The 57,671-nt window shown below is 43.5% G+C and carries 29 protein-coding genes and 1 pseudogene (2 of these 30 only partly in view); 5 read left to right on the forward strand and 25 right to left on the reverse strand.

Going from position 1 to position 57,671, the window contains the following annotated elements:
- Together J3P43_RS14780 and J3P43_RS14785 are read right to left on the reverse strand one after the other, a co-directional pair.
- Positions 1-468 carry the 5' end (the start) of a two-component regulator propeller domain-containing protein gene (locus tag J3P43_RS14780; RefSeq protein ID WP_255903757.1) on the reverse strand. 3,930 nt of this gene lie to the left of the window's left edge, so 468 of the gene's 4,398 nt are visible here — the first part of the coding sequence; its start codon is at positions 466-468; its stop codon lies beyond the left edge, outside the window.
- A gap of 342 nt (positions 469-810) precedes the next feature.
- A complete protein-coding gene (locus J3P43_RS14785; protein ID WP_255903759.1) occupies positions 811-1,923 on the reverse strand; it encodes a pectate lyase family protein in 1,113 nt (370 codons plus the stop codon).
- Positions 1,924-2,586: 663 nt separating this feature from the next.
- Between J3P43_RS14785 and J3P43_RS14790 the strand changes: the two genes are divergently transcribed.
- Together J3P43_RS14790 and J3P43_RS14795 are read left to right on the forward strand one after the other, a co-directional pair.
- Entirely contained in the window at positions 2,587-7,437 is a 4,851-nt protein-coding gene (locus J3P43_RS14790; protein ID WP_255903761.1) for a pectinesterase family protein, read from the forward strand.
- Positions 7,434-8,114 carry a fibronectin type III domain-containing protein gene (locus J3P43_RS14795; RefSeq protein ID WP_255903763.1) on the forward strand — a complete coding sequence of 227 codons (681 nt, stop codon included), beginning with the start codon at positions 7,434-7,436 and terminating at the stop codon, positions 8,112-8,114. Before J3P43_RS14790 ends, J3P43_RS14795 begins: the two co-directional genes overlap by 4 nt.
- Positions 8,115-8,370: 256 nt before the next feature.
- On the opposite strand, the gene J3P43_RS14800 is transcribed toward J3P43_RS14795, so the two are convergent.
- Together J3P43_RS14800 and J3P43_RS14805 are read right to left on the reverse strand one after the other, a co-directional pair.
- On the reverse strand, positions 8,371-9,549 hold the full coding sequence (locus J3P43_RS14800; RefSeq protein ID WP_255903766.1) for a PepSY-associated TM helix domain-containing protein: 1,179 nt from the start codon (positions 9,547-9,549) through the stop codon (positions 8,371-8,373).
- An 82-nt stretch (positions 9,550-9,631) separates the two neighbouring features.
- A complete protein-coding gene (locus J3P43_RS14805; protein WP_255903768.1) occupies positions 9,632-12,073 on the reverse strand; it encodes a TonB-dependent receptor in 2,442 nt (813 codons plus the stop codon).
- 294 nt (positions 12,074-12,367) lie between these two features.
- Here J3P43_RS14805 and J3P43_RS14810 point away from each other — a divergent pair, with 294 nt between their 5' ends.
- Both J3P43_RS14810 and J3P43_RS14815 read left to right on the forward strand, forming a co-directional pair.
- Entirely contained in the window at positions 12,368-15,238 is a 2,871-nt protein-coding gene (locus J3P43_RS14810; protein WP_255903770.1) for a carboxypeptidase-like regulatory domain-containing protein, read from the forward strand.
- Between the two features lie 373 nt (positions 15,239-15,611).
- Positions 15,612-16,439 carry an SGNH/GDSL hydrolase family protein gene (locus J3P43_RS14815; protein ID WP_255903772.1) on the forward strand — a complete coding sequence of 276 codons (828 nt, stop codon included), beginning with the start codon at positions 15,612-15,614 and terminating at the stop codon, positions 16,437-16,439.
- A 158-nt stretch (positions 16,440-16,597) separates the two neighbouring features.
- Here J3P43_RS14815 and J3P43_RS14820 read toward each other — a convergent pair whose 3' ends face one another.
- From J3P43_RS14820 to J3P43_RS14830, 3 genes are all read right to left on the reverse strand, one after another.
- Positions 16,598-19,096, reverse strand: coding sequence for a glycoside hydrolase family 2 TIM barrel-domain containing protein (locus tag J3P43_RS14820; RefSeq protein WP_255903774.1), 2,499 nt, complete (start codon positions 19,094-19,096; stop codon positions 16,598-16,600).
- A gap of 1,039 nt (positions 19,097-20,135) precedes the next feature.
- The gene (locus J3P43_RS14825; protein ID WP_255903776.1) at positions 20,136-21,632 is read right to left on the reverse strand and encodes a sensor histidine kinase; all 1,497 of its coding nucleotides are present in this window, start codon (positions 21,630-21,632) and stop codon (positions 20,136-20,138) included.
- A gap of 13 nt (positions 21,633-21,645) precedes the next feature.
- Positions 21,646-22,437, reverse strand: a complete 792-nt coding sequence (locus tag J3P43_RS14830; RefSeq protein ID WP_255903778.1) for an alpha/beta fold hydrolase — start codon at positions 22,435-22,437, stop codon at positions 21,646-21,648.
- Between the two features lie 140 nt (positions 22,438-22,577).
- Between J3P43_RS14830 and J3P43_RS14835 the strand changes: the two genes are divergently transcribed.
- Positions 22,578-22,787 (forward strand): hypothetical protein, encoded by a 210-nt coding sequence (locus tag J3P43_RS14835; RefSeq protein ID WP_255903780.1) that lies wholly within the window; start codon positions 22,578-22,580, stop codon positions 22,785-22,787.
- A gap of 54 nt (positions 22,788-22,841) precedes the next feature.
- Here J3P43_RS14835 and J3P43_RS14840 read toward each other — a convergent pair whose 3' ends face one another.
- From J3P43_RS14840 to J3P43_RS14925, 18 genes and pseudogenes are all read right to left on the reverse strand, one after another.
- Positions 22,842-23,261, reverse strand: a complete 420-nt coding sequence (locus tag J3P43_RS14840; protein ID WP_255903782.1) for a response regulator — start codon at positions 23,259-23,261, stop codon at positions 22,842-22,844.
- 407 nt (positions 23,262-23,668) lie between these two features.
- Positions 23,669-24,595 carry a PorP/SprF family type IX secretion system membrane protein gene (locus J3P43_RS14845; RefSeq protein ID WP_255903784.1) on the reverse strand — a complete coding sequence of 309 codons (927 nt, stop codon included), beginning with the start codon at positions 24,593-24,595 and terminating at the stop codon, positions 23,669-23,671.
- Positions 24,596-24,614: 19 nt separating this feature from the next.
- Positions 24,615-33,320 (reverse strand): YDG domain-containing protein, encoded by an 8,706-nt coding sequence (locus J3P43_RS14850; protein WP_255903787.1) that lies wholly within the window; start codon positions 33,318-33,320, stop codon positions 24,615-24,617.
- A gap of 274 nt (positions 33,321-33,594) precedes the next feature.
- The gene (locus J3P43_RS14855; protein WP_255903789.1) at positions 33,595-35,250 is read right to left on the reverse strand and encodes a 7TM diverse intracellular signaling domain-containing protein; all 1,656 of its coding nucleotides are present in this window, start codon (positions 35,248-35,250) and stop codon (positions 33,595-33,597) included.
- Positions 35,251-35,495: 245 nt separating this feature from the next.
- Complete coding sequence (locus J3P43_RS14860; protein WP_255903791.1) at positions 35,496-36,620, reverse strand: ATP-binding protein; 1,125 nt, start codon at positions 36,618-36,620, stop codon at positions 35,496-35,498.
- 158 nt (positions 36,621-36,778) lie between these two features.
- Complete coding sequence (locus tag J3P43_RS14865; protein ID WP_255903793.1) at positions 36,779-37,840, reverse strand: fatty acid desaturase family protein; 1,062 nt, start codon at positions 37,838-37,840, stop codon at positions 36,779-36,781.
- Positions 37,841-38,149: 309 nt separating this feature from the next.
- Positions 38,150-38,365, reverse strand: a complete 216-nt coding sequence (locus tag J3P43_RS14870; RefSeq protein ID WP_255903795.1) for a hypothetical protein — start codon at positions 38,363-38,365, stop codon at positions 38,150-38,152.
- A gap of 43 nt (positions 38,366-38,408) precedes the next feature.
- Positions 38,409-38,655 (reverse strand): annotated as a pseudogene (locus J3P43_RS14875) (KUP/HAK/KT family potassium transporter); the annotation flags it as partial.
- 11 nt (positions 38,656-38,666) lie between these two features.
- Positions 38,667-39,749 carry a hypothetical protein gene (locus J3P43_RS14880; protein WP_255903797.1) on the reverse strand — a complete coding sequence of 361 codons (1,083 nt, stop codon included), beginning with the start codon at positions 39,747-39,749 and terminating at the stop codon, positions 38,667-38,669.
- On the reverse strand, positions 39,713-40,066 hold the full coding sequence (locus tag J3P43_RS14885; protein ID WP_255903799.1) for a PadR family transcriptional regulator: 354 nt from the start codon (positions 40,064-40,066) through the stop codon (positions 39,713-39,715). The genes J3P43_RS14880 and J3P43_RS14885 overlap by 37 nt, the downstream gene beginning before the upstream one ends.
- Before the next feature lie 510 nt (positions 40,067-40,576).
- Positions 40,577-42,046 (reverse strand): RagB/SusD family nutrient uptake outer membrane protein, encoded by a 1,470-nt coding sequence (locus J3P43_RS14890; RefSeq protein ID WP_255903801.1) that lies wholly within the window; start codon positions 42,044-42,046, stop codon positions 40,577-40,579.
- 8 nt (positions 42,047-42,054) lie between these two features.
- Complete coding sequence (locus J3P43_RS14895; RefSeq protein ID WP_255903803.1) at positions 42,055-45,204, reverse strand: SusC/RagA family TonB-linked outer membrane protein; 3,150 nt, start codon at positions 45,202-45,204, stop codon at positions 42,055-42,057.
- A gap of 323 nt (positions 45,205-45,527) precedes the next feature.
- Positions 45,528-48,137, reverse strand: coding sequence for a glycoside hydrolase family 95 protein (locus J3P43_RS14900; RefSeq protein ID WP_255903805.1), 2,610 nt, complete (start codon positions 48,135-48,137; stop codon positions 45,528-45,530).
- Positions 48,138-48,140: 3 nt separating this feature from the next.
- On the reverse strand, positions 48,141-50,585 hold the full coding sequence (locus J3P43_RS14905) for a glycoside hydrolase family 95 protein (RefSeq protein ID WP_255903807.1): 2,445 nt from the start codon (positions 50,583-50,585) through the stop codon (positions 48,141-48,143).
- A gap of 34 nt (positions 50,586-50,619) precedes the next feature.
- On the reverse strand, positions 50,620-53,079 hold the full coding sequence (locus J3P43_RS14910; protein ID WP_255904047.1) for a glycoside hydrolase family 2 TIM barrel-domain containing protein: 2,460 nt from the start codon (positions 53,077-53,079) through the stop codon (positions 50,620-50,622).
- A gap of 205 nt (positions 53,080-53,284) precedes the next feature.
- On the reverse strand, positions 53,285-54,022 hold the full coding sequence (locus J3P43_RS14915) for a hypothetical protein (RefSeq protein ID WP_255903809.1): 738 nt from the start codon (positions 54,020-54,022) through the stop codon (positions 53,285-53,287).
- 3 nt (positions 54,023-54,025) lie between these two features.
- A complete protein-coding gene (locus J3P43_RS14920; protein WP_255903811.1) occupies positions 54,026-55,570 on the reverse strand; it encodes a RagB/SusD family nutrient uptake outer membrane protein in 1,545 nt (514 codons plus the stop codon).
- Between the two features lie 4 nt (positions 55,571-55,574).
- Positions 55,575-57,671 carry the 3' portion of a SusC/RagA family TonB-linked outer membrane protein gene (locus tag J3P43_RS14925; protein WP_255903813.1) on the reverse strand. It continues 1,044 nt past the right edge of the window, so 2,097 of the gene's 3,141 nt are visible here — the last part of the coding sequence; its start codon lies beyond the right edge, outside the window — the gene reads right to left on this strand; its stop codon occupies positions 55,575-55,577.

Here is a 57,671-nt window from a genome sequence, read left to right on the forward strand (position 1 = left end):
AAAAAGTCCCTGATCCACACTTTTCAACCAGACACCTTCATCACCCACCTGCAAAATCTTACTGAAAAGAATAGCTTCTGTTCCTTTAACATTAAGAAGATCTGAAATCGCTAAAAACTCCTCGGACCGCTTATCAAACCTGTAAATCTGGCTATCATAAGCCCTTAGCCAGATAAAACCCGCTTTGTCATCAACTATTTCATAAACCCTGTTGCTTCGTAAACTTGAATTATCTCCGGGATAAGATTTGAAATTAACGAAATTATGCCCGTCAAACCGGCTGATGCCAGCCCATGAACCAATCCATATATATCCTTCATTATCTTTAATGATAGAGCGAATGCGGTTGTCGGGAAGTCCGTCGCTTGTAGAATAATGACTTATAATACTTTTAACCTGGGATTGTGCGCTTAAGCCCCAGAGCATAAAAAAAAGAAATCCGCCCCTTTTTAAAATCCCAAAAATCATCTCTTTATACTGCCCTTTACTTCTAACATAAAGATATTAGAAAATTTTATTGTCCTGTAATTCCCTCTGGGATAAAACCCAGGGCTCGTTCATCTTCTAATGGTAATTTAGCCTATTTTAGGGAGAAATCAAATATATAAAGAAACCGGACTTCGCCCGTTATTCTGCGGGCTAAATAAATTATCGAATGAAAATCAGGTTATTTAAATAGATTCCGGCTATCCGGATTGAAAAGAACCAACAGACTTATTCCTAAGAACGCAATATTCTGCCGGGCAGGTAAAATTAAAAGCTCCCGTTGATGGTGTCAACGGGAGCTTTTAAGAGGCGATCTACGCTCAATCAAATTCCATTACAGGTATTGCCTGATAAAGTTGCACCCGCCCCGGTTGATGAGGTAACTGCAGATTTCACGCTTGAAGCAGAAAGTATTGAAATACTGTAAGGAGGGATAAATGCATTTACGCCATTACCCGCTGTATTGCCGCTAACATTAGTAAAAATATTATTCCTTACCTGAACTGCCGTCGACCTGTTATCCATCCGGTCTATAGGATTCTTTACATTTTCAAACACATTGGATTCTACTAACAGATTGGCTTCAAATCCGGCCTGCACACAATAACTGCTCGCCGTGCTGTTAAAGTAACTGTTAACGATATGAACTTTTCCGAATCTTACCCGCGGCATACGAGCTTTACAGCCCGGCGCCCACCAGCATTTCGAAAATGTGATCTGTAGTTTGCCCCGGTCGGCAATGGCATCATCTCCGGAACCAATTAAGTTCGAAAACCTGTGATCATCAGATCCACCCGGTCCATCAGGCCTTGGCGCTTTCAGGTATGTGAATTTGGTCCAGGATACGGTGATGAAATCTGAAGTATTTTTAATATCAAGATTGCCATCGACACCGTCTCTGAACTCGCAATGGTCAACCCAGATATTCTTGCAAGCGTCGATGGTTAGATTATCCTTCCCGTCTACATCGTACGCACCAGGCCCCTCAAAAATGAGGTTTTTGATAATGACGTTCGTCAGTCGTTTCATGTACAGGATCCCTGATCCCGAGGCGGTCTGATCTGTAGAAACCAGCTTTGCTCCCCTTGACCCAAAAATGGTTTTATTGGTCTGATCCTGGAAAGAGATTCCACCGCCCGAAGGTATGGCAATGGTTCCGTTTACCTGGATGACTTTAACGCTGGTGTTAAGGATCGCCGATTTCAAAGCCGAATAGCTCGTTACCACTGTCGGAGTAACATCGCCGCCCCCCCAGGTTCCGCCGTTTCGCGATGCCCAGCCTTGTGCGGAACAGGCCAGTACGGAAGCTGAATTTTTTCTGGACGTTTGAGTTTCTGTTCCGGCAGCAGAATTTACATCTACCCCTTTTTTGCAACTTAACAGAATACTTAGCATTGCAACAGCAATAGCCGACATACGAATTAGTTTTGTTTTCATTTTTGTTTGGTTTTTTTGGTTAATTATTGGGTTTGTTTTTTCATATATTTTATTGCCCAGGCATATTGCCCGACCAGCACTTGCGGTAAAATACAGCGTATTGATCATGCTCATCACTCAGTAAGGCGGTAGTTCATCGCAGCAGAATTTCACTGCTTTCAAATGTTTTTCTTTTTGGTTTCAGGTATAATGTGGCAGCAGTAATGCGCAATATGCGAACACACTGGGACCCAAAGGTTTAAAAAAAGATATAAAAGGTCAAATTTTTGATAAAGCGCTTCGAAAAATCAGACAATAACTCTCGGTATTCCTATAGATTTCACCTTGCTTCATCTCATCGAGCGCTTCTTCCCACCCGAGCACATTACAACATGAGAGGTAATTTTTAAACCCAATAAATCAAATTTTAAACCTCGGCAGTTCCTTCAATCTTTAATATTGCCGGTAGCGGTTTTGATCACTCTTGTGCTCTGCCGTATAACCAATTATTGATCAATAAGCTTTAGCAAGGTCGGCAGGATGACAGATCGCCTGGACAGATCCTTTTCGCTCCGGGAAATTCACTGTTTCGGATGGAAACCGGAGCACCAAAATAAAAGGCACTATATAACAGTGCTAACATTTACAGAATATAAACCAATTTCTAACAATAAATAAACTGATATGAGGAAACACTTTTACTTACTCTTAGCATTCCTATTTGCACAAAGTGCATGGGCTCAGGAAAAGCTTCTGTATTCTACAGACTTTCAGAATTGGACCGCTTTCTCGGCGGCCACAGAACAAACATTTCCCAAAACAACAGACTTTTCCGGGGAGACATTAAATTTTAAGCTCTTCCAGGTTTGGATAAACCCGACCGGAAGAGATGAGACCAGATTCAAATACACGCCCCAAACAGCGCCAAATGTACAGGTAACTGATGGCTGGGCCCAGGCGCAGAAAGTTGCTGGCTCTTACATGGAGCTTTCGCCTTTAAAGTCCATTACGAAAGTAACCTTTGTACATGGTGCGACAGGAAGCAGCAGAGGGTACAAGCTCTGGAAGAAAAATGCTACCGATGCTGATTGGGTAGTAGTATCAAGTGCATTTGCCAGCCCCAGCGCAGGGCAGGAAGTGACAGTAAATATTAACGATACTAATGTTGCTTTGAAGTTTACCAATCTGGCTGAAACCCAGAATGCTTATATGTTCAGCCTCAAAATTTATGGAAATTATGTTTCTGCAAATCCACAGTTTCCGTTAACAACCAGTTTAAATATTGAAGCAGCTGGTACAGTAACTAAAACCCCTAATAGTGACAACTATGACCAGGGTACTTCTGTGAACTTGCAGGCCACACCAAATTTCGGGTACAAATTTATAAAATGGACCGACTCTACCGATGCAGAGCTATCGACCACCAACCCTTACGCAGTTACTGTAAATTCGAAACAAAAAATCAAAGCTGTATTCGCAGCCGTAAACACCTATACTCTTGATGTAACAAAACTAGGTTCTAAATGGGGCGAAATCTCCTTAACGCCCGCACCCAACAACGGAAAATATGAAGAAGGGACCGAGGTAACGATGAAAGTTGTTCCTAATGCGGTCACCAATTTCAGCTATTGGGAAGACAATTCGACTGTTTCGCAGCGGGTGGTTACGATGAATGCAAATAAATCATTTACCGCCACGTTCGATGAGGTACCTTTTATAGTGGGCTGGGACTTCCGGTCGCAGACTCCTACATCATCCAGACCAGGAGACTATTCTTCGGAAACAAGCAATACCGGGACGATCAATCTGTACGAATCTGTTAATGGCGCTGCACCGGTGGTTAAAGGATGGCTTGCATCACTGGGAGCTTTTTCTCCATCGTACCCGCATGTCCGGTTCTGGTCAGCCGGGGCGGAGTTTAAAACCACCCGCAGACATTTAAAAGCTCAATTTGCAACAACGAACTATAAAAATGTGCAGGTAAAATCGATGATCTCCGGGAATTATCAGGCCTATTCGATCATGACAATGCAATACTCGCTGGACGACATTACCTTTAAAGAGTTTGCCCGTGCTGATTTAACTCAAACGTTCGGCAGCTCATGGAAAGATTTGAACGCAGTGCTCCCCGTTGAGGCCGAAAATCAGCCGAAAGTATATGTGAGATGGATTGCCGATACCACAAGTCCGATTATAAATGAAGGTACCGACAATGACGGAACCGCTGTCACCAATGTTTTTGTATTTGGGGATAAAAATGTGCCACCAGATAATGTTGCGCCAGTGTTCGTTTCGGCGGTTCCTGCATCTGGCTCGGCAACTGCCACTACCAGCGGGTCTATCGTTGTTACCTTCGACGAGAAATTGAAAGCTGGCAGTGGAGATATTACGCTGGGTTCAACCGTCTTAACCGGATCTTACGGCTCAAAAACCGTTACCTTTAAGTACGAAAAATTAAATTACGACACGGAATATACCTTTACTATTCCTTCTGGCGCTTTAACCGACCTTTCGGGAAATGTGTTTGCAGGGCTGACTTACAAATTCAGAACCGGCAAACGGACTGAACCCACCAAAAAAGTATTTGACGCCGTGGTTGCCAAAGACGGCTCGGGCGATTACACTTCTGTAATAGACGCTATTGCCGCAGCACCCACAGGAAGAACTTTACCATGGCTTATCTATATCAAAAATGGCAAATACGTGGGTCATCACGATATTCCATCAAACAAGCCGTTCATTCACTTAATCGGCCAGAAACGGGATAGCGTTATTTTGTCCGACAGCAGGCTTTCGGGCGGTCCGAACGCGGTACACGTTAGCTTGGGAGCAACGATGGTTGTTAATTCCAAAGATGTTTATTTTGAGAATCTTACCTTAGAAAACAGCGTTGGTTACGAAAACCTGACAGGTCCACAGGCTCTTGCCTTATATGCGTTAACAGATCGTTTTGCAACTAATAACGTTTGGCTAAGAAGCTACCAGGACACCTATCTTACCGCCTATTCAAACATCAACGACAGGCAATACCTGAAAAACTCGAAAATCGAGGGAGCTGTCGATTACATTTATGGCGGAGGCGACGTTTTCTTCGACAGATGTACCTTAACAAATAACCGCGCTGATGGCGGATACATTGTAGCGCCGAGCCATGCAACTGGTACCCTTTGGGGCTATGTGTTTAGCAATTGCACCATCGACGAATCTCCAAGGATCAGCAATGGAAGCAACTACTTTGGCAGGCCATGGCAAAACGCCCCAAAAACGGTATTTATCAATACTACTTTAAAATCCGGCATTAAACCGGCGGGCTGGTGGTACAAAATGGGTGCGATACCGGCAGTGTTTGCAGATTACAATACCATGGATAAAGACGGTAACCCTGTCGACCTGTCGCAACGTATTTCAGAATATGAGTACGATGTTAAAGATGCTAACGGCAACGTAACGAGCACTGTTAAAGGAACCGCGAAAAGTTCGTTAACTGATGCCGAGGCAGCCAACTATTCTTATGAAAACGTGATTTTGAGAAGCGGTGACACCTGGGATCCGAGAATGATGGCCGAAGCTCCGGAAAATCCGTCGAATGTACAAATCAGCGGCGCATCGCTTACCTGGAACAGCGTGCCGTATACACGCTTGTATATTGTTTTCCGGAATCAGGCTGTCGTCGGTTTTACTATCACTAATTCTTATACAGACGCCACAGCCCTTGGTGGCACAAGCTATACCTACGCTGTTCAGGCCGTTGGTGAATTTGGAGCTCTCAGCGGCTTAACCCAGGCCGTTGTTGCAGGTGCTAAGCAGGCTCAAACAATAGCTTTTAATGCATTGACCGGCAAAAACACAGCCGACGCAGACTTTGATGCCGGCGCAACAGCGTCTTCTGGCTTAGCGGTAAGCCTGAGTAGCAGCAATACCGCTGTAGCTACTATCGTGAATGGTAAGATCCATATCGTTGGAGCTGGTACTACAACTATTACCGCTTCGCAGGCGGGCGACGCTTCCTGGCTTGCTGCAACTGCTGTAGGCAGAGAGCTGGTGGTTACTGCCGCCCAACAATCCCAAACCATCACATTCAACGCTTTTTCTCCTAAGACTGTTACCGATACCGATTTCGATGCCAGCGCAACAGCATCTTCCGGCCTGGCAGTAAGCTTAAGCAGCAGCAATACTGCTGTAGCTACTATTCTGAACGGCAAGATTCACATCGTGGGAGCAGGGACAACAACTATTACCGCTTCACAGGCTGGCGATGCCACCTGGCTTGCTGCAACTCCGGTCAGCAGAGACTTAGTCGTTACTGCCACTCAACAATCTCAAACCATCACATTCAACGCTCTTTCTGCTAAGACTGTTACCGATGCCGACTTCGATGCCGGCGCAACAGCCTCTTCTGGCTTAGCCGTAAGCTTAAGCAGCAGTAATACCGCTGTAGCTACTATTGTGAGTGGTAAAATCCATATCGTGGGAGCTGGAACTACAACTATCACTGCTTCCCAGGCTGGCGATGCAAGCTGGGCTGCTGCAACTCCGGTAGGCAGGGAATTAGTGGTAAGCAAAGTAGCTCAAACCATCACATTTAATGTCCTGCCGGCTAAAAGCATCACTTCGGATGATTTTGCTGCCGGCGCTACGGCGAGTTCCGGCTTGACGGTAAGTTACTCCAGCAGCAATACAGGGGTGGCTACAATAGTGAACGGAACGATCCAGATAACAGGGGTGGGTTCTGCTGATATCACTGCCAGTCAGGCTGGAAATGCACAGTATAATGCTGCAGCTCCGGTGGTGCGGACCCTCGTGGTATCCGACCGCTTTAAGCTTCCTGCAAATAACTTCCAGGTGAAAGCTTCTGATGAAGTTTGCTCGACCGGGAATGATGGGAAGATCAATATCACAGCTACGCAGGATCTGGCCTACAAAGCCAGTGTAGTAATTAACGGCAGCAATACCGTACTTGCTTTTACCACTGCCCTTGAAATCCCTTCTTTAAATGCAGGGAACTATAAGGTTTGTATCACGGTTGACGGACAGGCGGATTACAGTCAGTGCTTTGACTTAACGGTGCGTGAGCCGCAGCCTTTAAGTATGTATTCGGTGGTTAAATCGGATGATAAAACAGTAGTTCTGAATATGACCGGATCCGAGCGGTATTTTATCCGGATGAACAATAAATCATATCAAACCACTACCAGCTCCATTACCTTACCTCTTGCCGAAGGCTTGAATCAGATCAGCGTAAGCACAGAAAAGGAATGTCAGGGTACCATTGAAAAGAGCATTTTCATTTCCGATGGTCATACCATTTATCCGAATCCCTTTGATCAGCATGTATTCATCAATATGGGTAATGACAGTTCTGCTTCGGCTAACGTAACGCTTACCGATTTAAGCGGAGCCCGTAAGTACGCTGCGGTTCAGAAAGTCCAGAACGGTGTAGTTCAGGTGAGTTTTTCTGACCTCCCTCAGGGAATGTATATCATTAATGTAAAAACCAGTTTAACCGAGAGTTCATCTAAAATATTAAAACAATGAAGCAACTGATTATAGCCATATTATGCATTAGTTTATTCGCCTGTAAAAAAGGCAAGAAAGTTCCCCCTGTGCCTGCCCAGGCGGTGCTGGTTTCGCCGGCAGCAAACGAAGCATGTACCAAGGGAACGATTATCTCGCCCACCAGTAGTTCGGTAACCTTGAAGTGGAACGCTGCTTCAAATGCTGATAGTTATGAGGTTGTGGTTAAAAACCTCTTAACTCAGGCGGAGACCAAACAGAGCAGCACCGCTACTCAGTTGGTGCTTAACCTAAGCAGTAACACACCTTTTTCATGGATGGTTGTTTCTAAATCGTCAGCCAGCGCCGAGGTGAGCACCAGTGAAACCCGTAAGTTCTACAACGCCGGACAAGCGGTTACTTACATGGCTCCTTTCCCGCCCGACAATCTTTTGCCGGCCATGCGGCAAGCGGTTACTGCGGTAAATGGTAAGATCAACCTCACCTGGACTGCTGATGATGCTGACAACGACCTGAGCAGCTATGATGTTTATCTGAGTACGGCAAGCAGTCCTGCTCTGTTACAAGCCGGTGTTATGGAGAAAAAACTGGATAATGTTACGGTAACTGCCGGAACTACTTATTACTGGAAAGTGGTAGCCAAAGACGCAAAAGGAAATACCTCTGAGTCGATGGTTAATACGTTTAAGGTGAATTAGGAAAAAAAAAGAGTTAACATCAACAGCCCGACACCAAGGTATCGGGCTGTTGATGTTTAATATAAACCCCGATAGACACTGCCTAACTTATCTGACGCACTTCATCGATTTCTGTACCATTACATAAACCGGATAGGCCAAGGCTATCCACGACAAATAATGCCAGATCCCTGTCCCCATAATTGCTAACAATAAACCGGCGATTGTGATAAGAGCTAAGAGAATGGGCATCCCCCAAACTTTAAAAAAAAGGTTGTTACTGTACGACATCTTCCTGAACAGTTGATAATGTGAGTGATTCTGAGCTTGCTATAAGCCGGGCTAATTGCTCGGCTTTTGCCTTGCGCCGGGCAATCCAAAGGTATAGTCCCGAAATAAGAACGATAATAGTGGCGATATCAAAAATAGCCCAGAGAATTTTCATTGGCATGCCGCCATAATCTCCAAAATGAAAAGGCTGCGATATTAGAATCGTTTTCAAATACCAGGGAAGATCTCTTATATCGGTTAACTCCCCCGTTTTAGCATCTATCAACGCCGGTTTAATTATTCTGGATGTTAAGGGACTGGTGCCTACCAAATACACGGCGTAATGGTGTTTGCTCGAATAAAGTGTGCCAGGGTAAGCCACAAAAGAAACTTCCATTCCCGGAGCTGCCTCTTCGGCTTTGGAAAGCGCCACGTCCAGAGAACTTAACGTGCCTTCAACTTTCGGCTTGTCTTTGTATGCCGATACCATGTCTGCAAGTTCGCTGGATCGCCACATATCCAGAGCCGGATCGGCCAGGGTATTGATCACTCCCGTAAGGCCCACGATAGATGCCCAGGCAAGCGTCACTATCCCCAATAAATTATGCAGATCGAGCCATTTTAATCTGGAAGATTTTTCCGTCCTGACCATCCCAAAATCAAAGCGCTTCATAATCGGACCATACAATATCACTCCGGAGATGATCGCAACAATGAAAAGAAGGCCCATAAAACCCAGAAAAAGCTTGCCAGGTAAGCCTGCGAACATATCAACGTGCAGGTAGTACATAATAAGCATAAAATCCAGCTCGTTCGGCGCAGCTTCAAGAACTTTGGCGGTACGCTCATCCATGGTAATGTAATGGTCGGCTTCTATTGGCGCTTCAGATGAATCGGCCAGCGTTACGAACATTTGTCCGGGATGGTCTTTCTTATCCCAGAAAATATACTTTACCTCTTTACCGGGAAGCTCGTTCATGGCATTTTGAAGTACCATGTCCTTCGAATATTTGGGGGCGCCTGCAGTAACAGCCGATACCTCCACTTCATCCTCCAGAAGATGGTCGATTTCTTCATAGAAGATCAAGGGCAATCCGGTAAAACATAACATCAATAAAAATGCAGTACACACCAGGCTTGTCCATTTGTGGATATTGAACCAGGTCCTTATTATAGTCGCTTTCATTCGTACAGAGATTTCTTAAGATTAAATTTCCTTTGTGGAAAAACCGGCACTTCAAACAGTCGAAGCACCGGTGATTTTATTTCTAGAACTTGTAAGAAACACTGGCCGCGAAATTCCGTAATTTTTGCGGGTTCATAGTGGTGTATCCTATATAATACCGTTCATTAGTTAGATTATTAGCCTTCAGGCCAATCCTATATTTAGGCTGATCATAAAATAATGTAGCGCCGAGTATAGTATATGCAGGTAATGTAAATTCACCCATCGACGCGCTGTTCAAAATTTTATTGTCGCTGGCATAATTGAGTCCGAAGCCTGCACCCAGGCCTTTGATACTTGTTTGTGGCAGACGGTAGCTAACCCATAAATTAGCAAGGTAAGGTGAAGAGGCTGTAGCCGGACGGCGGCCGTTCACGTCTTCGTCGGCCTTTTCTAATTTTGAATCATTGTAACTGAAGCCGGCAATAAGGTTTAGCCCTGAAACTGGGTTGGCGATGAAATCAAATTCAATTCCTTTGCTCAACTGAGTTCCGTCCTGAATTTGAGTGTTTGCCTCTAAACCGGCACGAAGAATATCTTTAACCTGGATAGAATAGTAGCTTACAGTTCCGCTAAGCTTTCCCTGCAAAGCATTCACCTTTAAACCGCCTTCAAATTGATTCGCCTGCTCGGGTTTTGCGTTTATTGGAGGTCCGTCGGGTATTGTCTGGTAAATTCCTTTATTATTGAAGCCATTCTGATAATTCGCAAACAATGAAAGTTTGTTTTTGATAGGTTGATAAACCACTCCAAACTTTGGAGAAAATGCTGTTTGACTGAAGGGTTCAAGATCCCCGCCTTCTCTTCCACCTTTATTTTCAAACCGGTCAACCCGAAGGGCTGTTAAGATATTCAGATTATCTGTAAGATTCAACACATTGGAAACGAATGCACTATAGGTGTTAATCTTATTTACTATCGGATATGTACCGGGAGTAGTAGTAGAATATACCCCTTGCATGCTCTCTCCATTGAAAGTACTGTAGTCAAAATTTTCATCATTTAACGGAGCTACGTCAAAATTACTGTAAAAGAAGTGCTGGTTGGAATTAATCCTGAAATAGTCGAGCCCTAAAACTACACGGTTCCTTAAACTTCCAAACTTAAAATCTCCGTTAAAGATCTGCTGAACTTCAAAAACGGTGTTTTTGCTATCGTCTGTCGACTGATCAGCCCGGGCCAGATAATTAGCCTTCCCCGCATCGGCCAATTTACCCGTAATTTCATTATCAGGGACGAGATAGAAGTACGGCGAGAACCCATTCGAGAAACTATTGCTGGATGTAAGGTTAGTAGAACTTGTCCAATTACCAGACAGTTTATAATTTATTTGACCGAAGACATTAGCACTTCTCGACTTTTGCGATAAACCATCGCCCATATAAGATTTTTCATAGTCAAGGTTTAATTGATCAGGACTGGAAGCTCCCAACTGTGCAGCTGGATAGTAAAAGAAAAGCATCTGCTTTCCGATTTTCCGTCCGTCGTAGAGTTCGGCGTCAAGGTTTATCGACAACCGGTCGCTGGGTTGATACAATAAAGATGGTGTTGCCGCCCAGCTTCTGTCAAATCCCTGTTGCTGGAAAGTACCTTCATAATTATAAGCTGTATTTAAACGAAACATTAATTTCCCCGACTTGTCGACAGGGGTATTCAGATCTACACTAATTCTGTTAAAATCATAGCTCCCTGCTCCAAGCGTTACCTCGGTGGCAAACGAATTGAAGGGCTTTTTTGTAACACGATTTAACAAACCGCCATAAGAGGTTAATTTACTGCCAAAAAGGGTTGCCGAAGGGCCCTTAATTACTTCCAGTTTTTCCAGGTTTATTGCATCAATCTGGTTGGTCACCATACCTGCAATTCCATTTCTTAGACCGCTTTGGACGATAAATCCTCTACTGTTATAATAACTCCCTCCATCGCCCCCTCTTCCGGTCGCTTCCCACATTTTTTGAATACCTGGAGTATTATTGATGGCATCATCAACACTGAATATCAACTGCTCCTGAAGCAATTCTTTGCTCACAACATGATAAACCTGTGGATTTTCGAGGTTATCTAACTGCATTTTTGAAACGAATGCACTTTCCTTTCTCGCGAACTTGTTGGAGTTGCCGCGAACAACTACTTCTTTCAATTGCTCGTTATCTTCATTCAGGGTAAAATCAACAATGGTAGATTGATTGGCGCTAACCACCACTTCGTGCGACTGGCTTACAAGACCTACATAGCTGGCAACGATTACGTATGTGCCTGGCGTGATATTTTTTAACTGATAGCTCCCTTTAGCATCAACGATAGTGCCTCTATCGCCTTTAAGGCCAATGTTAACAAATTCGGCAGGTTTACCATCCGAAGTTTTGACTGTTCCTTTTACCTCACCAAACTTTTTAGTTTGGGAAATGGCTGAAAGATGGAACAAAACTAAAAAGCAGGTTAATGCTTTGAGTGATCTTACATTTAGGGGTATATGAAAATACATCTTATTTAGATTAATTAAAAATAAGACGCAAAGAAAATATTATTTTATTCTAAATGCAAATTATTTAGAATAATTCTAATTAAGGCGACTGACCGGCCCCGAATATCTAAATCATTTATGTACGACAGGCATATTTCATCGGTCCCCCTATACCAATATGCTGTATTGCTATATTTGAAGTCAGCCTTAGGGATACTTACTCATAAATATTTTTAATTATTCCTAATTTCAAAATACATTACTATGTTAGCACTCTTATCAAAAAACAACCTATCCTTATCCCCTTAAAAAACAATGCGTTCGCTTACAAAATTCCGCCTGTCTCTGCTCAATATCACCATGTCGCTATTACTCATTCTTTTGGTGAATACTAGTGTGTTTGCCCAACCCAAACCGGCAGATACCCCTGAAGACGCGGCATCCCGCTTATCATACCTCAGCTCGGCAATCGACACATTTAATAAGCGACTACCGCCAGAAAAGCTATTTGTACACACCGACAAAAATTTTTATACCCTGGGCGACACCCTTTGGTTTAAGTCCTACCTTTTCAATGGTTTAACAGGTTCATACACCACTAAAAGCGGTATTGTATATCTAGATTTGATAAGCGACAGCGCGGTGCTGGCAAAAAGTATTTCTGTGCCTGCGTTTATAGGCCTTTCATGGGGGCAGATTAGCCTTCAGGAAGAGCATTTTAAAGAAGGATTTTACACCCTGAGAGCCTATACCAACTGGATGCAGAACTTCGGCGAACAGTCTTTTTTCAGCAAACGCATTTATATAGCCAATCCTGCGAAAAACCATTGGCTGGTTAGCCAGTCGAACGCCGTGAATGGATCGAAAAACCTTTTTAATTATTCGCTCCAATTTAAAAGAGCCGATAAGGAAGTATTTGGCTATAAGAACCTGCAATGGCAGATCAGCGATGGACGCAAGACCCAGGCGAGGGGTAATTACGAATCGATCAACAACACCTTAGATGGCAGCATCGATTTTAATACCATCAAAGGACCCTTATTTATGCGAATACAGGAAAAGGGCGGCGAAAAGCAACAGCTTACTTTTCCGCTTGTTGCAAGCATCTCGCCCGATATCGATCTTCAATTTATGCCAGAAGGTGGTTATCTGGTATCCGGCTTACCTTGTAAGGTTGCATTTAAAGCGCTCGACATCTACGGTAAAGGCATCAATTTAAGCGGTATTCTTAAAAACAGCCAAAATGAAACCCTGGCCGAGTTTGAAACCATACATAAAGGCATGGGGTCCTTTATCCTTAACCCTACAGCAGCCGGCGGCTATTATGTGCTTGCCAAATGGGGTAATGGACTAACAAAGAAAATACCGCTCCCCGAGATAAAAACATCAGGGTCCGCTTTGCAGATTGGTAATACTTCATCCGATTCTTTACGGGTAGAAGTCCTCTTTACCGAAGACCTTGTGACCAGGCAGGAGTACACACTGGCAGGATTCTCGGCCGGACAGACATACTTTTCCGCCACGTTTAAAGCCGACCGGCAACGGATGCGCCTAAGAGTTCCGAAAGAACTATTTCCATCAGGAATTGCTCATTTCACCTTATTTAATTCTAAAAATGAGCCGCTGAACGAGCGAATTACCTTCATCAATCATAGCGATATCCTGAACATAGAGATTGCGTCAGCCACACATCATTTAAGAGACAGCGTTCCGCTAAGTATCCGGGTAACCGATAAAAAAGGAAAGCCGGTACAAGCGAGTTTATCAGTGTCGGTTACGGATGATTCGCAGGTATACCCTGATTTGTTGCAGGCAAATATTGTTACCGAAATGCTTTTTGGCGGCGGATTGAAAGGCGATATTGAAGAGCCCGCATGGTACTTCAACGGCGCTGAAAACACCCACGAAGCCCTTGAGCTGCTTATGCTGACACAGGGCTGGACAGGTTACCCCTGGAGGGACATTTTTAACCCCGCTATTAAACCTGCGTTTGCCGCGCAGCCAGATTTACTGGTCTCGGGAAAGGTTACCAACGTGTTAAACAAGCCCGTAGCAAATGCAAAAATGGTGTTGCTGGCAAAAGGTAAATATAATATCATCAGGGATACGCTCACAAATGCCGAAGGCCGTTTTGAATTCCGAAACTTCCCTCCGGTAGATACGGTTAGCTTTGTGGTGCAGTCGCGTAATGCGCGAGGTAAAAGTTTCGGTATTGGCCTTGAGATGGACGTGATCAAACCAGCTCCATTTACACTGCGGCACAGCGCCACCGACATTCCATGGTTTGTTAGTGCCGACCCCCGATCGCTTCAACTGTTCAGCAATATGCAAAAACTTAAAGCCGATGAAAACCTGGGTGGAAAAAACGTCTTAAAAGAGGTGTTGATTGCCGGGAAGAGAATTATTCCTAAATCTAAGAACCTGAACGGTCCGGGTGAAGCAGACCAGATTATTGACGAACTAGCCGCTCAAAAGGCGGGAGATCAATCGCTGTTACAGTTTCTGCAAGACAATGTTAAAGGTTTCGCCATCCGTTCGCGGGATACTGATCAGTACTTTTACGTAAACGATAAAAAAGTTCGCTTTGTGGTAGACGGAATGGAACTGAACCGCTTTTATGCGCCAGATGATCCTCCAACATTAAATCAGTACTATCAGTTTATAACAGACGCTCTGGCGAGCCTGACGGCTGCAGAGATTCTGGGCGTAGAAGTAATGTATAACACCAAACATGCCCACAAGTACGCATCTTCATTTTTGAATATTGATGAGCAGATTGGAAATGCCGGTCGGCCAATGCCTGCTCCCCGCCCTGGAGGTCCCCGGGCGAGTGTGCGTGATCAGTTTTTATCCGGCAACGATATAGCCTTCCTGGAAATAACCACGCGAGCCGGGCAGGGTATATTTTTCAGAAAAAGCGCAGGAATAGCGGTATACCGTCCGTTGCCATTAACCTGGCCTAAACAATTTTATCGCCCTAAATATTCGCCTGCAAGCACATCAAAGTCGCCGGACCTGCGATCAACCTTACATTGGGAGCCGAATATTCTGACTAGTTTGAACGGCGAGGGCTTTACTTCCTTTTATTCTTCTGATAATTCGGGAACATATACTGTGATTGTACAAGGAAGTGATATGGGCGGTTTGGTGGGTTTTAGAAATATCAAGGTTACAGTTGGCAAATAAACCAGAGATCAATCCTATGCAGCACAATTTGACCTAATTAAGATTTTAATAAAAAATACCCTTTTTTAACTATTTTTTTGTCACTTTAATAATTAAACGTATATTTAGAGACCAAACTAACCAAATATACCTAAAAGCTTCCATCCCGAAAGGTGGAAGCTTTCTTATTTTTATACAGCCCAAAAGCAAATGTTAAATTTTTGTTAAAGTTTTAAGATTTTCTTTGCAAATATCGCAATGGTCCGTATATTTGTGTCAGGTTTATAATTGGTTAGTTAAAAGGTCTTCACTCTCCCCGTTTGAAGACCTTTTTTTTATTTAACCTTCTTGCCCCATCACTTTCTTTCTACAAACCGGCACCTTATCTTTGATTATGAGAAGATTCATACTTGCATTGTGCACAGTTTTTCTATTCACCTCGTTCTCTCCGAAGAAAGAGCTGAAATGGATGGCCATCGGTGATTCCATTACCTATCTTAACGACCATCAGGTCAATGCAGACAACAGGATCACCCGGGGTTATATGACAAGAGTGGTTGAGAAACTCCCCCATATCAGCTTCAAAAACCACGGACACAGTGGCTGGACAGCTGCCCGTATGGCCGCAAATTTCGACAATCAGGACATAGAACCGGCAGATATCTACTCTATCTTCTTCGGCACGAACGACTGGAACAGTGCTTTTCCCCTTGGCACTTTAAACGATTATCAGAATAATACAGGGAACACAACATTTTACGGCTCCTACAGAACAATGGTCAATAAGATCCGCAACCTGAACCCTCATGCTAAAATTATTCTTATTACGCCAATGCAACGGGTAGACTTTGTATACCTGAAAAACTATAAAAACAACGCGAAAGGATCGTATAGCGACCGGAAAGGCTTATATCTGTCGCAATACGCCGACGCCATCAACACCATTGCTAAATCAGAAAACTTCGCGGTAGCAGATCTATACTTTAAAAGCGGTATGAATTTAAAAGAAATGGTGAGGTTTAAGCGATTGAAAGACCCGAAAACGGGTAAATATAAAAACTTCAAATATCCCGATTTTATTGATATTCCCTTTAACCCCGAAACCGATGAATACCCTTACCCAGTTGAAGCGATTAGACTCACTTACGATGGCCTCCACCCATCAGATAAAGGAATGGCGATAATTTCAAAAATGCTGGTCAAGGTGATGAAGAAGTATTAAAAGGTTAACAAATCCGTCATCCTATCCTTCTTATGATTTTGGTACATACCCTGCTATTGTGGCAGGGACATTCCCATAACCCGACCTGGTCTTGATTTCTCATCACTACACGCTCCCCCGCCGGGCATCCCGAAAAAGTGCTAAGATATAGCCCCCTCTTACAATGATCTCACCTTTACAATAGCCGGCTTAAGCCAGGGCGAACTGAGGCGTACCGTTACTTCATCAGAGGTCTTACCCCCCATTTGTATGTAGATGATCATTTTGCCATGGAAAGCACGTTGCCTGTTGTCGGTATAATTACCCATATCAGCGTTATTTCCTGCCTCCATACCGAGTAGTCTGGCGTTTCCGGCAACTTCGCATGTGATCTCATCATCGGCGGTTGCTACCGGAATACCGTCTTCATCAACAAGCTGCAATTCAATTTGTGCTACGCCATCAACGGCCTTGACATTTACCTCTTCGCCTTGAAGTACTTTAATTGCCTGCGGACGTTTGCTGGATTGTAAATAGTGACGAACCGTTTCCTTTCCTTTAGCATCCATACCTATCACTTCGAGCTTACCGGCAGAATATGGGATATCCCAATAGATAATTCCGTTCTTCTGGTCGTATTCTTTTGTTGGGCCAACTTCCGTTCCATTCAGTTCCAAACGTGCTTTTGCCGCATTGGTATAAGAAACCACGCGGATGATTTGTCCGGCTTGGTAATTCCAGATTGGCCATGCATCCATTGATGGAGCCTGATTTCTTTGCTGCCCCTGCTCTGACTCGAGCATAGACCACACGTCGCTGGCGGCGCCGCCTCCTTTAAGCGGATATGTGCCCAGGTAGGCCATCGGCTTGTCGGACCATAGCGATTGGCGGAAATATCCCCTGGGTTTGATGAAGCCGGCAAAATCCAGCAATCCCGAATAGAATCCGCGTGATGGCCAGCGGCCAGACTCGCCCAGGTAGTCGATTCCGGTCCAGAGGAACTGTCCGAAAATATGTTCATTATCTGTCACGGCTTTCCATGCAGCATAATCGTGGCGGTTCTCGCTACCGAAGATGATACGTTTCGGATAGCGTTTGTGATCCTGAATGTAGCGGCTCTCGGTATAATTATAGCCCGCAATATCCAGTGCTCCGGGATATTCCGTCTCGTTCGACATGGCTACACCGGCCAAGCCAGCTGTTACCGGCCGGCTGGTATCATATCTCCTTACTACTGCAGCAAGCTGCTTTGCAATATCACCCAAACGCATCGCATCGGGAGCATCTTTTTTGTAGCCGCCATACATGGCCTGTGTAAAGCCGCCTTCGCGGTTCCCATCAAGTACAGGGTGCGAATAAGGATCGTTCGGGTAATCTACCTCGTTACCGATGCTCCAGGCAAATATAGAAAGATGGTTACGGTCTCTTTTTACCATATCGGCCAGGTCTCTTTCTCCCCATTCTTTAAAGTAATCGTATGCCCCCTGAAGTCCGGGAGTTCCTACGTTCCAGCCCTGAAGCCATTTACGTTTAGGGAATTCCCATTCATCAAAAGCCTCATCCATTACCAACAGTCCCAGTTCGTCGCAAAGATCGTATAGAGAGGAAGCTTGTGGATTGTGGCTGGTGCGGATCGCATTAACTCCGAGTGATTTTAAGGTCTCTAAGCGGCGGCGCCATACTTCGGGATACACTTCTGCTCCAAGCACGCCTGAGTCGTGGTGTAAACATACACCCTTCACCTTCATGTTTTTACCGTTAAGTGAAAAGCCCGTATTGGGATCGAACTTATAAGTACGGAAGCCCGTAATGACCGAGGTGCTATCGATCACCTTATTGTTTTGTACAATGGTTGTGCGCAGCCTGTAAAGGTTAGGCGTTTCGAGGCTCCATAATTTTGGATTACTCACTAAAAGGTCGGCTTTAATTTCCTGCCTGGCGTTTTGAGCGAGCGTTAGCTTGTTAGTTTTGCGGGCCAAAACGGCTCCGTTTTTATCCAGAAGCTCGTTAACTATGGATACAGCAGCACTCGAGGGCGACTCGTTAGTGAGCGCAGTTTGTACGTGCAAAATCCCCCTGTTGCCTTTAACTTCCGGAAATGCATAAACGCCCCACTGTTCGAAGTGGATGGGGTTTGTACGAACCAGGTAGACATCGCGGTAGATTCCTGATCCGGTGTACCAGCGTGAATCGGCATCCTGACTATGGTCTACGCGGACCATAATCTGATTTTCCGCTCCATACTTGATGTGAGGAGTAATATCGTACCCAAATGAAATGTATCCGTTAGGACGCTTACCCACCGACTGTCCGTTAACAAAAACTTCGCTTCGGTTATAAACTCCTTCAAAATAGAGATAAAGCTTCTTTCCCTCATCTTCTTTAGAAATGTTCAACTTCTTTTCGTACCATCCTATTCCTCCGGGAAGATATCCGGTGGCACTGGCAAGCGAAGGGTCGTAGGTTTGCTTGACTGTCCAATCGTGCGGAAGCTGCACAAGCCTCCAGGATCTGTCGCGTGCATCTATCGTTTTTTTAACATCGATTTCGCCAAGATGAAAACGCCAGTCGGCATTGATTTTTTCTGCTTTGCCAAAGCCGGTTTGGGCAGAAAGATTTTTAGTAATGAGTAAGCAAAGGGCTAACACAAAAATTTGGTATTTGAAAAATGGCATCATTCGGCTAGTGCGTGGGTTGAAGGCAATAATTATTTATCAATCAAGCTTTAAAAGCGAAAAATAGGAAAAACTTTTAAATGTTGTTACGACGCTTAATATAATTAGCAAGACAAACTTTATTTCATACATGACTAATCTATTCTTTTGTTGAATCCGATCATCAATTACGGGTCTTATTTTATGTTATTAATATATTTTTTAAGCATCGTATAGCCGTCTTTAGTTATTTTGTTCTGTCGTCCGGATTTTCGGGTCGAGGCTATTCTCCTTTTCCATTCGTCAGGATCCCATCATGATCTGTATCGGCAGGTGGAGTCGCTGAACTTAGTTTTGGCCAAGCTCCTGCATCGATCTGACATTTGGATGATCTTCCCTGTTCGGCGCCGGATATCATTCACTATACGGGAATCAACAGCATCCCGTTTGGGTAAAATTGCTCCTCCCCTTTCAAGCACCGGTTTGTACGCGGTCTCTGCATCCCTTACCACACTCTATGTATTAACAAAAGAGTCGTTTTAGATCTGTATTTGGTTTATCAGGGCTGAGCTAAGTCGTAGCCATTTGTGATGTTTCCTTTTGATTGTCTGACTGTTTCGGAAGGGATAGGCCAGTAATATCTTGGCGGGTCGCCAGCCGAGCTTATACCGGAAAGCGTGTTCCTTTCATATGCCGCTTTGTAAGTAACAATATTATTCCCCCAATTGGTCTTCACATATCCCTGACTCTTCAGTAATGTGCTTCCGCACTGGTTTCAGGTATAGTTTAAAAATTGATCGAAATGGCGCGGCAAATGATAAATAAAGCCTACTATGGCCTTTTTATAAGATATACGCACACACACCCGCGCTGCGTTCACATGCTCTGGCGAACGGAATTATTATAGGATGACCCTGAATTTCATACTTTCAACTGGTTGAAAAATATCTCTCAATAACCATTTGCAGATTATTCATTGATGACTTCTGGAAGCAAGATGTGTGGTTCGAAATACTGCAAAGAATGGGCATTAAGATTTACGTTGCCCGATGATAGCTGTCGGCTAATTCAACCCTCGTTCTGTAACCGGGAGTGTGAAATAAAACGTCGATCCTTTATTTACTTCACTTTTAACATTTATGCGACTTCCGTGAAGTTTTACGATACTTTGAATGATGTATAAGCCCAGACCGAGACCAGCAACACGGTTATTATTCTTTGTATCGCTAACGCGATAATATTTTTCAAATACGGAATCCAGTTTCTCGTCAGGAATTCCGAGCCCGAAGTCAACCACCTCAATTTTAACAAGTGCACTGGGTTCATTGCGGGTTAAACGTAAAATTATCTTTTCGGCCTGCGGAGAATATTTAATGGCGTTGCTTAACAGGTTGATCATCACTTGCGTCAAACGCTGATTGTCAGCCCGAACGAATATTTCTTCTTCACTGTCAAATTCTTCAACAATACTATGTGATGAATAATTTAGCTTTATCAGATCAATACTGTGCCTCAACACTTTAGTAAGGGAGATTGAACCCAAATTAACAGTTAACTGTCCGGAATTAATCTGAGCTACGTCCAACAAGCTAGATACCAAAAAGTGCAGATTGCTCAAAGTGGCGGCAGATCTATCCAGAAAGTCTCTGGCTTTATCTTTGTCATCTATTCTCTTAAGTAACTGATTATAGGCTTTTAAGCTTGTAATCGGAGTTTTTAGCTCATGGCTGGCGATATTGATAAATTCATCTTTTCGCTGAAGCGCAATAACATGTTCATCTATATCTGTGCAGGAACCGAACCACTTAGTAATCACACCTTCAGAATCCTTATAAGGAACTGCCCGCAGCATATGCCATTGAAAATCGCCAGATAAACTCTGCAATCTTACCTGGACCTGAAAGTCACACCCTCTTTTTATGCACAAAACCCAGGTCCTCAAACACTTAACCCTATCATCCTGGTGAACTTTTGATATTAGAAATTCACCTTCCAAATCAGTATTGCTTGCGTTAAAATAATCGCAGAAACGTTGATTCACGTAATCGAAGTCTCCCTCAGCAGTAGCGGTCCAGATTATTTCCGGAATCAGATCAGCAAGAAACTCAAATCTTTTCTTTTCAGCCTCTGCAAGTCTGGTAGCCAGCAATAACTCTCTCTCATATTTTTTACGATCCGTGATATCGAAAATGGTGGCATTGATCGCCTTTTGTTCTCCGGACCGACCCTTCAATACGCGGGAATTTACCAAAGCCGGAAAAGAGCTGCCATCCTTTCTGACGATTTCAAAGTTGATCTCACTTACCTGGCCCTGCATCTTGAGCAAAGACAGGTAAAACATTTCATAGTAAATGACACCGCCTTTTGTTATGAAGTCAATAAAATTCTTTTCATGCACAACCTCCTCCTCCGAATATCCCAGCCAGTGAAGAAGTGTTCGATTTATTTTTATGATAGTACCGTCAGGAAGGAAAGAAACGTACCCACAAGGTGCATCCTGATATAGTTCTTCTACATCAATTAATGACTCAAGTAGTTCTTTATTAACTTGTCCCTTCAACTGCTCTACTTTATCAAATAAATGATTTTATTGCCTGGATAGTCTCTTCAGGGGCACTCATGTGAGGACAATGTCCTGTAGCCTCCATTATAACCAAAGAATTACCCGGAGTGTTTTGTTTCATATAATAGCCCACCTCCAGGGGTGCAATAATATCGTTCGAGCATTGAAGCGTTAAACTTGGGACCTGAAGTTTGGACAAATCTGAGCGATTATCCGACAGAAAGGTCACTCTGGCAAATTCACTTGCAATCTTTGGGTCGGTGGCGCAAAAGTTATTAGTTAAGGCTTCGCCAAGTTCGGGCTTTTCGGGATTACCCATAATTGCGGGTGCCAGGGTTCTTGACCATCCAAGGTAATTGCTGTCCATCATCTCAAACAATTGTTCAAGGTTTTCACGTTCAAATCCGCCAACGTATCCTTCATCATTTACATAACGCGGCGAAGGACCAATGAAAATCAGTTTCTCAAAATAAGATGGTTCCTTGTTAGCAGCCAGCAAACCGATCATACTGCTTACAGAATGCCCTATAAAAATCACATCTTTAAGACCCAGGGCTTCACAAACATCAAGGATGTCTTGAGCATAACCCTCCAGTTTGCCGTATTTTTTGGAATCATAAGCCGAAATTTCCGACTTTCCTGCACCTACATAATCAAAAAGCACCAGCTTGTAATCCGAGGAAAACTCGTCAACAAGGTAGGTCCACACGTGCTGGTCACATCCAAACCCATGAGCAAAAAGCATCACTTTTTCACCCTTACCAATGATATTAACGTTGTTCCTTTCTAGAATATTTTTCATGTTGATTATTACTAATTCGATAAAACCAGACGAGGGGTAAAGATATAAATCTTCGCGTTGAAAATTTCGTAGCCATGCAAGATGTTCTAACCGACAATCACAAGAAAACCTTTTCGAGCACCTATTGTTCTCATCTAATTATGAAGATAACCCCTACCCGATACACGTATTTTGACATTGTTGAGTTTAGCCTTTACTCCGATTTGAAAGCAATCTTAAAAGCAGATGATAAAATTGTTTTACAATCTAACCAGGAATACACAAAGGTTATAGAAACCTTAAAGGAAATCGATATTCCGCATTTTCAAAAATCAAAAAGGGAAATCATAATCATCTCGAATAACAATTGATATCACAACAGGAAGAAGAGACAGACTAAACTTTGCTGACAGAACGATTAGCTATTAAAGATCTCCTGCGAGTTCTCTTAACTTCTTATCCAGAATACCTTCGATATCTTCGCGTGAAAGGGGCTTTTCCAGAAATGCATCTAAGTTATCAAACGAATCAGAAACTTCGGCATACGATGCTTTTTCTGAAGATGAACAAATAACTACGGTATTTATTTGCTTTTCCAGCCCAGACTTAATTAGTTTCCTTAGAAGCTGCCACCCGTTGAGATATGGCATCTGAATATCTACAAACAAGAGGTCTGGTATCTTATCGGCATCATCTTTATTCCGTAAAAAATACTCAAACGCTTCCTCGCCATCTCTGAACTGAACAATATTCTTAACCTTTCTTGTTCGGTCCAGGATTGTTCTTGTTATAAACTGAAAGCTGTGATCGTCATCTATGATGGCTACTAAGGGAATCTGGTTCATGAAAGAGGTTAGGTTGCCGAAGTGTACGAAAGGCATTAAACTAGGTTACATAACATTTATATCTCGGCTCTTCTAAGATTGGGATGTATCCCTCCCCTTATACATTTGCGATATTAACACAGCACCGTTTATCCTTACATCTTACGAGATAGTATAAAAACAGCTAGAAGCAGAGAAGTGTCATAAGGCATTTCAACCAGTGCATTAATCAGGGGGATTAGCCATCCTTAAGACATTTCGTCATCAGGCTTTTGTTGTGCAGACTCGGGGTACATAAAGATGCCCCCCTTGATAAGCGAGGCAACTATTTGATTATCTAAATCCAATGCGGCTTGCCGTACTACTTTATTCTGGAATTAACACTCACACTGTGAAGACAGTCGTCTAACAACAAGTTTCTTGAGGTTTTATTCTTCCTGTTTGGGCTTCAACACCCGCCATTTTACACCGATCTGAAAGTTACCGCTGGTATACTGGCTCAGTGCCGATGTCGCTGTTGTATAGTTAGCGGTGATGGCACCAAAGTTATTTATCAGTGCTCCCATTCCTATAGTGGCACTTTTTGAGCTATGGTAAACGGTCATTACACTGGCGGCTCGGTTTGCTACTGTAAAATTTGCTCCGACATCTAAAATATTATCAAAGCCCTGAACCCCTCTGAAAGCTATTTTCGGTTCTACCCCGAAGCCATCCAACGCCGCAGGGAAATAGAACTTATAACTTGCTGCCGAAAAGAAGGTCGATCGATCTGCATAATCAGAGCCATTAACATCGTCCATTTGAAAAAAACCTTTCAGGTTTGGAATAGCTGCCTGAACAGTCAGCCTCGAACCGGTATAAGCCATTCCAAAATCTCCATCGATATAGGTTTCACGGGTATTGAATTTATTTACAGAGATATCATTCTGATCTCCGTTTATCTGCTCATTCATCACGCGTTCGTCCATAAACCCTAAGGATATCCCGAAATGAAGTTTCTGGCTCTCATCATTTAGTGGAAGATGATATGAATAGGTACCCATCACCCGCGTTTGTTTGATTAAACCTGCTTCATCATTATGGAAATTCAAACCAAGGCCTACTTTTTTTTCTGTACCAAAATCTGCTGTGATCGATTGTGTTTTTGGTGCGCCCGGCATAGCAGACCATTGCCGGCGGTAACCCATGTTCAGGTTCAGGCCCTGCTCTGTTCCCGCCATGGCAGGATTGCCTAAATACTCGTTCTGGAAATAAATACCCGCAAGAGGGTTTAACTGAGCCTTTACTTCGGCACCGGCGAGCAGGGTCAAAATGATTGTCCCTGCTTTACTGATCTTTGATAAGATATCTTTCATCACTAACATCTTGTGTCAATTAATCTTTAATTATTGAAATAAATCCTTTTTTCTTTTCTATACCAGGGCCGAAGTCTACTACGTAATAATAAGTACCCTCTGCAAGAGGAGAACCGTTTAATGTACCATCCCATTGATCGGTATAATTCGACTGGTGATACAGTAGTCTTCCTGCACGGTCGAAGATCTTTACCTCATTTTTTGGATACATATCCAGGTTATGGATAATCAGCTTATCATTTACACCATCGCCGTTGGGCGAAACAATATTGGTACCATTTACTACCTGGTAATCGGCATTTACAGCGATAGTTATTTCTCGTTCAGCTGAACAGTTATTCGCATTTGTTACGGTTACTTTATAGGTAGTGGTTTCTGAAGGGCGCACGGTTAGGTTGTTAGTATTCTGCCCGCTTAAGACGCCATTTGCATTAGACCAACTATAAGATAAGCCGTTGTTGGCTACAGAAACATCCGCCTTAAGAATTGCAACCTCTCCTTTAGATAAAACAAGACCCTTATCAGAGGAGATTGCAATTACAGGGAGGGGATTGACCTGAATAGTGAAACTTTTTAATATAGTATTAATGCCGCCATTAGCGTTTCCGCCATTGTCCATTACCATCACATTAACAACTGCCGCGCCAAATGACCCCGGGCTGATCTTATACCGTAATTCCGCATTTCCACCTGTTGCCGGACTTACGTTAAGGGACTCAAACAAGGCATTGTTGGTTGAACTTACAGACAATGCAGTGGTCTGGCCAGCATCCTGCCCTGCAGAGATACCCTGCAAATTTACTGTTTGCATTGCCGGGGCATAGCAGATCACCTGGTTAGATATATCATTTAGCGTAGGCTGCTCATTTACATTGTTGAGGGTAATGATAAGTTCTTTATCTAACGACAAATTATGCTGAGTGGTTGAGCGCAGGCGTACAGCATAAGAAGCTTTCTGCTCAAAATCAAGACTTGCAGCACTTTTGATCTCATTACCCGAGATGCTGAACAAAGCGTTGTCGGCACTTCCGTTGCCACTAACTAAACTATAAGTAAAGGTAGCAGAAGGATCGTCAGACGTTGAGTTCAGGGTTCCGGCGAGGGTGCCGGAAGGAGCGTTCTCATACAAAGTTGCCGCACTAAGTGTAATACTGGTTGGGTGCCCTGGTACAATAGTTAAAGTTCCCGGGACATAACTAAAACTATAATTGTTTGACACTCCGCCACTCGCGGTAATAGGATAAGTTCCCAGGGGTGAATTAGTAATTGCAGTGGTAATAGCCGTGGGTGGAGTTTGCAGATGAGTTTTATCTTCCCCGGATATGAAACCGCTGTAGCTAAGGGTAAAGGCAGGATTAGCCGTGTTTTGGAACCTGGTCTTGTTATCCGCAGTCACGGTCAATACTTTCTTGGTAACATCTCCGGTAGTGCTTGCAGTTATAGTAGTAAGGTTATAATTATCTTTCTGCGCACCTGAAAGAACAAAGCTGTTTGCTGTAACCGTTTTTGCTGTTCCGGCCGTTTGATTATCATAATTGGCTGTAGCGGTTACTTTCACCTCATCGCCGGCCTCGGTGCCAACAAGACTGTAGTTTCCAGGAACAAGAATTGCACCGGTAGTACCATCGTAAACTTTGGTGATGGCCGGGCTGGCATTAAGCGCTATTGTAATATCCTTTTTAGTGATAATACCGCTAGTGGTGGCCGAAGTGGTGGTCAGGTTGTAATTGTCTTTCTGAGCACCTGCAAGAACAAAGCTGTTTACTGTTATTACAATGCCACTGGCTGCGTTCTTATCGGCATAACTTGCCACACCTGTTACGGTAACGGCATCACCGGCTTCTACACCACTTAAGCTGTAATTGCCGGATGCCAGTGTTGCCATCGATCCTGCATCGTATACTTTGGTAATAAACGGACTGGCATTCAGAGAAACGGTAATATCCTTTTTGGTGATAGTACCGGTCGTGGTGGCCGAAGTAGTGGTCAAATTGTAGTTGTCTTTTTGCGCACCTGCAAGAACAAAATTACCCGCCGTTACTGTAATGCTACTGGCTACATTCTTATCAGCATAACTGGCTGTACCCGCTACGGTAACGGCATCGCCGGTTTCAATCCCTGAAAGACTGTAGTTACCTGCGGCAAGGGTAGCTGAGGTGTTGCTGTCATACGCTTTGGTGACAACTGGTGTGACGTTCAGCGATAAGGTAACATCTTTTTTAGTGATCGTTCCCGTGGTACTGGCCGAAGTGCTGGTCAGGTTGTAGTTGTCTTTCCTGGTTCCGCCCAGCACAAAAGCGTTTGCAGTTACGGCTATGCCTGTGCCCACGTTTTTATCTGCGTAAGAAGCCGTACCTGCTACGGTAACATCGCTTACATCGCCCGATTCTACACCGCTTAATGTGTAGTTGGCTGCAGTCAACGTAATCGATGCCGTGTTATCATACACCTTAGTAATTACAGGCGATGCATTCAGCGAAACTATAATGTCCTTTTTATTTACCGTAAGCGTTTGAGTTTCATCGGCAGCAGCCAGATAAGCGGCGCTTCCGGCTTGCGAAGCAGTTATGGTAGCTGTACCGGCACCTACAATATGCACCTTGCCGGATACTATAGTGGCTACAGCCGTGTTATTCGACGAGTAGCTTAGTACTAAGCCTGAACTTGCACTTGCTGCCGGATCAAAATCTGCATCACCATAAGTTTTCGCTGCTAAGGCATTGAAGGTAATGGTTTGCGGCGCTTTTGGAACCGTTGTTGCATCTGCCGATACGGTGCTTTCATTACCGGTATTGTCTATTGCCGAAATGCGGTAAAAATAAGTAGTACCATTAGTAAGGCCTGTATGCGTGTAAGACGCAGCAACCGCATTCGCTGTATTCAATATAGTTGTTGGATTAGCGCTTGTTCCGCCATATATTTTATACGATTTCAGGTCTCCTTCGGCATTAGCAGTCCAGCTGATAGTATTCTGTGCGTTGCCGCTCACTGCTGCCAGGCCTGCAGGTGTAGCCGGCGCCGTTCTGTCGAACGTTACTGCGCTCGCATCAGTAGTAGCAGCGACGGCCGTTCCACTATTACCGGCTGCGTCTGAAAAACTAATGCTAAAAGCAATTGCACCTTCCGTATCAGAACCGGTCATGGTGTATTTAGCGGTATACGTGTTTCCGCTTGTGTTAGCAACAGTTGCTGTTTGCCCTGCGATAGTTGCAGAAGGCGAGCTGACCGTCTCGCTTGCCGTAAACGTTACCGTAATTTGATCACCTGATTTAGCCAGGGCAGATGTGGCGTTATTTGAGACGATGCTTACTGCGTTTAAAGTTGGCACAACAGCATCAACAAGTACCCCACTCGTCGATCCGACGCTGTTTAAAGTAAGCGTGGCATCATTACCTGCAGCGTCTTTTATAGTGCCGCCGTTCGCTGTAAGCGAAGAAGCTAAGGAAACACCATCAGTATCCAGATTACCACTCGTAATGGTATACCGGAAGATAAGTGCCGAGGTACCGCTTCCCGACACATAACCTGCGTTAACAGTTCCACCGGTATTTAATGTAAGTCCAAGGTAAGGGCTGCCTGCACTGGTATTAACAGTGAGGTTTTCACTGAAGTTAACCGTAAAGTCAAGATTAGCTCCTGTTTTATAAGTTCCGTTTGCGGGTACAGAAACCGAGCTTACGGTTGCTGCAATCGCGTCGACCAAAATTCCTGCTGTAGAACTTACGCTGTTAAGAGTTAAAACAGCATGGTTTGCAGCTGCATCTTTCAGTGTTCCGCCATTTAGTGCCAGAGTGCCTACTGCAATTCCGTTCGCATCAGTATCACCTGTTTGCACAGTATACCGGAATGATAATGCAGATGTACCTGATCCGCTCTGATAAGTGGCGGACCTGGTGCTGCTGCCAACCGTTAAACTCAGGTATGGGGTTCCGCCTGAAGCGTCTACCGTGATGTTTTCATTAAAATTAACTGTAAAATCAAGATTTTGGCTTGCTACATAAACTGCATTCGATGGTACATTAACCGAGGTCACAGTTGGAGCTGTATCGTCCACGTCGTTAATCGTAATGGTAAAGGCCTCTTCATAAGTCAGCGAACCCTGATCGGTCGTTCTAATCCTTACTGTATAACTGTTTTTCGACTCATAATTGGGTGAGTTGGTGACACGCAGGCTGCTGCCGTTAATATTGAAGGAAGCATTATCCGTGTCGCCGGTACCCGCAACCAGGGTATACGTAAATGTATTTGAAGCGTCCGCATCTGTAGAGCTTAAAGTCCCTACGGTGGTGTTAGCAGCCACATTTTCATTAATCGAGCTGGCGCTTAAAGTAATATCAGTTGGACCTTCATTTAAGTTATTGATAGTAATAGTAAATGCTTCCTCGTAAGTGAGCGAACCCTGATCGGTAGTACGAACTCTTACCTTATAACTGTTCTTCGCTTCGTAATTAGGTGAGTTAGTAATTCTGAGACTGCCTCCGCTGATGTTAAAACTGGCATTATCATCGTCGCCCGTACCTGCAACCAGTGTATAAGTGAAGGTATTTCCTGCATCCGGATCGGTTGTACTTAATGTTCCGACGGTAGCGTTTGCCGCGACATTTTCATTCACCGAGCTTGCACTAAGCGCAATGTCGGAAGGCGTTTCGTTTACGTCGCTGATAGAAATGGTAAATGCCTCATCGTAAGTTAACGAGTTTTGGTCGGTAGTGCGAACTCGTATACTATAGCTGCTTTTGCTCTCATAATTGGCCGAGGCAGCGATTTTTAAAGTACTTCCGGAGATAGTAAAGCTAGCATTGTCGGTGTCGCCGGTTCCTGTAACAAAGCTGTACGTAAAGGTATTGGTTGCATCCGGGTCGGTCGAGCTAAGGGTTCCTACCGTACTTCCCGCTGCTACGTTTTCATTAACCGAGCTTGCACTCAAAGCAATATCAGTTGGCGTTTCGTTCACATCACTGATAGTAATGGTAAACGTCTTTTCGTAGCTTAACGAGCCTTGATCGGTGGTGCGCACTCTGATGCTGTAGCTGCTTTTGCTTTCATAATCGGGCGAGTTAGTTATCCTTAAATTACTTCCCGAAATATTAAAGCTGGCATTGTCTGTATCGCCTGTACCCGAAACCAGGGTATATGTGAACGTATTTCCTGCGTCGGAGTCGGTTGTGCTTAAGGTTCCAACTGTAGCGTTTGCCGTAACGTTTTCATTCACTGCACTTGCACTAAGTGTAACATCTGCGGGCGTTTCATTCACGTTGTTGATGGTGACAGTAAACGCCTTTTCATAGGTGAGGCCGCCCTGATCTGTCGTTCTTACCCGGACAGAATAACTACCTTTCGATTCGTAATCCGGCGAATTGCTAACCTTCAGGCTATTACCGCTAATATTAAACGATGCGTTGTCGGTATCTCCGGTTCCTGCAACCAAGGTGTAAGTAAAAGTGTTTCCTGAATTCGCATCCGTTGAACTTAAAGTTCCTATTGTACTGTTAGCGGATGCATTTTCATTTATAGAACTTGCACTCAGGGAGATATCTGTTGGTGCAGTATTTACATTGCTGGCTGTAATGCTATTACCCGTGAGATCGGCCGTCACCACCGCAGCATCTGCGCCGGCTGTCCAGTCGTCTGCAGCAGCTAAATTGTACGTAGTAGCATCAACAGACGAGGTTCCATTCTTGTTAATGAGGAGATCAACCGCGGTTTTATCAGTTGCACTGAGACTTAATGTGAATGACGTGCCACTTGTAATTTCTACATTATTGGTATTGGTTAAGGTATAAGTAGCGCCGCCTTCACCGGTAAAAGTAAATTTATTGGCCACAATATCGTTGGTACCGCCGCTTGCAGACAAAAATCCTGTTCCGGTTACTACCAGGCTTCCCGTATTTGCATTATAGGTTGCCGAGGTAACAGCGGGAGTTGCAACGTTAGCCACTGTAATTCCGTTACCTGTTGCATCAACCACTGCTACGGCAACATCTGCGCCAGCGGCCCAGTCTTCAGCAGCAGCTAAGTTATAAGTTGTACCTCCCGTTGAAGCTGTACCATTTTTATTCACCATCAGGTTCACAGAAGCTTTGTCGGTAGCGCTAAGTGTTAATGTAAACGAAGTTCCGCTTGTAATCTCACCATTCTGGGTATCTGTTAAAGTATATGTTGCGCCACCTTCAGCCGTGAGAGTGAACTTATTGGCCACGATATCGTTGGATGCTCCACTTGCAGATAAAAAACCGGTACCTGTAACAACCAGCGCCCCGGTTGATGCATTGTAGGTAGCTGAGGTAACAGCGGGTACAGCAACGTTACTGGCCGTAATTCCATTGCCGCTTGCGTCTGCGGCCCCACTTACATTAGCCATCCAGCCCGCTGTAGCAGCAAGGTTATAGGTTGTACTGCCTGTTGAGGAAGTACCATTCTTATTGATTATTTGATTTATAGCTGCTTTATCCGTTGCGTTTAGTGTAACGGAGAAAGCCGTTGCGCTGGTTATCTCGACATCAGAGCTCGTGAGCGTGTATGTTGCCCCTCCTTCGCCTGTAAGGGTAAGCGTAGACACTGCTACATCATTTAAAGCTCCGGTTTTGGCCTGGAAATCGGTACCGGTTACCATTAGCACGCCTGTATTTGCATTGTACGTAGCAGAAGTTAAGGCGGGGTTATTTACAGTGGTAAAGTTATTGGGGTTGTTCGTGGCTGTAGTGCTAAGGTATTTTTGTAAACCTGAAGATCCATTGTATTCCACAACCATCGCCCGGTAAGTGGTACCAGCCGAAAGTCCGCTGACGGTTACCGACGTTCCGGTTCCATTGTAAACGCAGTACCAACCAGTCGTGCTAATCTGTGTTCCCGAGCCGAAACTGGTGCTTGCGGTGTATCCTGTATTGTCGGAAGGTGCGGCACTTCCTATGCTGGCCGCTTTTAAGAATACGGCCCGTGCAGATCCATTTCCATTCGTCCAGCCAATATCTGTGCCGTTAATTGTGGTATTTGTAAAGGTAATGGCCGATGCCTGTGTTGAAGGAGCATCAGGCATGTCGTTGATAGTGAGGCTGACGGTTTGTGTATTGGATGAATTTGCAACTCCATCGTTCACTCTAAAGGTAAAACTGTCTGGCCCGAAATAATTTGCAGTTGGTTCATAAATAACTCTGCGGGGATTACCACCACTATCCGTAAGACTTGTTGAGACAGCGGTTATTTCAGTTCCTTTAGTGGTGCCATTACTGGTTTGATACAGCTTGCCGTTAGAAGGAAGTGCTGTAATTACTGCTGTAGCGGATGACTGGTTATCAAGGTCGCTCCCTCCCAAACGTATAGAAACATTGGCATCCTCATCTACACTCACTGCATAACTGGTGTTACCTGCTACAAACTCATCTCCGTCAGAATTCTGCAAAGTTCCGGTATTACTATTGGTGCTTCGGTCGTCTGTTGATGTACCACTTCCTTCCTCGAAATTCCAGTATCCTACCAACCCCGGTTCGGTTCCCGCCAGCGGAGTATACATGTATTCTTTAATTTGAGCCGCTGTTCTGGCCGTTGACCAGACACGAACCTCGTCCAAACCGCCTTCAAAATGATCGGCCCAGCCTGGCCTGAATCCAATGCCCAGGTTTGCTGTAGAACTAACAGTATAGTTGGTAGAGAAAGAACTTGATGCATCTAATATGCCATCTATGTAAATCTTCATACTCTTTCCGCCAGCATCCATAACCGCTGCAATATGGTGCCAGTTGTTATCCGATATAGAAGAAACGCTAGCAACTTCTGTACTTGCCGGATACGTTCCGGCGGCGAAAGAAAGCTTGTTATCATTAAACCGCAAAAACACTCCTGTGGCTGAGGCGTTCTGCTTACCAACTATATTGAAGAAACCAGTTCCCGAGGCTCTTTTCACCCATGATTCGATTGTAAAACTTCCTGATCCGAGGTCCAGACTGGAATGATGAGGCACTTGTACTCCTTCGCTTCGGCTTCGTTCGAAGCTCAGGGCTGTACCTAAACCGGCTACGGGAGCAACTACTGGTTCGCCAAACTGTATATCGTCAAGTGCAAGATAATTAACCTTTCCGTAGTTCGTGATGCCATCGTTATAGTCGTTCGGGTTAGTGATGCGAATTTCATCAATATATTGAAATATGGATGAAGTAAAAGATGTACTGGTATATGCTTGATAATAAGTAGATCTGCTGATATTTAAGATTACGGAACCGGTTGAAATACCATTTCGAAAGCCTTCCACTTTAGCCTGACTCTGAAACCCCAGATAGTCCATAAGCGTAACGCCCTGAAATGCAAACTCACTTCCATTAGTACTTTTAATTACGATTGTTGCATCTCCGGAAGGATATGTCAGTATACCATCGTGGCCAACATTTGTATCGGAGTAGTACGTCCACGATGCTCCACTTGCATTGCCGCCTGCATTAGCTGAAAAAATCTCATAGGAAATATTGGTAATATCAGAAGACCCGCCTTCCCCATCGTTTACAGTTGGCCCCAAATCCATGCCATCTGCTGTGTTGAAATTGACAGTACCTGCAACGCCGGCAAATAAGGCTTTTGAATAAGTTTTTTTGCTAAAGTTGCTATTTAAAAAAAGGCTTCTTCCACCACCCATTTTTAATTTAAAGTAATTTGGATCCTCATTTGAGTAGGCAAAGCACGGTTGCGCAAACAATAACAGAATAACTGGTAAAATAGAATGTAAAAGTTTCCTCATACTAATTGTGACAAATATTTTAAAGGTTTTATGATTTACGATAATACTAAAAAGGGGTTACATCAATTTCGAATTAATCCCAATAACTATCAGATAAATTACAAATAACAGCGACAATAAAAACGGAATGCTAAACCCCCGATAAGATGATCTTTGATTGAGCCTCTTTTTCATTACTCAAAAATGAGACTTAAAACAGAGGTTATGCGAATAATCAGGTGGGACAAATACTGGACAAATCGTAGTAACGACATCTCTCGAGGCACGAAGGGTATCAGATACCAGCAACCAGCTCTTCTAAATTAGAATCATGGAAGTCAACCTTTTTACGCAGCCTCTGCTTTGCTTTTCGCACCGCTTCTACAGTTACACCAAGCATGCTGGCCATCTCGCGTGAGTTTAGCTGCAGTTTTAATAAGGCAATATGTCGGATATCAGATTCCGTTAAATTACTGTACTTGCTTTTAATACGATAAATATATCCCTGATGCACTTTATCAAAAAGCTTTCTGAATTCATTCCAATCATCTTCGGTAAGAATAATGGATTGTAAAAGCTTTTCAATATGTTCAGACTGGCCTTTCCCGAGCTCGGTACCTTTTAATTTCAGTTCCATCTGCTCAAGGTCGTTTTTGAACTGCTCAATTAAATTATTCTTTTGCCTGAGGTTTTCGGTATAGTTCAAAAGAAGTGTTTCGGCAACTTTTAATTCGCTTTCTACTCTTATCCGTTCTGTTTGTTCATACACTTTTTCACTCTCGAATTTGTTTCTTTCGGATTTATAAAAGTTTATCCTGTCGGCCAGTGCAAATGCCATTAGCACAGCTTCGGCAGCGGTACCGATTTTAAGAGAATTAGCAGTAAATATATTGTAACCAATCCATCCCATATCTTTACTTAAAAACACAAGAATACCAGTGATAAGAACGGTCCACCCAGCAAGGTAATAACGGGCAGGCGTGTAACCCCTTTTGTAAATCAAAACACCTGTCAGCAGGAAATAAAGTGCTGCAAAGAAAGCGGTCGTCTGGCTAATAGACAGCGCCAAAAATTTACCGCCTGAAAGACTTATCACACAACAGCATGTCCATACCGCACAGAATACCCATAACCCTTTTAACAGCAATGGAAAATTCTGACGCAAGTTTAAAAACTCAGAAACAAAAAAGGCGGCAAAAAACATAGGTACCGATGCTAATATTGCGGGATGATCGTTCATCCCTTGATATGAAGGCCAGAGATACGCATACGTGATACCATCAAAATGCATCAGAAGTATACCTGAAAACATAATATAGCCTATATAAAAAATATACGACCGATCTCTGATCATTATCCATAGAAACAGGTTATAAATTACTATTACTGCTATTAAACCGTAGAACAAGCCATCTAAAAAGAAAACCAAATTTCCGCTCTCATTAAAAGCATCCGAGCTGATTATAGCTATAGGAAACTGACGGGGAAGGCGGATGTTAAACCTAAGATAAACGGTTGTCGGAGCATCCGTATAACTGATATTAAATAATATCCTATTCGATTTTATATCACGATGATTGAGAGGCACTTTATCGCCGGATAGTTTTGAGATTACATGCGCATAAGATTTCTCATAGTACAGAACAGAATCGGTTGTGGGGTTACCGATATAAAGCCAAAGATCTTTCCCTGTCTTATTTTTTAAAATCAGCCTGGCCCAAACGTAAGTTGCCTGGGTGGTAAATACGGGAACAGCGGTGTTTACAGGTTCAAACTGATCATCTTTGCGAAGCATGTCGTCGATAGTTAAGATGCCTGAGGGGTCTTCAAAAACGCCCAAATGCTTCCCCACTAACACCTGTTTATTGCCCGATGCAATAGTTAACGTGTCTGCCGCAAGGGCCTTATAATGCAAGAGCATTACACAAACAAACAGGAAAGTTTTTCTCATCTAAAAAACTCTGGCTTTTCGAGTTTTAAAATTAATAAAATATTGATACAGGTTTATTACAGCACTGAATTAGCCCGCTCATAACGAAGCGAAAAGACAACGCCTTATCCGTGGTAAAAAGGCCGAAACTTAGATAAAACTCTGGTTTTATGTCTTTGTGTAATAGATCAAACCGCCCGGTTTGCTTTTAGACAGTTGTACCGGGTCAAAGCCTGCCTTACTGCAGTATCAATCTTTCCGTTTCCTTATCTTTTAGGGATGGTAAACCAAAAGGTAGAACCTTTTCCTACTTGGCTTTTCACCCCAATCTCACCTTCATGAACTCTGATTATTTCAGAAGAAATATAGAGTCCGAGACCCAAGCCAGGATTTTTCGCCTTCTTATTTACCTGATAGTACCTTTCAAAAAGATGAGGAATATTTTCAGAAGGGATACCCTTGCCGGCGTCTATAACTGAAATTCGATGAAAGTTCTTCAGGCTATCTACTTTTATTATAATTTCCGGTGAATCAGGGGCATACTTGATAGCATTATTCACCAAATTAACCAAAACCTGATCTATTTTATATTTGTCCGCATTCAGCTCAACTGACAGGTCTCCCTTGTATGTTATTGTATATTTTCCTTCCAGGCGAACGTGATTACAACATTCGTTTATGAGTTCAGAAAGCTTGAAATCCGTTTTATTTAAGGTCATCTCACCTTGCTCAAAGTTGCTCAGATTCAGGAGGTCGCCAACCAGGTAAGAAAGTTTAGCAGTGTACTTTTCTGCATCTTGTGATAGCTTAAGTATCTTAGAGGGGAAATCTTTCTCATTGGAAATCATCCTGTTCATTAGTTGCAAACTCGCCTTCATAGTTGTTATCGGAGTCTTTAGCTCATGACTTGCTACTGAAATAAATTCCTCTTTCTTTATTTTCTCTTTATACTGTCTTGTGATGTCTTCAATTATTGTATAACCATAAGTTTGGTCGCCGTCCTTAAATAGTACCGAAGTAACATGAACCCAGATTATGGCTCCATTCTTTTTACAAAGACAGGTTTCTAAATTGAAATAGGGCGTTTTCTTTTCCCATAATTCTTTTTGAAGAATTGCCCAATGTTTTTGATGACCTTCGGGAGAGTAATCGCGAATTTTTGTTCCAATAATATCCTGCTTGCTACTATAGCCCAATAGTTTTACTAAGGCAGGATTGACCTCCAGGATTTCCAGGTCGGAAGAAATAATCTTGTTGCCCAGTTGGGAGGTTTCGAAAATCGTTTTAAATCTATCGCCCCCAATTCTCTGCTCTGAAAGTTCAGAATTCAGCTTTCTGTTTTCTTCCTTCAATTTTTCAATTTGGGCATTCAAAGATTTAATGTTTTCCATATTTTAAATAATTAAAGCTTTGGGGCTTATCGAACTATGGGTATCCTTAACCGTACAATCTCCTTGGAATAAGACACTCCGGACTTAATTAAGTTTTTTGGAATAAAGCGAAAATCAGGTAGCAAACTCTGTGCAGCTATTGAACTTTGACAAAGTCTTTAATATAATCCGAGCTTTCTGAGATGGACAAGATGCGACATGAAAGCCCTGGCTATCGTTTTATGTTCGAGGTAAGTTATATTAAACTCCGTACAGGTTTCTTTAATTATTCTATTGATATATGGATAGTGTATATGGCTTATTCCGGGAAATAAATGGTGCTCTACCTGAAAGTTTAATCCCCCGAGAAACCACGACACCAGCCTACTCTTCGTTGCAAAATTAGCTGTAGTACTAACTTGATGGATGGCCCACTCTCTTGCTATCTTATTCGACGCTATGTCTGGCTCGGGAAAATTTGTTCCCTCCACCACGTGGGCTAGCTGAAAGACCATGCTGATACAAAACCCACATATAATTGCAGCTATAAGGAATCCGGTAAAGGCATTTACCACACCCACCATTATACACGGAATTATAAGGTAAACCGTTAGGTAAAGAAATTTTGTGGCCCAAAATATAAGATGTTCCTTTCGGGTCAGCTTTTTCGCAGCCGGATCATTTTTGATTCTGAAATACTTTTCAAAGTCCTGATATAATATCCAAACTATATATGAGATCCCATATAACAATACCCAGTACAGGTGCTGAAACTTATGATACTTTCTTTTACGCTGTTCCGCATGCATTCGCATAAACTTGATGTCTATATCGTGATCCAGGCCTTCAATATTTGTGTAAGTATGGTGTTCTATGTTGTGGCGCTGTTTCCAGAAATAGATTGTCCCGCCAAGGGCATTTAACGAGTATGCGGATATATCATTCAACCATTTGTGTTTGGAAAAGCTCCCGTGTCCGCCTTCGTGCATAATATTGAAGCCTATAATGGCAAGATTACAGCCGAATAAGGCACAAAGGAAAGCTGAAACCAGGGCTCCGGGAGTAAAAAAGACCAAAACTATATAAATTACCACGGCTGAAAAAGTGATGATCGTACTCTTCAGCAAGAGCTGCGTGCCGCCTTTTGGGGAGATTTTATTTTGGTCAAAGTAACTATTTACCTTTTCTTTCAGGCGTTTATAAAATACGGGATTACTATTTGTGAAACTAATTTTGGACATAAAGACGATGTAAAATAAAACATTACTGCCAACTTCTACAGTAACTTTTTTTTGAATGCAATTATCCTTCCACAATACAAAGCAGGGATATTTTTGCCAATATTCACTTTTTGTGTATACCCCTGTATACAAATAGAAGGGTAGGACAATTGATCGTAAGTTGTTTGCGCTTCTCTGCCCTAAAAAGAAGGCTCAGCAACAATCAAAAACTTAGATCCAGAAATCTCAGTTGACCCATTGTAAGGTGTTAGTCGTGGAAATATCCGTGAGTACTGTAGCTGTTTGAGTTGGTGATAATATAAAGGCGGATCAATAAGGGTGCAAAGGTTCTTTACCTGCCAGGCGCAGCATGATCGCCCGTTGAATAATAGGGTGTCCTATCATTCGCTTTTTAATTATTGATAAGCTTCTAGGTAAAACAACAATTCTGTAGTGATAATCAGCCACATTTTCTAAAAACAGGTTATTTACTTTGATGCAAAGTTGTTCCTTCAGGTAAGCGCGGGGCAAGTTAATAACCTTCATGTTGGCTTTTATAGTGGATTTGCTCCAATAGCATGCCACAATTATTAATTTGCTGTTCAACCTTAAACCCCAATTTAAAATCTAAACAAATAAGCTTACCTGGAATAAGAAAATCAACTTTTATACTCTCTCGTATAGGGTTCATCCGTTACATCCACGTGAATCAACCAATAAACGTCGGCTCTTTTTGGCTGCTTTTGTAAAATAGAGTATATGATTTTGGACTCGATTTCTGACTTAAAATTGGCGCTTGTAAGGTATGTCAGCCGCGAAGCATATTTTTGAACGGATAGTACTGGTTCTATACTTCTTGTAATCTAAACTGCCTTGCTGACATGAGTCCTGCCACCTTTCCAAGAACAATTCCCACTAGCATAAACGAAACGTAATATACAGTATAAATGGTGTTTCCTCTGTCAATATCAGCATTTATTCCGACTGCGGTTTCCATAACTACTCCGAAAAGTGATGTTATCACAAGGTGCTTATTAATACTGCCGTTTGAGTTATAAAACGAAATTAAATAAGACGCAGAAAAATAGACAGTAGCAAAAATCAAGGCGCTTACCGAAATTATATCAACATGTAGACTTCTTGTTGATGCTGCAAATAATTCAAGGATAATACCGAAAACAATAAGGAAGGAAGTTGAAGGACGTTCAAAAAATGTTTTTAGTGTTAATTTCTCAATTTTGTTAATGCTAAACACCAAACTTATTGCTGCCCCAATCATACTTAATATTGCTAAGTAAAAGCTGAACTCGACAAAGTCACTGTCAAATTTATAAACAGGAAAATTTAAAGCTCGTTGAAGCTCTAAACGATTGTTGATTCGCAACGGTGGTATTAATTTAATGAATATTGGAACAAGAAAAGGAATAAATGAGAGACTTACGCTTCGTAAAGAGTGATTCTGAATTTGCCTTTCTAAAAATTTCGAGATCTCTAATTTGCGTCTGATTAGAAACCAAATAAGCGCGGTTAACAACAAATGAAACACAGTTATAATAAGAGTGCTTGTAAATGAAGAATTGTAGCTTTGGTAAACCGTTAGGTACAATAACGATATTCCCAATAATAAAAGCGATGGCAATGAATAGAAAAGGTTAAAACCCATAATCAGGTAGGCCCAAATTTGATTCATTTTTATAGAGGGATTTACCTTACTGTATTCTTTTGTGAGAACTTCTTCATTACCTAAACGCTTGCAAGCTATAACGAATGCTTCTTCTTGAGACAATCCTAGACTTATGAATGAATCTGTTGCATCATATAGATGTGCAGACAGCTCTGCCGCATCAGAGTTAGTAATACTCCCCTGATTCTTTATGGAGTCAATATAACTGTTTACAGATTGCTTGAGGTTGAAAGTGGAAGGTTCCATAAGCTATTTATGAGTTGGTTGACAAAGTTTAATTGAGAGTATTGTTGTTCTAGTTCTTGTGTTCCTTTGGAAGTAAGTTTATAGTATCGTCTTTCTCTTCCAGAATCAGCCTTTTTCCAAACACCTTCTATCCATCCTTTGGCTTCCATCTTTTTTAACACAGGATATAGAGTGCCTTCAGCAACTGTTAGTTGCCCTCCAGACTTGTCCCGGAGTTCCTGTATAATCTGATAACCATAACTCTCTTGCCTTCTAAGTATAATCAATACCAGAGGAGCAAGGGAACTGGCCATCAAATCCTTATTAAGTTCAGTCACACACAAACATACATAGAAGTTCTAAGTATAGCAAGAAAATTTACGCGAGCATTTTTTAACAGTTATTTATAAGCTCAAGTCTCTAAATTAAATATTTACCCTGCCATGGCTTCGGCCTGATTGAACATTTCCTACACTTCGTCTATAGTTATATACCCGTATAATGAAAATGTGCAACAAACAGAAATTAAGCTTCATCATAGACACAAAAAAACCCCACATTTCTGTGAGGTTTCAAGCTCCCTAAGCTGGCTGCTTCTCGAGTCACTTTATTGAAAATCTGAATACATTATCCGATATCGCCTTTATTATTCACGTTAATCTATAATTAACTATTAGCCGCCTGTGAAGATCTGTCTCCTAAAAACTATTTAGTGCACTTTTATTCTTCCTGTTTTGGCTTCAACAACCCAGTCTACACTAATCTGAAAGATACCGCCGGTATATTGGTGCACGGATATAGTTGGTGTATGTCAGCGTATCGTATCACCAATTAGATTTACCGTAGCATCATCGCCAATCCGAATTCTGATCCCAGACACCTCTCATAATGTCCATCTGCCCCTGCGGTACAGGGAATAAATACGACTTAAACACCCGTTTCGCCCCCGCCGAATTATGAGGCAAAGTCGGTATCACTTGATGAGCTATCCCCCATCGTATCAGATCGTTATAACGCAACCCCTCAAAAGCGAGTTCCACCCGGCGTTCATTCCTGATGATATCCCGTGTTAACACCAGCTTGGCGGGCATATTCACGCCCGGTCTGGCCCTAACCTCGTTAAATGCGTTCAAAGCCCGGATATCTGTTCCCTGTCCATTCTCAAACATGGCCTCGGCATACATCAACAACAAATCAGCGTAACGCATTAAAACCATATGCTGATCGCTCAGTGTAGCACCCGAGGCATTATTTACAAGGGTATCTACACTCTTTTTAAATGCCATCTGTGTAAAAGGAATCTGCCCCTCGGCCGTACTTCCCTGTGCTCTGAAACCGTTGGGATTATAGGCCCAGGGTTGGCCGATTTCAAAAATCGTCATCTTGCGCCGCGGATCGCCGGGTTCGTATGCGTTTCGGAGCTCTACGGTTGGAAAAACAGACATCCGCCCGCCAACAATCTGATCGTGAGAATGATAATCCAATGGAGCATCAAACTGCACTGAAAACATTATTTCTTTGTTATTAGCCTGTTCGCCGAAGAATATACCAGCATAATTAGGGTGCAATCTGAAGGGATTGGCCGGATCGCCGATTAAGCTCCAGGCTGTTTCGGCCGCATCGTCGAACCGCTGATTGTTTAGCAGTACTCTGGTTTTCAAAACAATGGCCGAACCTTTAACCGCACGCCCGTTGGTATAAAGAATATTCGGCAAATACTGTATCGCCAAATTGAGATCGGCAAGAATTATCTGATTAACCACATCAGCTTTCGGAGACCGGGGAGTTTTCATATGCTCACCGTTAAGTGTCGCAGGGGCGGTAATTATTGGAAGATCGCCATACAGTTGCGTTAAGAAATTGTAGTAATACGCTCTTAGAAAAAGTGCTTCTCCTTTCATTCTGTTCCTGGTTGCTAAGGCCATATCCGGAACCCTGTCGACATTCGACAGAAAGTAATTACAGGCCGCTATCCCCTGGAATCCGATAGTCCAGCTCAAACTTACAATTCCGCCGGTAGCTGTATTGTGCTGACCTCTCATCACAGCATCGAAAGATTGATAATTAGATGTGGTAATAGCGTTATCAGACAAAGCTTCCCAATAGGTGAAATTTCCGCTTTGGCTCGGGCCATTTGAAATGATCGGTTCCTTAAGCTTAGCGTAGCAGGCTATGAGTGCTTTGTTAGCTTCGGCTTCGGTTTTCCAAAAGTTCTCCGGATTAGGCGCAGAAAGTGGATCCTTATCTAAAACATCAGTACACGACATCCAGACACTGCTTGATAACACAAAGCAGATTATTTTTATATATTTTTTCATGATTCCAATTAAAAAGTTGCTTTAAGACCAAAAGTGTAAATCTTTGCCTGAGGATAGATGGCTCCGCGGCCGGTTGCGGCAGCCCGTTCAGGATCAATTCCGTCGAAGAATTTGGTGAAGGTTACCAGGTTGTCACCTGATAAATATAATCTTAAACCCTGAAGTTTTGCCTGACTGACTAATTGCTTCGGCAAGCTGTAACCCAACTGAACATTTTTCAACCTCAAATAAGATGCATCGCGTAGCCACCAGGTAGAAACTTGTGTATTAGGCGCGTAATTCTCGTTAAAAATATGCGGGATAGTGTTAGAAGTTCCTTCGCCGTTCCAGGCGTTCAGCCAAAACGTTGGAGGCGGACTGGCTTGCCTGAATGGAGCAACTCCCCATTCTCTCAGATAAATTTTGCGACCCTGAACGCCCTGTAAAAAGAAGCTCAAATCGAAACTCTTATAATCTGCATTGAATGTAAATCCGTAATTAAATTTAGGAAATGCGCCATCCACTACTACCCTGTCGTCCGTGTTCACTTTGCCATCTCCGTTGACATCCTTGTACTTCATATCTCCGGGTTTGGGTTTAACCACTGGAGTTGGCCCATTGTCAATTTCTGCCTGATTTTGATATATCCCATCAAACAGGTACATATAATACGAGTTGTAGGGTAATCCTTCCTGCCTTATCAGACCGGCGCCATTATCGATCTCCCGGGCACCAAATTTTACCAACTTATTTTTGTAGGTTTCAAAATTTCCCTGCATCCTGTAATGAAGGCTTCCAACTCGGTTTTCATGGCCCAGTAAAAACTCGAATCCGGTATTCTTCATCTCTCCCTGATTTACCGTAGGTCCTGTGACTCCGATAAATCCGGGCACTTGAAGGTCGCGAAGAATATCAGTAGTGTACCGGGTGTACCAATCAAAAGATCCGAATATTTTAGACTTGAAAATGCCGAAATCTAGTCCGATATCAGTTACTGTTGATGTTTCCCAGCGTATTTCGCGGTTGTTTAGGTCAATCTGTGTAACCCCCTGTTGCAGCGTACCGTCGATATTATACAAAAACGGGTTTAGCACCTGCTGGTACGGATATGGCATTGATTCTCCGAGAATATCGCGGTTTACGTTCTGGTTTCCTGTTTGTCCCCAGGATACGCGGGCTTTCAGATTATCCAGCCAGTTAATATTTTCTGTAAACGATTCCTCGGATATCCTCCAGCCTGCCGAGGCCGAAGGAAAGAAACCCCATTTATTGCCTTTCGGAAACCTGGAAGAACCATCGTATCTAAAGTTGGTCTCAAATAAATACTTTTCCCTGAAGTTGTAGTTTAAACGCCCGAACAACGACTGGAGGGCCCATTCATAAGCAAAACCATCAGCAGTCTGCCCGCCCGGAGAAAATATTCCCAACTCAGTCAGGTCATTGGATGGAGCGTTTCTTTTAAAGGCTTGAACACGCTCGTATCTAAACGATTCCTGACTAACCCCTAATAAGGCTGATATATTATGAGCCTCGAGAAAAGACTTCTTATAGTTCAGATTTGCAAAATAAGTGAGCTGAATGTCATTCTCTCTTCTGGTAGTCAGGTTGTTTTCTCCTACCGTACCATTGAATGCAGGGCTTGCAGGATAATTACCATTGGCATCGGGGATGTATAAGTTCGTAGCAATACCCACTACATGAACGTTGGTATTCCTGTCATTAAATCGCACCCCGCCCCTCACTTCGCCGCTTAAGCCGGGTAAAATATCGATATTTAGGAAGGCTGAGCCTAATCCGTAGTAATTCCCTATATCCCTTCCGCCATTCTCTGCCAGTGCAACCGGATTCTTGTTTCCACCCGACTTTAAAAATGCTTTCGACGCATATCGCCCGCTTCCGTCGGGTAACTTTGGTTTAAAATTCGGACTCGCCGATAAGGCACTAAGTATTTGATCCTCGGTGGTATTTCCATCAAAGTTACCATTCAATGCAGTTTCGTGCCTGTCGCCGCTGGAGAAAGAAAGATTGGTGCCAAACGTAACTTTTGAACCCAGATTTGTTTTGAGGTTAAACTGGGCATCATATCGTTTGTAATCGGTAGCAATCAATACACCTTCTTGCTTAAGATACCCTAAACCGAAATTATAGGTGGTACCAGACTTTCCACCATTCACGCTCAAAAAATGTTGCTGCATGGGAGCCGTTCTGAAAACCGCATCCATCCAGTCGTAGCTGGGATATTGCTCGGAAGGCTGCCTGAAAAGATCAATTTCCGCCGCAGTGAACTTTTGATTTGTTGAGGTGCCGGTGTGATCTATGGCTTTGTTCAACAGCTCCATGAACTGCACCGAATTGGTTACACGATCGTACATGGAGGCAGCCTTCTGGCTGCTAAGATTAAGACTGTAATCGACATTAAGCCTGCCTTCCCGCCCGGTTTTCGTGGTAACCAGAATTACTCCGTTCGCAGCTCTTGATCCATAGATGGAGGCCGAAGCAGCATCTTTTAAAACAGAAATATTCTCGATGATATTGGGGTTGACATTATTTAAATCTCCTTCTACCCCATCAATCAAAACAAGTGGTGAGTTACCCGCCTTACTAAAGCTACCCAAACCACGAATCTGTATATTTGCCCGCTCATCGCCCGGCTGACCGGAGTTTTGTGTGATTTGCACCCCCGGCATCCTGCCTTGTAATAAAGCCGTGGTGTTAGGAGCATTCCGGGTGGTAAGCTCTTCACCTGAAACGGTAGCAACCGCTCCCGTTACGTTAACGCGTTTTTGAGTTCCATAACCTACAACCACAACTTCCTGCAGGGCCGTCCGCCCCTCTAATAGTGTGACATTGATTACTCTTCTGCTTCCTACCAGCTGTTCCTGGCTTGAAAATCCGAGGTAACTAAAAACAAGAGTGGATTGTTCGTTGGGAACCTCAATGGAATATCCGCCATCGATGTCTGTCACGGTGCCGCCCTGACCGCTTTTGATTTTAACGCTTACACCAGGAAGTGTTTCGCCATTTGAGCTCTTAACAATCCCGCTTACTCTGAATGATTGTGCGTTGGCGTTAAATGAAATAAATTGGAATGAGATTAACAGTAAGAAAGACGCCAGGCCCGGGGCCCACCTCTTTCTGTAAAGTGTAAAGTGATTTTGTTGATTAATTTTCTGATTCATATTTCAAGGTTTAAATTGCTGGATTTGCATAAACTGACAGGCCACAGGAAGTGTACTATCTTTCGAAGGATAGCAGGTTTGCTTCATAGAGAGGTTATTTAGATGGCTAAGCTAGAGCTATTGAAAAATGGATTATTCAATTCAATTGGCAAACAAGCATGAAGTTTTAACATACTTAAAATGAATATTTTAAGTACTATTTTGCTTGTATAATTTAGTGAAGGATTGCCGAAGCTTAATTTCTGGGTTTGCGAAAAGTATGCAATAACAAAAAAGGCATTATACGGATGTATAATGCCCTCTATCGAAAATGCTTACTAGATCTATAAAAGCTCAATCACATATTTAGAGCCCTTCTTCGTTTCGAAATCTATAACATAAGAATCTTTTACATCCAGATCAACTAACTTCGCCTGGGTGCTTTTGATATATTTAACATGTTCAGGTTTAGGCATCAAAGAGTTTAAGTTTTCACCCGCAGCCGGCTTTGACATTTCTCCAAGAACTTTCACTGGAACATTTGTACGCAGCCTGCAAACTCCTCCCGAACCCGAATAAATGATGGCCTGTGAAAGTTTGTTTCCTTTCCAGCTCATCTCTACGGTAAAGCCTCCCCGTGCTTTGATGCCTTTAATTATTCCCTCCGACCACTCGTTCGGCAAAGCGGGGAGCATCTCAATTTCACCCGCATGACTTTGCAAAAGCATTTCGGTTATGCCTGCCGTCGCTCCGAAATTTCCGTCTATCTGGAATGGTGGATGCGCATCGAACAAGTTCGGATACGTTCCGCCGCCACTCATTTGCACATTTGTTAATTGTGGAGCCGGAGTATTGGTCTTTACTGAGGTGGATTGAACGACTGGTTCTACAGTTTTAGCAGGATCAATCAGCGTTAAGCCGGCCTTTAATATTTTCAGTGCATGATCTCCGTCGAGCAAACGCGCCCACCAGTTGGTTTTCCAGGCCATCGACCAGCCGGTGCTCAAATCTCCCCGGTGAATTAAGGATTGTTTAGCCGCTGCGGCAAGTTCGGGGGTGATACGCGGAGTAATTTGCGTACCCGGATAAAGTCCGTATAAATGTGATAAATGTCTGTGGGTATCTTTGGGATCATCTAAATCGTTGAACCATTCCTGTACCTGCCCGTGTTTTCCAATGTGGTAGGGGTATAGTTTAGCTTTCGCTGATTCGAGCTTCAAACGAAACTCCGAATCTATTCCGAGCGCTCGCGACGATTCTATAGAGGCTGTGAAAAGCTCGCGAATGATTGCCATATCCATTGTTGTGGCTTTACTTACCTCAAATTCCTTCCCCTCAATTTTAAAAACGTTTTCGGGAGAAGTAGATGGATTAGTCACCAGGTACCCGCTTGGGTCCGGCTGCAGCCATTGAAGCATAAACTCAGCAGCACCTTTCATCAAGGGATAAGCCTGCCCTGCTAAAAATTCCTTGTCGTTTGTGAATAAATAATGATCATATAAATGGGTACTTAACCAGGCTCCACCCATCGGCCAGGCCGACCAGCGCGGGGCGCCACGAGGGTCCCAGTCGTAGCCTCCGGTTGGCGACGTTTTAGCCCAGATATCGGTATTATGATGTAATACCCATCCTTGCTGAATACCGTAGTTTACTTTTGCAGTGGTCTGGCCATTCTTCGCTAAACGGGCAATAAAGTCGAATAAAGGTTGATGCAGCTCTGAAAGGTTGGTGTTTTCAGCCAGCCAGTAATTCATCTGAGTATTGGCATTTACGGTATAATTACTTCCCCAGGGCGGTTGCACGTGGTCGTTCCAGATACCTTGTAAATTGGTCGCCTGAGAACCGGGCCTTGAACTCGCAATCATCAGGTAGCGGCCGAATTGATAGTAGAGAACCTGAAGTTCCTGATCATTACCAGTTTGCCCTTGTCGCGATAAGCGCACATTGGTAGGCAACTTCGACAATTCAGGATTATTACTCAAACTGAAGGAGACCCGCTCGAACAGACTTTTGTAGTCCGAAATATGAGCCGCCCTTATTGACGAATAAGATTTTGGATAGACTTGAGCCAAAGCAGATTTCGCTTCTAGAGACGGATCTTTACCCTCAAGTCCCGGCGATTTATCAAAGCCGTTGAAGCTGGTTCCGTCGGTCAGATAAATGGTCACCGCATTCGCTTTGCTTACCGCGATGTTGTTTCCGGATGCAGTGGTAATACCGCCGTCTGCTTTCACTCGCATATGCACTTCGAAAGTCATACCCTCTTTTTCATCGTATACAATCTGCTGAGGCTCCGTGGCTCGGTGGGCAACATGTTTGGGTGCCTTTCCTTTCAGGACGAGATAAATGTTCCCTGAAGCCGTTACTCTATATCGAAGTTTACTGGTTAGGCCAGTACTGAAGCTAATGGCGTTCTTTTTGTCACTGGTTATACGGATAAGCAGTGCTTTATCAGGATAGCTGACCAGCGTTTCACGCATGTAAGAAACTCCTCCAATTTTATACCTTACCGTATGAATGGCGTTATTCAGGTCCAGTTCCCTTCTGTAATCAGTAGCGGACGAATCCTTTAATTTAAAATCGAGAAACAGGTCGGCCATGGTGAGGTACCTCGCCGAATACGGCCCCTGCAAATTTTTCTTCCACAGGGCGGCGGCTTTGCCATAATCACCTTCAAATACTGCTTGCCGGACTTGTGGTAAGGACTCAGGCCCTTTCGGATTATTTCCGGGGTTCGGATACCCCGACCAGAGCGTATTATCGTTAAGCTGGATACGCTCTTTATTAATCCGGCCAAAAACCATCGCCCCAGTCTTCCCGTTCCCCAGAGCCAAAGCCTCCTCCCAAACCTTTGCAGGTTTATCGTACCATAATTTCAGTGCTGGGTTATCGGCTTGCTGAGCAAAGGCGCTTGTTGCGACAAACAGTAAGGACAGGATTTTATATCTACGCATACTTCAAAACTTTAAAATGTACTCTTTTCCGGCTTTAGTGTTTAAATCATATTCTGATGAAGCCTTTATTACTACCGGTTTTAGCTTGGCCAGTGCCGAAATAAGCGGCCTTTTAACATGAGGCTGCTCATAAAAGGGATTGGGATTATTTCCTCTGGCCGGAAAAAGTAAAGAAGAAACACTTTTTTTCATGTCGTCATTAATCCGAAGACGACAATTTCCTCCTAATCGGGATTTAATTTTCAGCTGAATGATTCGGGAATCTTTCCAGTCGATATCTATTTCGAATCCCCCCCTTGCCACTAAGCCGTTTATGGTTCCTGTTGACCAATTGTCGGGCAAAGCGGGCAGAATGTGTATGGCGCCATCGTGACTTTGCATGAGCATTTCTGCGATACCCGCCGTGCAACCGAAATTTCCGTCGATTTGAAATGGCGGGTGAGCATCAAACATATTAGGGTAAGTGCCGCCACCGCTTGTGCTCACTCCTTCCTGTTTACCACCTACTAATTTTAACTGGTCGGTGATGAGCTTATACGCATGATTACCATCTAAAAAGCGTGCCCATAAATTTACTTTCCAACCCATAGACCAGCCTGTGGCCGGGTCTCCACGATAAAGCAAAGAAGTTTTGGCTGCATCAAATAGTTCGGGAGTGCGGTATGGCGATATCTGGTTACTCGGATATAATCCGTAGAGATGTGAAATGTGTCTGTGTTTATCGTCCGGCCTGTCTAAGTCGTGCATCCATTCTTGCAACTGACTGTGTTTACCAATTTGCATCGGCGCCAGTTTAGCAATTGTAGCCCTGAGAGTATCCCGAAGAGCAGCGTCGCGGTTTAAAATCTCGCCGGCGTTTGCAGTTTTGCTGAACAAATCATGCAGCAGCTGATTGTCCATGGTCGCTCCAGCAGCGATAGAAACCCTCTTTCCCGCAACGTAGGTATTTTCAGGCGAATTAGAAGGTGCAACCACCAACCATTTATGTAGAGGCTCTTCCTGTAGTATATCCAGGTAAAAATCAGAAGCAGTTTTCAAAACCGGGTAGTATTCTTTGAGGAATTTTTTGTCGCCAGTAAACAAATAATGATCCCATAAATGCTGACTCAACCAGTTTCCTCCCATGGGCCATAAACCGGCGTAGGGCCGGTCGACCGGACCGGTAATACGCCACAAATCTGTATTATGATGAGTTACCCAGCCGTCGGCGCCGTACATTACTTTTGCAGTTTCACGACCCGTCACCGATAGATCTTTTAACATCTTGAACAAAGGTTCGTGCAGCTCCGAGAGATTCGTCACCTCCGCCGGCCAATAATTCATCTCCGTATTAATGTTAATGGTGTATTTGCTATCCCAGGGGGCAAGCATTTTATCGTTCCAGATTCCTTGCAAAGTGGGCGGCTGATTGCCCGGCTGGGAACTTGAGATGAGCAGGTATCTTCCGAACTGAAAGTATAAGGCGGCCAGGTGCCTGTCGTCCGATTTTGCAAATTCGGCAATACGCTGATCCGTTGGTTTGTTTATCGCATCTGTGATGCCAAGATTTAATCTAACGCGGTTGAAATATCGCTGATAAAATGCAATATGGTTAGCCAGAGCCTTCGGGTACCTCTTTTTACTCGCTTTGCTTAGGTAAGCGGCAGCCTTCTTATTAGCGTTACCGCTGATATCCTTATAGTTTTTAAAATTTGTGGCAATTGAGATGTAAACTGTGGCCGCATTGGCATTTGTAACCGACCAGATATTGTTCGCCAGCGATGTTTCACCTCCTTCAGCTACTACTCTAACCTGTGACTCAAACTTAATTTGCCCCTTTTCTCCCTCATGATCGGCGGTGATACCAGACAGTACCAGCTTTTTATCCTCAGTTCTCTGAGATGATTTTTGCGGCGAGTCCATGAAAGCGCTGAAAGAAATCCTACCCGGCTCGTCGGCTGTCAAACGGACCACGATTACCTGATCGGTAAACGACGAAAAAACTTCACGTTTGTATTTTACACCATCCACATCGTAAGTGATTGTGGCAACTGCTTTTTCGATATTTAAATCACGGTAGTAATTTTTTGCGTTTTGATGGCCCGGGAACCGGAGAAAAAGATTTCCCACCGGCTGATAAATCATTCCGCTGTTCTTCTTAGGGAACATCTTCACATCGGCGAGCGCTTGCGCCTCTTCAAACTTTCCTTCGAAAAGAAGCTTCCTTAATTCGGGGATTGCAGCGCCAGATTCGGAAGTGATGTTATTATTCGGACCACCAGACCATACCGTTTCTTCGTTTAATTGCAATTGCTCCCTGGCGGGATTTCCGAAAACCATGGCTCCAAGTCGGCCATTACCGATAGGCAGTGCTTCGTTCCAATTTTCAGCAGGCTTGTTGTACCACAACTTAAGGGCGGCATCGGGTTTGCTATCTTGCGGGTAAGCCAGATCTGCTACTGCTGACAATATTATAAAGATTATGATCCGTGTAACCATCCAGCTATAAGTTTATCATCACCGTCGGAATCCCTTCAGATTTCAGGGCCACACTACTCTTTCCACCATTTGATTTCATCCGGATAATGGCTCTTCCATTGTACATCTGCACATATTTTGAACCTGTAGAGGTGCCCTGGTTGTCGATTAACTGTCCATCGCCTGCCAAAGAAAAGCGAACCCAGTTAGCCGCGTCGAGACACTGCACATTTTTACTGTCGAACAGCTTCGCTTCCAGGGTAACAATCCCATTTTCTTCAGCAATTTTTGTTAAAGTCAACTTTGCTGGCTTGTCCCACTTTTCAGTTTGATAAACGAAGGAAATTTCGTCCTGAACGGTTGTCTTTCCTTTCCGTGCTACCACCCTAATGGTATTCTGTCCTGTAGCAAAAGGAGCCATCCAGCGCAAACCTGCCGAAGGAAAATCCTGACTGTTTCGCTTTTTCGTCCCCAGGCTTTTTCCGTTTAAGAAGAGCTCTGCTTCCTCGCAATTTGAATAGACTTTAATCATTTTCGCTTCATTCGCTTCGCCCCACCTCACCGGCCATGAGTGCCCGTAAATATGAACCATTGGTTTTTCTGTCCAGTATGATTGGAAGATATAGAACGCTTCCTTTTTTGTGAAATCACGTTCGATTACTCCCTTTTGATTCATGTAAGGAACCGGGTTATCCGGGCGCACCGGCGTAGAAAAATCTTTAAAAGGCCATTGAGCTGCCCCCGTTAGCCAGGGCATGGTTTCCTGTTCCTTCAGATGCCAATCGATGAGATTCGCCATATAAGATTCGCTCCAGTCGCCATCTTTAGAAACGCGTGCGCTTCCACCAAACAAAGAAGCGTCACCGGCACGTTCGTCTGCTGCTCCGGCACGTTGCACCTTCGACAAGGCATTATCAGGAGTTTCAGAGTGACGGCGAGCGTGACTGTCTCCTCCCCATTCTACATGCAAGAAGCGTTTTACTTTGTTAAATTCTTCGAGCGATACCTGCTTATATTCTGTATAGATACCACGATACCAGCCTGCCCAAATGGAAGGCGAATACACGTCGACGATATCTTTACAAAAATCGCAACGGCGGATAGCTGTTTTTCGTGAAGGGTCGAGCTTGTGCGATAAATTGTGCAGCTCCGTCATGTAGGCCCTTATTGCTTCCTTGTCAAACGTAGAAAAGTCTCCAGGCCAGTCATTTTCATTTCCTAAGCCCCAAATAATAACCGAAGGGTGGTTATAATGCTGCTCTATCATATTGGTTAGCATCCTTCTTCCCTGTTCTTTGTAAACTTCTCCACCTAATCCGCCGCGGCACCAGGGGATCTCTTCCCAAACCGCAATACCCAGGCTATCGCAAAGATTGAGAACTATACGCGACTGCTGATAATGGCCGAGCCTGATAAAATTTACACCCATCTCTTTCATCATCTTCATCTCCGTGCGAATCTGCTCTTCGGTCATAGCTGCAGCAACCCCTGCATGGTCTTCGTGCCTGTGTGTTCCACGTAATAAGAGGCGCTTACCGTTCAGCAGAAAGGGGCCCTTTTCAACAAACTCAAAATGACGAAACCCAACTTTTTCTGTTTGCATGGCCGTGCCCTGTGGGGTTTTAACACTTAGTTCCAGAGTATAAAGAAGCGGCTGATTGGTGGACCAAAGCTGAGGATTCTTTAACTGAAAATCGGCAAGAAGCACATCGCCGTTGAGGGCGTTTAAATTTCTGGATGACCGATGCACAACTTTACCTTTGGGGTCGGTGAGCTTTATTTCGGCTGTGGCCGATGAAAGAGAAGTTGGATTATAAAAACGCGCTCTGACAGCTATTTTTCCATTTCGGCCGGCTTTATCTACTTCAGGGACTGCAAAAATCTTGTCGATTGAAAGCCCTGGTGCGTAAATCAGATTGACATAACGATATAAGCCACCATAAAGGTTAAAATCTGATAGATCCGAAGGCATCATTTCGAGATCCCGCGAATTGTCGGTACGAATAGAAACCGGCACTTTCCCTTTAAACTGTGTTTTAAATTCCTCGGTTTGTTTGAAGGCTTCTACTGCATCGGTGATATCTACCGTCCACTCATCGTAGCCGCCAACATGTGATCCCACTTTGGTAGTATATACGTATACATCTGTTTTCTGGCCGGCTCCTTCAAAATGGAGAAGGGTCCTCCCGTTTTGGTTGTTATTATCGATTTCTAATTGTGTTCGATACCAGGATGGGCCCTGATAATAATTTACATCCGGATCGACGGCATCTTCAGCATTAACGCAATGAGGTAACGTAACCTTTTGCCATAGAGGCACATCTTCGGGATTTCCTTTTTTCACTGGCCGAACGGCCTCCCAAATACCGCCTAAATCCTGCTTTACAAACTCCCAGTTGTTAACTAAGCGCTTTTTTTGTTGTGCATATACAGTCTGGCTGCAAAGTAAAACTGCAAATAATATATTCAGGCTAAATCGTTTCAAGTTCACGGTATTATAATTGTTAAAGAAGCGCGGCGTAGCTTCCGAATTATTTGTCTTTCTCGCTCAGGGTGCAGGTTCTTTATTTTACATAGTTTGCAAACAGATTATGCAATAGCGGAGCAAGTACACAATCCGAATATAACATGGTATATAAAAAGGTTCAATACGACCGCAGCCACATTGAACCTTTTCTGTCTGCGCAGTTCTACTGTGGAAGCGTTGTGGTAACGTATCTGTCTACCACGTGTATGGTGCCGTTGGTAGCCAATAGACTGCTGGTCCTAACATTCAAGTGGTCGTTAATACGGATAGGATAATCCTGAGTGTTAGAGGGTGAATTATTTAATATTTGCAGTACCATTTCTGATGTTGGATTCGACACGAAAGGATACAGTGTAGCAGCAGTATTTCTTGTTATTCCGGAAGGTAAAGCTGTAAAGGCGCCTGCCGGGGCCAGCGTTTTACCAGTTATCTTTTCTACTGCAGGTAGGGTGTAATGATTATGCACGCCCTCAACAATAAGATATTTGAGGTAGTTTCTCACGAACTCCTTCGGGTAAGCAGTCCAGGCTGTTGCGGCTGCATTTCCAGAAAAATTAACCCGAAAAAAAGCATCATTATTGTTGCCGCGTAAAATGGCATCATTATGAAGGAAGATATAGGTTCTTCCCGGTTTTTTATATTCCTCGATATCGATTTCAGAATACACAATGGCCTCCATCATTCTCGTGAATATTTTATCACTTGCAGGTGCCGCAGCATCTGTTTTTGAACGCGACTCTAAATATTCCCAAGCGCTTTTATAGAGGTTAGGATCAAGAGTATGGGGTGTCCGGTTATAGTCCTCCTGTAGGTCTAACCCAACCAATGAACATCCGGAAAATAATATCCCCATACATAGAGGTACAAAATACATTCGTGTTACTATACTTAAAAGTTTCATAATCTATTTGTATGAGTCGTTTTGTTCTAATTTTATATTTTCTTCAAGTAATGTTTTATACAGCGGCCATAAAAACCTGCCTTTGTCGGTGCCAAAACCTTCGGTTCCGGCTGTTCCTGTAAGCCTCCGTATGCGGTCGTTAATAATAGGGTCCATAACTTCGTTTACCCGATTGGTACGAACAAGGTCAAACCATCTTTTGCCTTCTGCGAAAGTTTCCCATTGCCTTTCCTGCAAAATCACGGTTTCAAGCTTTCTTTCATCTAATACTCCGTTTGTGGAGACCGAAGGATCTGTAGCTGCAATTGCCGGCAATCCTGCACGTTGGTGAATATAGTTCAGATATTTTAAAGCGTCTGCTCTTTGTCCTGTCTTATTCAATGCTTCAGCATATAATAGAAACATATCGCCTAATCTGTACATTACCAGGTAAGTTGCACTTAGATCTGCTGTGGTAGTGATCGAAGTCATAGCAGCGTTAGTGACATAATACTTTTGTACCCTGTCATAGTTACCTAAGCCTTGTTCAATATCATACGTCTGTTTGACCCGGATGTCCGCTGTATTCTTTTGCCAGTCGGCGTGAATAACCGAATCGACACGAACCGGGCTATTGCTCCGGCCTATCGATACCGGCAAACAGGCACAGCCATTAGCAGCAGGGTCCCAATGAATACTCCATATTGCCTCTCTGGTACTGGTGGGCGCCAGAAATAGTTGCTTCCAAGTGGCGGTCGGTTCGAGATTGGCGTTTGTACTACCATAAACAACCCCTGTAGCCCCTTTTGCAGCAAATAGCTTTTGGAAAGCTCCGATAGCGTTGGTATAATCGGCTGCATTATTGGTAGTACCCGCTCTCCACATATAAACGTCGGCTAACATGGCCGCTATTGCTCCTTCACTAATTCTCCATACAGTGTTGTTTTGGTTTTTAGTTATTAATTCATAGGCTTTATTCAAATCTGCCAGAATAACCTCTTCAATAATTTTAGCTTTCGGTTCGCGGGGAAGAGTTGGATCTAAAGCTACATTCTCATACGGCTCCAGACGGATAGGAGCATCGCCCCACAACCTTACAATATAGAAATAACACATCGCCCTCATGGCATAAGCCTCAGCCAGAGCATTGTTTGCAACCGCCACAGTAGTATTGGGATCTGTTTCTCTCACCCTTGGAATATATTTAATTGCCTGATTACAGCGAGCAATTGTGCGGTATAAGCCGTCCCAATTGCTTAGTGCATTTCCTGATGTTAACTCATTTAAGCGCAATTCATCTTCACGAGATCCTCCATATCCATTCTTATCAAAATTATCCGACCTAACTTCTCCCCAGTAAAAATATTTACCGTTAAAATTATTTCCAGGGCCGGTCATTTCTGTCTGAAAGGAAAGATAAATTCCTGCCAAACCTGCGGTAATATCCCTGCCTGTCTTATAAAAATTGGAAATATCTACAGCCTCCAATGGCCGTTCATCCAAGAATTTCTTGCAGCTGCCTAATAGTATAACTATGCATAAAGCAGATATATAAATTACTTTCTTCATCGTCTTAAAAATTTACGTTTAGTCCTAAGCCAAATTCTCTTCTTTTAGGATATCTTCCATTATCAATACCCCTAACTAATGGATTATTTGAACTAAATTCGGGATCATAACCCGAGTAATTTGTCCACATGGCCAGGTTCGTTCCAAACACGTAAAGCTGAGCGTTCTTCAACTTGACTTTTTGGGCTATTGAAGGCTTAAGCTGATATGCAAATCGCAGGCTCTGCAAGCGAATAAACGATCCGTCTTCCAGGTACATGCTGTTATAACCACTTGATATACTTCCTCTGGTATTAGTACGGGTAATCAGAGGAAACTTAGTAATATCCCCTTGCCTCTTCCATGAGGTTGTTGCCGCATCCCACATCGGTGGCGTATAGGTTGATGTATTAGCATTCTGTGAGTTAGCTACCTGATTATAAACCTTGTTCCCGAATTGTCCGTTAAACATTATGTTGAGAGAAAAGGATTTATATCGGAAGTCGTTAGAAATCCCGAAATAAAAATCAGGAAGCATATTACCTGCAATAACCAGGTCATTGTCGTCGATCACGTGATCATTATTGGTGTCGAGCCACTCAGTATCTCCGCCTTGTAATACGATTCCGTTCCTTGACTTTTTATAGATTGTGCCCGAGTACGGTTGTCCGTCAATAGAATATCCGGTAGCTGTAGAGGTATTTGTGGCCTCGTCTACAGTGATCCCTTCGGGCGTAAGCCTTCTGCCCTGAGCGTCGTAGGCGTTAGAAACATCATATTGGTACACTCCTAAGTTCTGCCATAGAAGGATATTGCCGATCTGACCACCTTCTTCGATTAAGAAAACATTGTTAACCAGTTTGGACGTACCGCCCGCAAGTTCCTTGATCTTACCTTTCTGAAAAGAAATATTTGCCCTTGCGTTCCAGCTGAAGTCTCTTTTTGCAACAGGGTTTCCTGACAGTTCAAACTCAAGTCCGGAGTTAGCTATCGTTCCGAAGTTTACAGTGGTAGTGCGGGCACCTGTTTCCTTCGGAATTTCTTGCTCGTAGAGTAAATCTTCAGTCGTTTTTGTATAATAACTGGTCACAAAGTTCATACGACTTTTGAAAAAGCTCAGTTCTAAACCATAATCAGCTGTAGTAGTAGATTCCCATTGGATATTTGAGTTTCCCAGGGTAGTATTTGGGAAAGCCGCTCCAAGGCCTGCATATGACCCTCCAAACTGCATGGTAGTATAAGAAGCATAGTTTGCAATCTGGTCATTTCCTACTGTACCGATACTGTATCTCAATTTGGCGTCTGATAGAAACTTTTTCGACCAGGCCATAAAATTCTCGTCAGAAAACCTCCATGCTGCAGATCCCGAAAGAAATGTTCCCCATTTGTTACTTCCACCAAACCGCGAAGAACCGTCACGCCTGAAAGACCCCTGAAGAATATACCTCGACAGATAGCTATAATTTAAACGTCCGAAAATGTTAGCAGTAGAATAGGCCCCCGAGCCGGTACGGGTATTGTCGTTAGACAAATCTATTACACCGGCGTTTGAAGTCCTGATTTCTTCAGTAAGATAACCGTTCATTCTAATCGTGTAATCGTCATCTCTTCTTCGCTCTGCAGAAACGCCCAGCAAACCAGTTACCGAATGATCTTCGGCAAATGTCTGTGCATAATTTAAGAGACCCTGCGCTTCCCATCGAATCCGTTTTTCGAAAGTATTCCGCCCTACAGCATTTCCACCTCCTCCAGAGGTTAATTGAGCGGTTTCAAATTGGTTGTTAGCATTGTTGTCTAACTGCGCATTACCTACAGTTGTAAACCGGAACCTATCATTTAATGTGTAAGTAAGGTTGGTATTAAACTTCGTGGTATAGTTATTATCAATATTTTCGGCCAACAACGCAAAAGCTACCGGATTTCTTTTTGACTCGACGTAACTGGCCAACGACCCGTCCGGGCGATAAATTGAAGTCCATGGATTTCTCTCAAAAACCTGCCTTGCACTTGTACCTATCGGTACGTTATTACCAGTTTGATATGCGAAAGCCAAACTGTTGGATATTTTCAACTTCCGGGAAATGTCAAAATCGGCATTGATGGTTGACTGCACACGCTTCAT

Source organism: Paradesertivirga mongoliensis (assembly GCF_024436395.1).
Taxonomy (GTDB): Bacteria; Bacteroidota; Bacteroidia; order Sphingobacteriales; family Sphingobacteriaceae; genus Paradesertivirga; species Paradesertivirga mongoliensis.

Coding starts and splice junctions, on each gene's coding strand:
- J3P43_RS14785 (WP_255903759.1), bottom strand. CDS start 1,923: ATGAAAACAAAACTAATTCGTATGTCGGCTATTGCTGTTGCAATGCTA.
- J3P43_RS14790 (WP_255903761.1), top strand. CDS start 2,587: ATGAGGAAACACTTTTACTTACTCTTAGCATTCCTATTTGCACAAAGT.
- J3P43_RS14795 (WP_255903763.1), top strand. CDS start 7,434: ATGAAGCAACTGATTATAGCCATATTATGCATTAGTTTATTCGCCTGT.
- J3P43_RS14800 (WP_255903766.1), bottom strand. CDS start 9,549: ATGAAAGCGACTATAATAAGGACCTGGTTCAATATCCACAAATGGACA.
- J3P43_RS14805 (WP_255903768.1), bottom strand. CDS start 12,073: ATGTATTTTCATATACCCCTAAATGTAAGATCACTCAAAGCATTAACC.
- J3P43_RS14810 (WP_255903770.1), top strand. CDS start 12,368: ATGCGTTCGCTTACAAAATTCCGCCTGTCTCTGCTCAATATCACCATG.
- J3P43_RS14815 (WP_255903772.1), top strand. CDS start 15,612: ATGAGAAGATTCATACTTGCATTGTGCACAGTTTTTCTATTCACCTCG.
- J3P43_RS14820 (WP_255903774.1), bottom strand. CDS start 19,096: ATGATGCCATTTTTCAAATACCAAATTTTTGTGTTAGCCCTTTGCTTA.
- J3P43_RS14830 (WP_255903778.1), bottom strand. CDS start 22,437: ATGAAAAATATTCTAGAAAGGAACAACGTTAATATCATTGGTAAGGGT.
- J3P43_RS14835 (WP_255903780.1), top strand. CDS start 22,578: ATGAAGATAACCCCTACCCGATACACGTATTTTGACATTGTTGAGTTT.
- J3P43_RS14840 (WP_255903782.1), bottom strand. CDS start 23,261: ATGAACCAGATTCCCTTAGTAGCCATCATAGATGACGATCACAGCTTT.
- J3P43_RS14845 (WP_255903784.1), bottom strand. CDS start 24,595: ATGAAAGATATCTTATCAAAGATCAGTAAAGCAGGGACAATCATTTTG.
- J3P43_RS14850 (WP_255903787.1), bottom strand. CDS start 33,320: ATGAGGAAACTTTTACATTCTATTTTACCAGTTATTCTGTTATTGTTT.
- J3P43_RS14855 (WP_255903789.1), bottom strand. CDS start 35,250: ATGAGAAAAACTTTCCTGTTTGTTTGTGTAATGCTCTTGCATTATAAG.
- J3P43_RS14860 (WP_255903791.1), bottom strand. CDS start 36,620: ATGGAAAACATTAAATCTTTGAATGCCCAAATTGAAAAATTGAAGGAA.
- J3P43_RS14865 (WP_255903793.1), bottom strand. CDS start 37,840: ATGTCCAAAATTAGTTTCACAAATAGTAATCCCGTATTTTATAAACGC.
- J3P43_RS14870 (WP_255903795.1), bottom strand. CDS start 38,365: ATGAAGGTTATTAACTTGCCCCGCGCTTACCTGAAGGAACAACTTTGC.
- J3P43_RS14880 (WP_255903797.1), bottom strand. CDS start 39,749: ATGGAACCTTCCACTTTCAACCTCAAGCAATCTGTAAACAGTTATATT.
- J3P43_RS14890 (WP_255903801.1), bottom strand. CDS start 42,046: ATGAAAAAATATATAAAAATAATCTGCTTTGTGTTATCAAGCAGTGTC.
- J3P43_RS14895 (WP_255903803.1), bottom strand. CDS start 45,204: ATGAATCAGAAAATTAATCAACAAAATCACTTTACACTTTACAGAAAG.
- J3P43_RS14900 (WP_255903805.1), bottom strand. CDS start 48,137: ATGCGTAGATATAAAATCCTGTCCTTACTGTTTGTCGCAACAAGCGCC.
- J3P43_RS14915 (WP_255903809.1), bottom strand. CDS start 54,022: ATGAAACTTTTAAGTATAGTAACACGAATGTATTTTGTACCTCTATGT.
- J3P43_RS14920 (WP_255903811.1), bottom strand. CDS start 55,570: ATGAAGAAAGTAATTTATATATCTGCTTTATGCATAGTTATACTATTA.